The sequence below is a fragment of the Aliidongia sp. genome (assembly GCF_035943795.1).
Lineage (GTDB): Bacteria > Pseudomonadota > Alphaproteobacteria > ATCC43930 > CGMCC-115725 > Aliidongia.
Genome location: NZ_DASZBY010000158.1, coordinates 1 through 48,870 on the forward strand (window position 1 = coordinate 1; position 48,870 = coordinate 48,870).

Consider the following 48,870-nt stretch of genomic DNA (forward strand, 5'->3'; position numbering starts at 1 on the left):
GCGGCGCTGCTGGGCGCCCTGCCGCTGGCGATCGGCACGGGAACGGGATCGGAGCTGCGCCGGCCGCTCGGCATCGCCATCGTCGGCGGCCTGATCGTCTCGCAGTTCCTGACGCTCTACACCACGCCGGTGATCTATCTGTTCTTCGAGCGCGTGCGGGTCGTGGTCGCCCGCCGGTTCGGGCGCAAGGCGGCGGACAAGCCGCGGCAGATCCCGCTGCCGTTCAACGCCGTGCGCGACCCGGACGCGGCGGAATAGGGCGATGGGCATTTCCGAGCCCTTCATCCGGCGCCCGGTCGCGACCGTCCTGCTGTCGATCGGCCTGATGCTGCTGGGCATCGTGGCCTATCGGCAGCTGGCCGTGGCGGCGCTGCCCAACGTCGACCTGCCGATCATCCGGGTGTCGGCCAGCCTGCCCGGCGCCGATCCGGAGACGGTGGCGGCCTCGCTGGCGACGCCGCTCGAGCGCCAGCTCGGTACGATCTCCGGCCTGACCCAGATCACTTCGATCAATACGCTCGGCAGCAGCATGATCATGCTGCAGTTCGACATCAGCCGGAACGTCGACGATGCCGCCCGCGACGTGCAGGCGGCGATCAACGCGTCGGTCCAGAACCTGCCGCAGGACCTGCCGCGGCTGCCGACCTTCTTCAAGGCGAACCCGGCCGCCTTTCCGATCCTGACCTTGGCGTTGACGTCCGAGACCCTGCCGCCGGGCAAGGTCTACGACTATGCCGACACCGTCGTGTCCCAGAAGCTGTCGCAGCTCGAAGGCGTGTCCGAGGTCGACATCAATGGTGCGGAGAAGAGCGCCGTGCGGGTCGAGGTCGATCCGAGCGCGCTCGCGAACATGGGCCTGGCGCTCAGCGACGTCAGCACGGCGATCCAGTCGGCCAACGTCGACGGACCCAAGGGCAGCATCCAGGGCGACGACCGCGCGCTGATGATCACGGCGACCGACCAGCTATTCACTGCCGAGGACTGGAGCAAGATCGTCGTCGCCTGGCGCAACGGCGCGCCGGTGCGTCTGAAGGACGTGGCCAAGGTCTCGGACGGGGTCGCCAACACCAGGCTCGCCGGCTGGTTCGGCGACGAGCGCGGCATCGTGGTCCAGGTACGCAAGAAGCCGGATGCGAACACCGTCGCGACCGTCGACCGCATCATGGCGGCGCTGCCGCTGCTCGAGCGTTGGATGCCGCCGTCGATCAAGGTCCACGTGACCGCCGACCGCACGCGCATGATCCGTGCCGCGATCGCCGACGTGCAATTCACCATGCTGGTCACGATCGGGCTGGTCGTGCTGGTGATTGCGGTGTTCCTGCGGCGCTTCTGGGCGACGATGATCCCCAGCGTCACGATCCCGGTATCGCTGCTCGCCACCTTCGCGGTCATGTACGCCTGCCACTACAGCCTCGACAACCTGTCTCTGATGGCGCTCATCGTCGCGGTGGGATTCGTGGTCGACGATGCGATCGTCATGATCGAGAACATCACGCGGCTGATCGAGGAGGGCCATCCGCCGGTCGAGGCGGCGATCCGCGGGTCGAGGCAGATGGGCTTCACCATCGTGTCGATCACCGTCTCGCTGATCGCGGCGCTGATCCCGGTGCTATTCATGCCCGGCATCTTCGGCCTGTTCTTCCGCGAGTTCGGCGTGACCCTGTGCGCGGCGATCCTCATGTCGGCGATCGTGTCGCTGACCTTGACGCCGATGATGTGCGCGCGGTTCCTGTCGATCGGCAATCTCAAATCCGCCGACGGCCCGTTCGGCCGGGCCTGCGAGAGGCTGCTGGAGCACACGATCGACGGCTACATGCGCTCGCTGGTCTGGGCGCTGGGCCATCGCTGGCTGATGCTGGGTGTCACCGTCGGTGCCGCCGTCGGCACGATCCTGCTGTTCGGCGTGGTGCCGAAGGGTGCCTTGCCGACCCAGGATACCGGCGTCATTCGGGGGGCAACCCTCGCGCCCCCGGACATTTCCTTTACCGCGATGAGCGACCGCCAGCGTGCCGTGGTTTCGGTCATCGAACAGGATCCGGCGGTCGAGAGCATCACGTCGAACATCGGTTCCAACGGCTTCCAGGGGATGAACAACGGCAGCATCAGCGTCAATCTGGTCGATGCCGGCCGGCGTCCCCGTGTCGAGCAGATCATCGAGCGTCTGCGCCCGCAATTGGCCAAGGTCGACGGCATCCAGAGCTTCCTGTCGCCGGTGCAGGATTTCGGCGGCGGCGGCCGGCAGGGCAATGCGCGCTATCAGTACACGCTGCATGCCAACGATCTGACGTTGCTGGAGCATTGGGCCGCGACCATGCGCGACCGGCTGAAGGCCTTGCCCGAGATCGCCGACGTCAGCACCGACCAGGACAAGGCGGGGCTGCAGATCGACCTGAAGATCGATCGCGAGCGGGCGGCTCGGCTGGGTGTGACCATGAGTGCCATCGACAATGCGCTCTACAACGCGTTCGGCCAGCGGCAGGTCGCGACCATGTACGGCCCGCTCGACCAGTTCAAGGTGGTGCTGGAGGTCGATCCGAAGTTCCAGGGCGAGCCGGCGTCGCTCAACCATCTGTTCGTGCCGGGCACCAACTCGTCGCAGGTGCCGTTGAGCTTCCTGGTGCGGACCCAACCGGGCACGGCACCGGTCCAGCTCAATCATCAGAATGCCAGCCCGGCCATCACCATCTCGTTCAACACCAAGCTGGACGTGACGATCGGCGACGCGATGGCTGCGATCAAGCGCAGCGAGGCCCAGGCGGTGTTTCCCGAAGGCGTTACCGGCTCGTTCGAAGGCGACGCCCGCGACGCGCAGGATTCCAACAACTCCATGCCGCTGCTGCTGATCGGGGCTGTGGTCGCGGTCTATGTCGTGCTGGGCATGCTGTATGAGAGCTATGCCCATCCCTTTACGATCCTCTCGACCATTCCGTCGGCCAGCCTGGGGGCGCTGCTGGCCCTGATCGTCACCAACACCAGCCTGTCGATCATCGCCCTGATCGGCATCATCCTGCTGATCGGGCTGGTCAAGAAGAACGCCATCATGATGGTGGATTTCGCGCTGGACGCGGAACGGCGCGAGGGGCTGACGCCGGAGCAGTCGATCCTGCGTGCCGCACGCCAGCGCTTCCGTCCCATCACCATGACCACGCTCGCCGCCGTGTTCGGCTCGCTGCCGATCGCGCTCGGCCATGGCGCCGGGTCGGAACTGCGACAACCGCTGGGCATCACCATCATTGGCGGCCTGCTGGTCAGCCAGGCGTTGACGCTCTACACCACGCCGGTGGTCTATCTGTTCATCGACCGGCTGCGCTTCCGCCGCACGCGCCGACTGCCGGGCGTGGTGGCGCCGGCCGAGTAACTCACTCGCCTCAGGCCGGACCGTGGTGGGTCATCTCGCCATTCTCGAAATCGCAGCTGTAGATCTTGGCGTCGATGATGTTGGGATTGGTCGGCTGCGCCTCGAGCCGGATCGAGATCGCATCGCCGAAATTGGTGATCGACGGGCCGTCGGCGAACGTCACCGGCAGGGCGCCCAACGACTTGACGAATTCCACCTTGCATCGGGCGACCAGCGGCGCGGTCGTGGCGACGGCCCGCTGCGACGACAGCGCCACCTCTTGCGGCGAGGGCGCACAGCCGGCAAGCATCAGGGCAGGCGCAAACAGGATCGGCATGAGATGACGCAAGGCGGGCTCCCGGCGGGGGTACGAAACGACTGCCCGGAGTCTAGCCGCCGCAGTCGCCGGTTGCGAGGAGGTTCCGGGGACGACAGGTGGTTTGTTGCGCCGGTGTCGCGCGGCCGCCACCTTGCTGCGGTCGGGGTCGACATCTGTGGCCGGTTGTTAGTCTTTGCGGAAATCCTCCGGAACATGCGTGTCATCGAGCCGAGTGTTGCCGTATTGCGCCCAGCTTTGTGAAAAGGCGGTCCATGGTGCTGCGACCCGGGCACCCTGGCGGTAAAAGATCACTCGCGCCGCAACCTTTTCATGGGTGCGGTGGCGATAGACCCAGCGCAATTCGGAGCCGGTATGCCAGGGCTGATGCGATTCCTTGCGCGCAATCGTCTCCATGCTCTGGGCGCTCCATAGCGAGTCGAGCACGAATCTGACGGTGAACCCGCTATCCAGGACGAAACCGATCCCCGCTTTGCACTTGGCGCGCATATAGGGGTCCGACCATTTCTTTTGGTTGCCAAGGCCCGGCATCGCCTTGGCGACGCCATTCTTGGTAAAATTGCTGACGCCCTGGCCCTGCATTTTCGCCCAGAGAGTGGTGAATTTCTTTGCATATGTCAGAAACGATTGCGCCGACTGCGGCAGATCGTCGATCTCAGTCGCAGTCACTTGTCGGGTGGCATAGCTACCGAAGCCACGCAGCGTACCGTCAAGCTGCCTCGTCAGACGATCGATGGTGACTTTGGCGCCGTCGTTGTCGACTTTGTCCGTCGCGGCATCGATGTAGTCGCCCCGATCGAAGGTCGTTCCGTAAATCAGATCACCAAGGATGAAGTCGTTTCTGAAGTCGCACGGGGTGGGCAGCACCATGGCAAACTCCTCATAAGCCGAGCACCTAGGCCCCGGTCTTTGCATGCGGGTCATCGCCTGCGAAAAGACGGCAACCGCGGTCATCTTCTCAGGGTAGCATTTTGTCGTCATTTTACCGTTTTGGTGGAGTGATGCCAAGGCTGCAGATGAAGGTCGTTCATGTTCCCCGCGGCTTGGCTCGCGCCGTCGGCAGCGCCTCGAGCGGGTTCTCCGGCCAGGGATGGCGTGGATACCGGCCGCGCAGGTCGGCGCGGACGGCTTTGTAAGAGCCGGCCCAGAAGCTGCCGAGATCGCTCGTGACCTGGATCGGACGCCGCGCTGGCGACAGGAGATGCAGCTTCAGCCGGACCCGGCCATCGGCGATCGTCGGGGTCTGGGCCAGCCCGAACATCTCCTGCAGCTTGACTGCCAGGACCGGGGTGTCGCCCTCGCCATAGTCGATCGCGACGCGCGAGCCGGAGGGGACCGTCACGTGGGTCGGCGCCAGCCGGTCGAGCGTCTGTAGCTGATTCCAGTCGAACCCGCCGCGCAGCAGCGCCAGGAGGTCGAGGCCCGCCAACTCGCCCAGGCTGCGCTTGCCATCGAGCGCAGGGCCGAGCCATTCCGCCAGTCCGGCGAGAAGCGACGCGTCGTCGAGTGGAGGCCAAGCGTCGCCCTCGATCCGCGCCAGGAATGCGATGCGATGGCGGAAATTCGCCGCCGCGTCGCTCCAGGGCAGCACGTCGAGCCCGGTTTGCCGGATGCCGTCGATCAAAGCGGCTACGACCGCTTCCGGTCGCGGCTTGGCGAGCGGACCGTCGCCCAGGACCAGGGCGCCCAGGCGTCGGCGTCGGCGCGCCTGGACCGACCGGGTCGCGGGCTCGAACACCACTTCGTCGTCGGTGCGGACCCGGTCCCCCAGCGCCAACTCCAGTTCGGCCTGGCTGAGCGGCGCGGCGAGCCAGATCCGGGCATCGGGCGCTTGGCCGTCCAGATCGGCGACCGCCAGGAAATCGGCGCCGGCCAGCGGGTCCGCCTCGGGCAGGAACGCGCCCTGACCGCCCGACAGGCGAAAACGACCCGCCTCCGGGCGGCGCTTGGCGATGCGATCCGGGTATGCCAGGGCCAGCACGGCGCCGGCACCGGCGGGATCGACCGGACCCCAGGGCATGCCCACCTGCCGGGCGAGGCGACGGGCGATCTCGCGGGCCCGGCGCGCGGCATCATTGCCGGCCGGATGTTCGATCAACTCGAGGCGGGAGCGCAGGTCGGCGTCGCGGCCGGCGATGTCGCGTTCGCCCAGGGCGGCCGCGATCGCCGTGGCGAGCACGCCGGCGCCCTGGTCGGCCGCGGCCAGCACCATGTGGGCGAGGCGTGGGGCCAAGCCCAGCTCGGCCATGCGGCGGCCATGCCCGGTCAGGCGACCATCCTCATCCAGCGCCCCGAGCCGGGCCAGCAAGCGCCGCGCGGTGGCGAAGGCGGCCGGGTTCGGCGGATCCAGCAGGCGGAGCGTGCCGGTGTCGGCGAGACCCCATTGCGCCAGCTCGAGCGCGAGCGGCGCCAGGTCGGCGAGTGCGATCTCGGGCTCGGGGCGCACCGCCAGCGCCCTATGCTGCGCCTCCGGCCACAGCCGCCAGGCGATGCCTGGCTCGGTCCGGCCGGCGCGACCGGCGCGCTGGGTGGCGCCGGCCTGGGACACCCGGCCCGTCTCCAGCCGGACCATGCCGGTGCGCGGATCGTAGCGCGCGCCGCGTGCGAGGCCGGCATCGACCACTTGGCGCACGCCGTCGATGGTCAGGCTGGTCTCGGCGATCGAGGTGGCGAGCACGATCTTGCGGCGCCCCGGCGGCGACGGAGCCAGCGCACGGTCCTGGCCGCCCGGATCGAGGTCGCCGTAGAGCGGCAGCAGGTCGATCCCGGGCGGCAGGTTCCGGCCGCGCAGCAGCCGCTCGACCCGCCGGATTTCGCCGCCGCCGGGCAGGAACACCAGCAGGCCGCCCGGTTCGTCCAGGGCCTGCGCTACCGCATCGGCCACGGCCTCCGCCAACCGGTTGGGCGGAGGGGCGGGCAGGTTGCGGATCTCGACCGGGAAGGCGCGCCCCTCCGAGGTGATGACGGCCGCGTCGCCCATCAGCGCCGCGACCGGACCGGCGTCGAGCGTCGCCGACATCGCGACCAATCGCAGTTCGGGCCGGAGGCCGCCCTGGGCGTCGAGGCTGAGCGCCAGGCCCAGGTCGGTTTCCAGCCGCCGCTCGTGAAATTCGTCGAACAGCACCGCGCCGATGCCGTCGAGGCCCGGGTCATCCTGGATCATGCGGGTGAAGACGCCATCGGTCACGACCTCGATCCGCGTGCGTTTGGAAACGCGGGTGTCCAGCCGCACGCGATAGCCCACCGTCTCGCCGACCGGTTCGCCCAGCAGGTCCGCCATCCGGCGGGCCGCGGCACGGGCGGCGAGACGGCGTGGCTCCAGCATCACGATCTTGGCGGTGCCGAGCCATTGCCGCCGGAGCAGGGCCAAGGGAACGCCGGTGGTCTTGCCGGCACCGGGGGGCGCCTGCAGCACGGCGTTCGATCCCTGGGCGAGGGCCGCCAACAGAGCAGGCAGCGCCGCGCGGATCGGCAGACTGGGCGGCAACAGATCGATAGGGTCGGTCATGGCTGACGCGTCATCGGGCCGAACGGCCGCCCGGTCAAGGGCCCTTGGGCGGGCTTCCCGTCACGAAGCGTACTTGAACTTCCGCAGCTTCATGACGTAGCCGATGATTTCGGCGACCGCCTTGTAGTGGTCGGGCGGGATTTCCTCGTCGATCTCGACCGTCGCGTAGAGCGCGCGGGCGAGTGGCGGGTTCTCGATGATCGGCACGTCGTGCTCGGTCGCGAGGTCGCGGATCTTCTTCGCCATGAAATCGACGCCCTTGGCCACGACGCGCGGCGCGCCGGCGGTGCCCATCTCGTATTGCAGGGCGACGGCGAAATGGGTCGGATTGGTGATGATGACCGACGCCTTCGGAACCGAGGCCATCATGCGCTTGCGCGCCCGGCTCATGCGGATCTGGCGCATGCGTCCCTTGATGTGCGGGTCGCCGTCGGCGTTCTTGTGCTCGTCCTTGACCTCCTGCTTGGTCATCTTGAGCGACTGCAGGGTCGACCATTTCTGATAGAAATAATCGAACAGCGCGATGGCGGCGATCGCCAGCAGCACGCCGATCATCAGGTGCAGCAGGACGGCGAACATCTCGTGCGTCATGGCCCGGGGGTCCATGCCGGTCAGGGTCTCGATCTTCATCAGCTCGGGCGAGACATAGGTGAAGGCGACCGCGCCGACGATCGCTGCCTTGATCAGGCCTTTGCCGAACTCGATCATCTGCTTGGTCGAGAATATCTTGCCGATGCCGTTCAGTGGATTGAGGAAGTTGAAACTGAAGTCGAACTTGCCGGTCGCCCAGACGAAACCGGTCTGGGCCATGGTCGCGACGACGGCGGCCACGATCATGAGCAGCAGCGGTGGCGTCAGCGCCCAGGCGAGTGCGCCTGCGATCTCGCTCAGCAGGGCTTCGAAGTTCGGTTCCGTGCCGACGACGATCCGTTCGGGCTGCTCGACGAACCGGCGCATCAGCATCAGCATCGGCCGCATCGTCCAGGGCAGCACGGAATAGCAGGTGAAGGTCGCCATCAGCAGGATGATGAGCGTCGTCGCCTCTTTGGACATGGCGATCTGGCCACGCCCGCGGGCCTGGCTCACCCGTTTACCGGTTGGATCTTCTGTCCTCGAGTCCTGGTCTTCGGCCATCTCTTCTCCAGCCCGGACGCCCGCATGCCTCGGCTTGGCGTGGCGCACCACTATCCCATCGGCATGGTTAATAAAATCGTAAGTCCAGGACGGAATGACTCCGGGAGGTTGAGCGAAGTACTGACGGACGCGAGGCGTTAACGAATCAAATTCTACTCAAAATCCAACTTTCGAAGCGTCGGTGCAGCATTTGTCATCAATTGACGCAAATCTGACCTGGTAATGCCCAGCGCGATATTCAGTGTTCCAACAGGTGCGACTCTCGGTCGATAGAGCTCGTCGAGTTAACCAATGATCTGCACTTGACAGAAATCGGCGGGTAGGTATTATGGTGTACCCCCTGAGGAGTGTTTGCAAAATGTCAAGCATTTCCGTCCAGCCAACCTCGGGGCCGGCGGTCGTGTCATCGGTAAAACCCGTTAACAGCTCGACCGATTCGGCCACGACGCATGAGACGGCTAAAAGCCAGTCGACGACGCAAGGCAACGCGTCCGTCCTTTATCCGAGCCCGACCGATTCAATCGATCCGGCGACGAGCCAGCTCGTCATCGAATATCGAAACAGCTCGAACGGCGAGGAGGAATATCAGATTCCTTCCAAGTCGCAGTTGAGGCTCTACCAGATCAGCCAGTCCCGTGTTCAGGTTCCCGGCGAAACGCCGACGAGTCCGGTTCCGGCCGACACGGCCAACGCGGTTGCCTGAGACGGTCTGCTGATCTTCGGCAGGCTCGACGGCCTGCTGAGCCGCCTCGGATGCTGTCTCATCGCCTGCCGGTCGGCCGCGATGCGACTCGAAGTATGCTCTCGCCGACCGGGATCTTCATCATAGAACGATCGGACAGCGCTCGGGACTTCCCGGCGCCGTACGCGTTTGCTCTAATGGCGGGATCTTGGTGGGTCTGGTTGCGGTTCCGCCTGCTTGATACGAAGGTGGTTCATGCCCCAGCGTCTGTTGCTGCTGACCGGCTCGTTCGAAGCGGGCGTTCTCATCCCCTTCTTCGCCCGCCATGCGCCGGCAGCGCGCATCGAGGCGATTCACCAGGGGGCGGAACTCGAGGCGGCCGTGCGGGCGGGCACGGAGGGAACCCGGCTGCTCGGCTTCTGCACCGCCACGATCGTACCGCCCGCGCTGTTGGCGCTGCTGCCCGGCCCCTCCTACAACATCCATCCGGGGCCGCCCAGCTTTCCCGGGCGCCATCCGGAATGCTGGGGCGCCTATCGGGCGGCGCCACGGTTCGGCGCCACCCTGCATGAAATGGCGTCACGCGTGGACGAAGGGCCGATCGTCGACGTGCAATGGTTCGAGATGACCGAAGGCGGCGGTCAGGCGGCCTATGGCATGCGTGCCTATCAGGCGGCGATCCAACTGCTGATGCGCTGGGCGCCCTGGCTGGTCAACGACGATCGGCCGTTGCCGCGATCGGCGGATCGCTGGAGCGGCACCAAGACGCGGCGGGCGGACATCGAGGCGATGTGCCGGGTGACGCCGGATATCGACGAGGCGGAATTCGAGCGTCGGCGGCTCGCTTTCGCCGAGCAGCCCGGCGGCCGCATGAGCATCATGCTGCACGGCCGGGAGTTCAAGTACGAGGTCCCGCCCGAGGCCCCGCCGTCGCCGGTTGAAAAGACTTAAGCGCTGACGTCGCCGCTGGTCGTGGCCTGGCGATCGCGCTCGGCCTTTTGTTCCGGGCTGAGGTCCGTTCCGAGCAGGCCGGCCGCGATGTTGCGGTTGATGTTGATCAGGACTTCGAGCTTTTCCGCCGTCGGCACGGCCAGCAGGTCGACCGATCGCTTGTCGACGAAGTTCGACAGGTTCAGCAGGCCCTCGCGAATGCTGCGGGGTGTCTGACAGTCAGGATCGGCCTGTTCGGCCTGGATGATGGTCCACAGCCGCCAGTTCAGCCGGACGGCGTCGAGCACCGTCTCGCGCGGCGTCCCTGGTGCCATGACGGCCGCCATCTTCCGGGCGGTCGTGGTCAGGCCCCAGGCCAAGGTCTGTTCCGGACTGGCGTGTTCCAACGCCATCGTCTGCTGTTTCGCGTATCCGGTCTTCATCGCCGATCCTCTACCAAGTCCTTGTCGCGCAGGAAGTCGGGCGGTACCGCCGCCGCGATCCGGGCCGTCGGGCGGCGCCGTCGTTCTCGATCGATCATGACGCCACCCGGATCGCGCGGTCGCCGACCGCCTCGCTCAGTCGGCCGACCACGCGCTTGACATCGGCGGGGGTCATGCCGACGAACAAGGGCAACGACAAGGTGCGTCCATAATATCCCTCGGCGCCGGGCAGCACGAGCCCAGGATCGAGCCTGCTGTAGTAGGGCTGCCGGTGCACGGGGATGTAATGGACCTGGGTCCCGATCCCTTCGGCACGCAGCTGGTTCATGACCGCGGCGCGCTCGATGCCGGCGTCCGCAAAATCGATCAGCACGCAGTAGAGATGCCAGGCCGGCATCGAGAAACGGCTGCGCCGGATCGGCTGGATCCGGCCATCCAGGCCGCCGATCAGCTCGTCATACCGTCGGGCCAGCGCGCGACGTTCCTCGACGAAGCGGTCCAGCCGCTCGATCTGGCTCAGGGCCAGTGCCGCGTGGATGTCCGACATCCGGTAGTTCCAGCCGATCTCCGGCATTTCATAATACCAGGGATTCGCCTTGCCCGCTGCGTCGAAGGCCAGCGCCGGATTCTCGAAATCCTCGGCATCGCGCACCATCCCGTGCGATCGCATCCGTTCGAGCCGGCGGGCGAGGTCGGGATCGTTGGTCGTGACCGCGCCGCCTTCGCCGGCCGCCACGGTCTTGACCGGGTGGAACGACAGGATCGCCATATCGGACAGGCGGCAACTGCCGACCGCCGCGGCGGCCCCGTCGCTACAGGCATGATAGGCGCCGATCGCGTGGCAGGCGTCCTCGACCACGGCGCAATCATGCCGCCGGGCGATGGCCGAAAGGCTGGCCATGTCGGCGCATTGGCCGGCCAGATGGACCGGGAACACCGCGCGGACCTTCAGTCCCGCCGCCTGGGCGCGCGCAAAAGCGTCTTCGAGGTCTTCCGGCCGCATCAGGCCGTTGTCCGGGTCGACGTCGGCGAACACGACGGCGGCACCGACCATGCGGACCGCGTTCGCGGTCGAGAGAAAGGTGATCGACGGCACGATGGCCGCATCGCCGGGGCCCAGGGCCAGGGCGAGGCAGGCCAGGTGCAGGGCGGCGGTCCCGCTGGAATTGCTGACGGCGAAACGCGCGCCCAGCTTGGTTGCCAGCGCCGCTTCGAAGGCCGCGACCTTGGGTCCGGTCGTCAGGTAGTCGCTCTTCAGCACTTCGACGACCGCGGCGATGTCGGACTCGTCGATCGCCTGTCTGCCGTATGGCAGGAAGGGGCCGCGCGGTTCTGTGCCGGTCATGCGATCGTCTCTGCCATCAATTGGGTCAGCCGGTCGCCGTCCAGCCAGTCGTCGTTGGTGTCAGACGCATAGCGGAAGCCTTCCGCGACCGATTTCGCGCCGGATTTCAGGTAGGTCTCGCGATGCCAGAAATTGAAGGCCGGCTCGATGATGTAGCGGTCGGGCAATTCCAGCGTCATGCGCGAATCGTCGTCGGTCACCATGACCTCGTGCAACTTCTCGCCCGGACGGATGCCGATCTCCTTGATCGGCAGGTGAGGGGCGAGGCAGGCCGCGAGGTCGGTCATGCGCATGCTCGGGATCTTGGGCACGAAGATCTCGCCGCCGCGCATCATGGCGATGGACGAGGAGACGAAATCCACGCCCTGCTGCAGCGTGATCCAGAACCGCGTCATGCGAGCGTCGGTGATCGGCAGGTGGTTGGCGCCCTCGGCGATCAGCCGGCGGAAGAACGGAATGACGCTGCCGCGCGAGCCCACCACGTTGCCGTAGCGCACGACCGAGAAGCGGGTGCCGATCGAGCCGGACAGGTTGTTGGCCGCGACGAAGATCTTGTCGGACGCGAGCTTGGTGGCGCCGTACAGGTTGATCGGGTTGGCGGCCTTGTCGGTCGACAGCGCCAGCACCTTGTCGACACCGTTGTTCAGCGCCGCATGAACGACGTTCTCCGCCCCCATGATGTTGGTGCGGATGCATTCGAAGGGGTTGTATTCGGCAGCCGGAACCTGCTTCAGCGCCGCCGAATGCACGATGATGTCGGTTTCCCGTGCCGCGAGCTGCAGGCGCTGGGCGTCACGGACGTCGCCGATGAAGAAGCGCAACAGCGGGGCGGATGCGCTGAATTCCTGCTGCATCTCGTATTGCTTGAATTCGTCGCGCGAGTAGATCACCACGCGGCGGACCTTCGAACGGGTCAGCAGGTTCTTGATGAAGCGTTTGCCGAACGTACCGGTACCACCCGTGACCAGGACCGACTTGTTATCGAATTCGCGATACGGATCGGACGATGCCGACATCAACTGCATTCCCAATCATGGCCCTAGAGACGCCTCGCCAGTGAGTGTTGCCCGGTAGGGTTAAAACTTCACTTCCGACCGGGCACTACTTCAAATAGTTAAGCAAGGTTTCGTTCAAAACCGACGAAACGACCTTGTAGCTGCCTTCGAGCTGGGTCTGCGCGCTGGAAAGTTCGGTGGCCACGGTCGCCGGATCGACCTGTGTGATGGTCGTGACCTGCGATTGCAGGGTGGCGAGCGTCTGGTTATGCAGTGCATTCGCGTTGGCGACAAGCGTCTCGGCCGTGCCGTTGGTACCCTTCAGGCCCTGGATGCCAGTCAGGGCCGCCTGAACCTGGTCCGACGCGTTCTGCAGGAACTGCGCCTGGGTGGCACCGGTCGCGCCGACCGCGCCCAAGGCGTTCTGGAGCGCCGAGATCAGGTTCTGGAAGCTCGGATCGTTGGAGCTGATGCCGTAGGTGATCTGCTGGTTGGTCGAGATCGTCGCGTTCTGGGTCTGATAGGCCTGCGCACCCAGCTGGGCCTGGGCGGCCGTCTGGGTCGCCGGCGGGGTGACGTTGATGGTCGACGCCTGGTTGTCATAGGTCGGCACGCTGGTCGCCGTGACCGGGGTGAAGGTCGTGGGCGGTATGGCGGCCGGGTTCGGCACCGGGGCCGCCAACTGCTGTGCAGCGGCGGTCAGATCGCCGACGGGCTGCGTCGTATAGCGGGTTCCGCTGTAGAGAAAGCGGCCGCCGACCTGCATGTTGAGCGTGGCGGCCACGTCGACCTGCAGGCCCTTGACCAGCGCCTTCAGGTTCGCGATCGAGTTCGGATCGGTCACCGTGAATGCGTCGAGCGCGCCGACCAGCTTGGTGGCGTCGCTCGACACCTGGCCGAGCGTCGTGTCGTAGGCGCTGAGGAAGGTGTGGATCTGGGTATTGTTGGAAACGTAGCTCTGCTCGGTCGACTGCGCGCCCTGCAGGTTCAGGAGCTGGTTCGCCTGGGTGCCATAGCCCTGCAGATCCTCCGACTTCAGGCCGGTGTCGACCTGGTAGGTCAGTTTTGCGATCTGGTTCTGGGCGTTCTGAACCAGGTTGATGTTCTGCAGAAAGCTGCTGAGCGAGCTGATCGCACTCATGGGGTCATCTCCTCCAGGGTCACGCGCCGCCGACGGCGGTCAGCAGGGTCGATTCGAGCTCCTGCACCGTCGAGATGATCTTGGCTGCCGCGGAATAGGCGTTCTGCAGCGAGACCAGTTGGGCCAGCTGCTGGTCCGACGACACGCCGGTCACGTTACGGTAGGCCTGCTGCGCCGCACTGGTGTTGGCCGTGGCCGCGGTCTGGGCGCTGGTGGCCGCGGAGGCACGGCCGCTTTGATCGGAGGCGATCGCGTTCGCGACGCCGAGGTAGCTGGTCGGGCCGGTCGAAATCCCGCCGGCGCTGAGGCTGGTCGTGGTCGCAGCCATCTGCACGGCTACCGTGATCGCGGCCGATTGCTTCACAGTCGCCGTGCCGTTGACCAGCGCCGGATTGACCTCGAGGTTGAACCGGTCTGCCGCAGAGCCGGAGGTCGCCGACATGGTGAAGAACGAGGCGGCCAGCTCCCCGGTATTGACCGGCGTCGCGCTGTCATAGGCCGTCTGGAACGCGGTCGGCGCTGCGGGCGGGCTCGCATAGAACAGATCGGCAAGGCCGTTCAGCTGATTGCGGATCTGGTCGAGCGCGCCCACGCCCGGTGCCGTCGCGTTGGCGACGGGTGCTGCCCTCGCGATGTCGGTCGCCAGCGTGCCGGAGGTCAGCGCGGCGTTGAGCGAGGTTCCGGGCGCGCTGGTGTTGTAGAACGTGTTCGTCGTCGTGTCATAGCCGAACTGGTTGGTCGTGGCGCCGACCAGCAGGGTTCCGGACGGGGTCGACAGGTATTTCGTGCCGTTGGCGTTCGTCGTCACAGTCGTCGGCACCAGGGCCGTGATCCCGGCGATCAGGCTGGTCTGCTGCGCGACGAGCGCGGGCGTACTGCCGCCGGCGATCGCGGTATTCACCGCCGCCAATTGGGTGAGCTGGCCGTTGAGCGAACTCACGTCGGACACGGCCTGAGATCCGCTGTTCGCCAGGATCCCGATTTCCGCGCCGATCTGCCCGCTGGTCAGCGCGCCGTTCAACGAGCTCTTCGCGGGATCGCCTTTGTTGTAGAGCGTGTCGGTGGTCGCATCGTAGGCGAAGGCATCCGGCGACTGCTGGACCAATGCCACGCCGCTCGGCGTCGACAGATAGATGCTGCCGTCGCCGTTCATCTGCTGCTGAACCGGCACCATGCCCGCGACGGTGGTGATCAGCTGGTCGCGGCTATCCTCCAGCGCCGAAGTATCCTGGCCGTTGTTCCTGCCGCTGACGATCTGGGCGTTGAGCGTGGCGATCTGGCTGAGCGAGGTGTTGAGCGTGGTGACATCGCTGCCCAGCTGGGTCGTCACCTGGCCGGCGATCTTCTCGACGCCGTGGGCGACGGTCTGGATCGTGCTGACCAGGGCCTGGGCGCTGTTGACGACCTGCTGCTGGGTCGTCCTGTCCTCTGGCGTCGCCTGCAGCGCCTGCCAGGCATTCTGGAACGCCTGCAGGGCCGAGCTCAGGATCGGCGAGGTGGTCGAGGATCCGGTCAGCTGCTCCAGCTGGGTATAGAGCTGGCTGACGGTGGTCGTCGAGCCGGCATTGGTGATCTGGTTCAGGTAGTTGGTCTGCAGCGTGCCGTCGACCGCGCGCTGCACGTCGACGATCTGGGTGCCGCCGCCGTTCTGCGGCGACTTGTCGATGACGACGGTGCTGCGCTGCGAATAGTTCGGGTTCTGCGCATTGCCGATGTTCTGAGACACGACATTGATCTGCGACTGCGTGTTGAGCAGTGCACTCGTCGCGTTGCTGAGGATCGACATGAGCGACATGGGACGGGTTCCAAGATTGCCGGACGCGCATTGCGCGCCCGGCGTCGGCGGTCAGAAGGGTTATTGGATGACGTTGATGATCGTCTGCAGCAGCTGGTTGTCGGTCGTGATCACTTTGGAGTTCGCCGAATAGACGTTCTGCGCGGTGATCAGCTTGGTGAATTCGCTCGCGATATCGACGTTCGATTCCTCGAGCGTCGAGGGCGAGATCGATCCGGCGCCGTTCGCATTGGCCGCCGACAGCTGCGCGTCGCCGCTGCCTTGGGTCACGCTGAAGGCACTGCCGTCGAGCCGCTGCAACTGGTCCGGTGCGTTGAACTGGGCGATCGGGATCTGGAAATAAGTCAGATGCTGGCCGTTCGAATAGTTCAGCTGGACATTGCCGTTGTTGTCGATCGAGACGCTCTGGTACGAGCCGCGGGCGATGCCGTTGGGTGTGATCGACGAAACGTTCACCTGGGTATCGGCGAACTGGGTCACGCCGGTATCGGTGCCGTAGTTGCCGAAATTGAAGGTGATCGGCAGGTTTACCGGGTTCGTCGTGGTGCCGACGTTGTAGGGGATGGCGATCGTCGCCGGTGCGCCGTTGGTTCCGGAGGCCGATACTGCGTTGCCCGCATCCGGGTTGGCCGCCGCGGCGGTCATGTAGGCGAGGGTGCCTGCCGGCGGGATGGTGGCGCCACCGGCCGCGTCGCCCAATTGCGCGAGGGACGACGAACCGTCACCGAACACCAGCGTGTAGTTGTCGGCCGTTCCCGGATTGCCGCCGGCCAGCGTGATCGAAGCGTTCCAGGTATTGGGATTGGTTGCCGTGTGGTCGAACTGGATCGAAGCCTGGTGGGTGTTGCCCAGCGCGTCATAGACCTGGGTCGTGACCGGTGCCGGCGAGCTATAGCCGGCCGTTCCCTGGAGGGCATAGGACGAGGGCAGGTTGGCGGCGAGCGTGACGTTGGTGGTCGCCACCGGGTTGTCGAGCAGCTGCGTCACCTGGATGGGGGCTGCCGCCCCGTTGGCGTTGTTGACCACGTTCGTCTGCGGATTGACGTCGTAGCCTTCCAGGTAATAGCCGGCGCCGTTGACCAGGAAGCCGTCCTTGTTCACCGTGAAATCGCCGCGCCGGGTATAATAGTTCGACTGCGTGAACGCGGTTCCGGTCGCCGTGCCGGCGGCGGTCGAGGGCGGTGCCTTGACCTGGAAGAAGCCCTGGCCGGTGATGGCGAGCGAAGTCGCCGTCTGCGACTGCACCAGCGATCCGGCGATCGCGTTCTGATAGACCGGCTGCGCCAGGACGCCGCCGGGCTCGTTGAAATTCTGCGTCGATTCCGTCACCAGGTTCTCGAACCCGGTGTCGATCCGTTTAAAGCCGACGGTCTGCGCATTGGCGACGTTGTCGGAGATATTTCCGATTGCCGCTTGCTGCGCATTCAACCCGCTGACGGCTGTCGTCAAGCTGCTGAACAAACTCATGGGTGCCTCCGAGGCTGGCGAAATTCGTCACCAGCTCCATCGCAAGCGCCATTCCATCTCGCCTATCCGTTGTTTTCCAACGGCTTGACCTCGGTCCCGGCTGGAACCTTTCTGCCTTGCCCGGCAAATCCTGCCGGGTCGAACGGGACTCGACGCGGCGGTTCTTGCCGGCTCGCATCTGGCTCCGGATCGGGTACAATCGATCTCCCAACCGCCCGATGTCTTCTCCCGTACCATCCCTCGAGGACCCCGATGCCCCTTTCCATCCCGCTGCCGGCCGGCGCCAAGATCATCATCAATGGCGCCGTGATCGAGAACAGCGGCTCGGCCAACATCTCGCTGACCGTGCACAACAAGGCGAACATCCTGCGCGACAAGGATGTGCTGACCCAGCCCGAGGCCAATACGCCGGCCAAGGAGATCTATCACGCCATTCAGAACGCCTACCTGTTCGAAGCCAACCGCGGCGAATGGGAGACGATCGGCGACGCGCTGATGGACCGGTTCCTGACGGCATGGCCGGCTTCCACGGCGATCATCGCCCATCTGCGCGAGCTGATGTCCGAGGACAAGCTCTACAATGCGCTCCGCGCCTCGCGCCGCCTGATCGCGCTCGAGGCCGGCGAGCCGGTCGAGACGGTTGCCCATCCGGGCGAGGCCTATGCCGAGCCGAGGCCGCCGCGGGTCGATCGCCACAAGGAAATCGGCCGGATCAAGGGTAAGATCGCGGAATTGGAGCGGCGCATTTCCGCCATCGACGAAAATTGAGCCGTACGGCCAACAGGTCGCCATGATCCGTCCCGACCGCGATACCGTCCTGATCGGCGTCGAATCCAGCCCCAGCCTGACCGACGTGGCGGTCCTGGAACGCGGGCTGTTCGCCTTCGAGGAGGCGCGGCTCGGGCCGCCCGAGCATGCGCATTTCGCCGTTTTCGCGCGCGACCTCGAAGGACGGATCGAAGGTGGGGCCGACGGCCACGTCATGTGGCGCCGTCTGTTCATCAAGACCCTGTGGATCGCCGAGGCGCGGCGCAGACGGGGGCTCGGCCGGGAATTGATGCGATCGGTCGAGGACGAGGCACGGCTGCGCGGCTGCCGCAGCATCTGGCTGACGGCGCTCGGGGAACCGGCCGCCGGCTTCTATCGGCGGCTCGACTACGTCGAGATCGGCGTGCTGGCCGACTATGTCGGCGGCCAGTCGCTGTTCACCCTGCATAAGATCCTGGAAGCCGACCACGCCTGATCGCTGCCCGGCATGGGTCAGTTGAGCAGTTGCTTCATCTGATAGACCCCGTCGACCAGCGGGCCGAAGCGCGTCGACAGTTCCGGATGTCCGATCGGCTCCGCCGCCTCGTCGACCAGCAGGTTCTGTTCGGACACATAGGCGAGGTAGTGGCCATCCGTCCCATCCTCCGCCAGAAGATGGTACCAGGGCTGGTCCTTGCGCGGCTTGGTCGTGGCCACCCGCTCGTACCATTCCTCGCCGTTGCTGTAGATCGGGTCGATATCGACCACGACGCCGCGGAAGGCATGATGACGATGGCGCAGAATCTGGCCGATGGAGAATTTGGTGGTCGTGGGGACCATTTTCGGGCTGACGCAACTCTTGAAGACGAAGGAACGCTGTAGGAAGACCGAAATGGTCCTATCCGATCGATCGGTCAAGAGCCACGGTTCGAACCCGGCCACGCGTAGACGGGCCGGCGCTGCGGCCGGCCCGTTCGTCACGAGGGATCATTTTCGCGTCAGGCCCAATGACCTTCGACATAGAACCACTGACCGCCGCGCTCGTCCCAATGGGGCGGAATCCAGCGTTCGACATGGGCTGGCCGCTGGGCATATTCACCAGGATGCCAGACATATTCCCGGCCGTTCCAGCGCCAATGACCCGGCTGCCAGACCCAGGCGCCCGGCGCGCCGGCCGGCGGCGGCGGGACGTACTCGACCGCCTGCGGCGGCGGGGGCGGCGGCTTCGGGGCGACGATGACGGCGCCCTGGGCCGGGCGTTGCACGACCACCTCGCGCTCGACGCAGCCGGCGATCGGCAGGGCAAAGCCGGCAATCAGGGACATCAGCAGGAATTTGGAAAAGCGCAATTCTATCCTCGAAACGAAGCCGTCAGGGGAAAGGGTCGCGGGCAACCTTGGTCCGCGAACATCGGCATCAGGCAATACGTTCCCAGGCGATCGATACATCCCCGTCACCTGCAGTCGGACGCAGGGACTCGAGCGCATGAAAAGAGATGTCCGTTTCAATCGGGGATGGCGTAGAGTCTTGGGTCTGTGCCCGTGACGGTGCGAAGGATGGGATGAAGGATCGACGTTCGACCGCGCCGCTCAACGACCAAACGGAAATACCCGCACATCGCCGGACGCCCGGTGATGACTGCCCGCAGCCGGGCATGATCGGTCCCGTGCCGGCGGATCGGCACTATTCGATGGCGATCTGGGACGGAGATCGAAAGTCATTCCGCCTTCGCCAGGCCTGGCAATCGCTGTCGGCCCATCGCGAAGAACCGGGCGCGCTGTTCCGGAGCGCGAAATTCTTCGACTATCTGACCGAGGCCGAGCCGGAGGTTCGCCTGGACGTCCTGGTCGTCGAGGATGTCGGGGCAGGCGAGATCGTCGGTGTGGTGCCGACAAAGATCTCGCTGTTCGAATTGCCTTTCACCCTCGGAAACCGCATCTGGTGGCGATTGCGGCTCAAGCGCATCAACATTCTCGGCAGCGAGCCCCTGGTCCCCGAGACGCCGGAGGTCTACGACGGCCTGTTCCTGACCCTCTCGCAGCGCTATCCGGACGCCCAGGTCGTCTATATGGACGCCGTCCCGCTCGACAGCCGGCTCTGGCAGCACATTCGAACCTCGAGGACGGTGCGCAGGCTCTATCATATCCACGTCATGCACGGGTTCAGGCAATGCCACTCGGTTCTGGTCCCGAGCAGCATCGATGCCTATCGCAAAAAGCTCGGTCGAAAGCGGCGCTACAATTTCATGCGCCAGGAAAGATTGCTTCAGGAGCGGATCGTCTCCCCGCTCCGGCTGAAGACCATCGAGGCTCCCGATGAAGTGCCGCAGCTGTTCGAGGCGATGCGGCAGCTCAAGGTGTCTCAAAAGGATCATTCGAGCCTGAGCGATCGGGAATATGCCTGTCTATCCGCCCATGGATTTCTATTGTGTTTCGTTCTTGCGGCAGAAGACACAGTGATAGGTTTGGTAATAGGCACGAGATACGGAAAGACCTATAAAGTTCATCGCATATATTACAACGAATTTTTCGAGAAATTCTCGCCGGGCACGACATTGTGGCAGATCGTGTTTAGAAACATCATCGAGAAGGCGGAATTTTCGAAAGTCGACATGGGCTTCGGCACGCCGGCCTATCAGTATCGCGCGACCAATATGGTCGAGACGCGGGGACGGGTCCTGCTGTTCCGGCGAACATTCGCCAACCGCTGCCGAATTTTCGCGCACGCGACCTATAGCTCAGCGGTGGATTTCGTCAAACGGCGGGTTTTCGGCGATTTCCAGGAGGAGTGACGCGGCGGACCCGGCTCAGCCCCAGAGCGAGACGCTGGGCGGATACAGCACGCTGCCGTCGAAGCGCAGCCCGGGTTGGCGATCGCGGGCCAGCAGCAAGGGTGCGTCGAGATCGACCCAGTCCGCGTCCTGACCGAGGATCGCGGCCGGGGCCGTCGAGAGCGAGGTGCCGACCCGGCTGCTCACCTTGATGCGGAAACCGTCGTCGCGGGCCTGCTCCAGCAGGGCCAGCGCTTCGGTAAAGCCGCCGGTCCGGTTCAGATCGATATTGATCGCGTCATAACGGCGGACGAGATGCGGCAGGCTCGACCGATCCCGGCACGAGCGGTTGGCACAGATCGGGATCTCGTGCTTGAAACTGGCTAGACCCGCATCGTTCGAGGCCGGCAGCGGATCCTCGATCAGTTCCACGCCGGCATCCTTGAGTGTCGGCATGGCCTGGATCAGGCTGTCCAGCGTCCAGCCGGCATGGGCATCCACGATGAGCCGGGAGTGCGGGGCCGCGACCTTGACGGCGAGCAGCCGGTCGAATTCATGGATCGAGTCCAACTCCAGCTTCAGCAGCGGCCGATGGGCCTCCTGCGCAGCGAGCGCGCCCATGACCTCGGCGCTGCCATGGGGGATGGTGACGGCGGTGGTCAAACGGTGCGGCACATCAAGGCCAGCGATCTGCCAGACGGAGGAATTCGTCCGCTTCGCATCGAAATCCCACAGCGCCAGGTCGATCGCGTTCCGGACGACGCCGGCGGGCACGGTGCGCTGCAGGCTGCGCCGCATGATGACACCGGTCGAAATGCCGTCTGCCAACGCCTCGATCGCGGCGATGACTGCTTCGACCGTCTCGCCCAGCGCCGGATCGGGAACGCACTCGCCCCGGCCGCGCGTGCTGCCTTCGTGAATTTCGACCAGGACGATTTCGGCGATGCGGCGCACGCCGTCGGCCTGCCGTTCCAGGGGGAACTGCTCCGATCGGACCGAGACGCGCGGCCGGTCGGGGGGTATCAGGGCGCGGGGCAGCATGCAGGCGAGGTCCCACGGTTCATCATGCGATCCAGAATACTGCGGAATAGGGCGGCGGCGAAGTGCCGTGGACGGGGGCGCCCCCAGATCCTAGAGTGCCGCAGACTTTCCCGAGTGGGGCTGCTGATTCATGACTGCCATCTTCCGTTCAACATTCTGCCTGGCCCTCGGGTTCCTTTTGCTTCAAGGACCTGTGGCCCGCGCCGAAGATCCGCCGGCGAAGCCTGCGGAGGCGGACCGTCAGCCGGATCGCAAATCCAGCGCGGCCGCGCTGTTCGCCCTGTTGCCGTCCGACTCCACGACCCAGCACACGATCGGTGCCGGCGGGCGCAAGATCGCCTACGGCGCCACGGCCGGCACCCTGCCGGTGCGCGACGACAAGGGCGACGAGATCGCTCGGGTCTACTACACGGCCTATATCGCGAACGGCGCGAAGCCGGCGGAGCGGCCGATCACCTTCGCCTTCAACGGTGGACCGGGCGCCGGCTCCGCCTATCTGCAACTCGGCCTGGCCGGACCCTATCGCCTCGATTTCACCGGCGGCGACGGTGCCCAGGCCAAGCTGGTCGAGAACCCCGAGAGCTGGCTCGATTTCACCGATCTGGTGTTCATCGACCCGGTCGGCACCGGCTACAGCGTCGCCGCCAAGCCCGATGCGGCACCCAAGCAATTCTGGGGCGTCGGCCAGGACGCCGACTATCTGGCCAGGCTGATCGGCCTGTACCTGGTCCGCAACGATCGGACACCCTCGCCGAAATATCTGCTCGGCGAAAGCTATGGCGGGCTGCGGGCGGCGAAGGTCGCGCGCAATCTGCAGCGCGACCAGGGCGTCGTGCTTTCAGGCATCACCATGGTGTCGCCGCTGATCGAGGCGAACATGCTGTTCGGCAACCGCGGCAATCCGCTGGTCGCGGCGCTGCGCCTGCCGTCCTATGCCGCGGCCGAGATGTTTCGCAAGGATGCCTTCACGCCGGAAAAGCTCGCCCAGGCGGAACGGTTCGCGCTGCAGGAATACCTGCCGGCGATCGTCGGCAAGCCGCCGTCGGGAGAGGCGGGCGTCCGGTTCTACGGCAAGGTCGCCGACCTCATCGGTCTGCCGGAGCCGCTGGTGGCGCAATATCGCGGTGTCGTGCCGATCGATGCCATGGGCAAGCATTTCCGCGCCGCGGACAACGATATCGTCAGCCTGTACGACGCGACCCTGGCCGCACCCGACCCGTTTCCGGACAGCGAGCAGTGGCACCACGACGATCCGGTGCTCGACGGCTTCACCCGCGCCTATGCCAGCGGCTTCGCGGCCTATGCGCGCGACCAGTTGGGCTTCAAGACCGATCTCGAATACCGGCTGCTGGCCGAGGATGTCGGCCAGAAATGGGACTGGCACAGCGGTGGCCATGAACTGCCCGGCGGCATGGACGACCTGCGCGAGCTGCTGGCGCTCGACCCGTCGCTGAAGCTGCTCGTCGCCCATGGCTACACGGACATGCTGACCGCCTACGGCATCAATAAATACCTGCTCGATCGCCTGCCGGACATGGGCGATCCGGGCCGGGTGCAGCTCAAGCTCTATCGCGGCGGCCATATGTTGTACCTGGTGCCGGAGTCGCGCCGCGCGCTGAGCCTGGATGCGAAGGCGCTCTATCCCGCGCCGAAATAGACTTCAGATCAGCAGGCGCTCGACATCGACGGCGACCTCGATGACATGGTCGCCGCCGCCGAGGATGACGCCGCGCAGCGGACTGACGTCGCCATAGTCGCGACCTTGCGCCACCGCGACATGGCTCGTACCGGCGAGCCGGTCGTTGGTCGGGTCGATCTCCAGCCAGATCCCCGCGCCGGCATGGACCGCGACCCAGGCGTGGGAGGCATCGGCGCCGACCAGGCGCTTGCCGCCGGCCGGAGGATCGGTTTCCAGATAGCCGCTGACGTAGCGTGCGGGCACGCCATGGGCCCGGCAGCCGGCGATCATCAGGTGGGCGAAATCCTGGCAGACGCCGCGCTTCAGACGCAACACCTCGTCGGTCGGGGTCGAAATCGTCGTGGCATGGGGGTCGAACGCGAAGTCGCGATGGATCCGATGGGCCAGATCCAGGGTCGCTTCGACCAGCGGCCGGCCGGGCACGAAGGATGGGGCGGCGAAGCTCTTCACCAGCGGCGTCACGTCCGCGGCCGGCGAGGCGACGGCGAATTCGGCCGCCGCGAGCGCGACGGCATCGTGCGGGCTGCGGGCTTCGTCGGCGATCCGCTCCCAGGCGATGCGCCCGGCCGAAGGATCGAGTGTCGCTGGTCGCATCTCGACCTCGCTCATGGCCTCGACGATCAGCGACTGATGCGGTCCGGTGATCGAGAACACGGTGATGCCGTTGCCGAAATAGTCGCTCGATTCCTCGATGCTGGTCGGCAGCGGCTCGATCATCAGCTGATGCGCCCGGCAGGTCTGCTGGTGCCGATCGAGCGGCCGCAGATGGGCGGCGTGATGGGACAGCGTGACCGGCGCTTCGTAGCGATAGGTCGTGCGATGGCGGACGGAATAGAGCATCGCCGCTCAGGCCCGGGCCGGTTGCGACAAGGCACCGCGCGGCTCGGCCGCGGCATGCTCGAAATAGCTCTCGCTCAGCAGGTCCGAGGTCTCGGCCAGATCGGCCATCAGGCTCAGGCACAACTTGTCCAGTTTTGGCCGACCGTCGCTCTCGCCGGGGCCGCCGCGGGCGATCTTGACCATGTCGGCCCGGCGCAGTGCCGCGATCACGCTGGCGGTGGCATGGGCCTCCGCCGTGCCCGAGACGCCATGGCGCTCGCGCGGCAGCGCCGCCATGTGTTGGCTGATCGCGACCAGCTGAAAAGCGACGGAACGCGGGTTGGCCTCGTCGGCCAGCACCAGGTCGAGCACGCCCGCGGGCTTTAGCCCCATGAAATAGCGCGCGCGGTAGGTCATCGAGCTGTCGGCCACTTCCAGCATTGCCTCCAGCAGCGCCGGCTCGGTCGGGCCGACGGCGCGACCCAGTATGCGCACGAAAGCGAGCGTCTGGTACGCGCGCTCCAACCGTCGGCCGATTTCCAGGAAACGCCAGCCGAGCCCGCGCGTCATGTTCTCCATGACCAGGCCGTTGAACGCCGCGAGGCGCTGCAGCAACGGGTCGAGTTCGCCCAGTGCCGGCAGCGCGTTCAGCACGCGCCAGGTGTCCATGGACAGCCGATCGCGCACGGTGGTGGCGGCGCGATGCAGCGAGTCGATCGGGTGGCTGAGGCCGGCCATGATCGCCGCCGGCTGCGGCGGCCCCTCGGCCAGTACGAAACCGAGGCCGGCCAGGCATTCCCGCAAGGGGGCGACCGCCGGGCCGCCGGGATTGTTGAGGTCGGGCAGGCCGCGCTGGCGCGCGGCACGGACCAGGCGGATGGTGATCTCGGCCCGTTCGGCATAGCGGCCGAGCCAGAACAGATTGTCGGCGACCCGGCTCGGCAGGTCGGCGGCATGGCGCTTCAACTCGACCGTATCCGGCTGCGCCTGCCACAGACTGACATGCTCGCTCGGCCGGTCGCCGACGATCCAGACGTCCTTGCTGCCGCCGCCGGATTGCAGCGACACCATCAGCCGGCCGGCCTCCGGCGCGACGCGGCCCAGGCCGCCGGGCATGACCTTGTGGCCGCCGCCCTGGTCGGCGGTGACATAGGCGCGCAGAACCAGTTCGCGCGGCACCACCTTGCCGTCGACCCAGGCCGGAACCGTCGACAGCGGCAGATGCTTCTGCAGGGCCCAGCGATGGGGCGCCGCCTGGATGCGTGCCACGAGAGCTGCACGCCGTTCCGTATCCAGATGTTCGGGATAGACCGGCGAGGCATCCATGCCGACGAAGGCCGGCTTCACCATCTGCTCGCCCAACGCCCGATCGAGACCGTCCGTAGCGCCCGGCGCGCCCAGCCAGCGGGTTTCTGCCTGGGGCAGCAGCAGGTGCTCGCCCAGCAGCTTCCGGGCAAGCGCCGGCAGGTAGGGGATCAGTCCCGCGCCCTCGACCAGGCCGCTGCCCAGCGGGTTCAAGATCGCCACATGGCCGCGCCGGGCGGCCGCGACCAAGCCCGCGACGCCCAGGCTCGAATCGCTCTTCAGCCACAGCGGATCGCAGAAATCCTCGTCCAGCCGGCGCAGGATGCCGTCGACCGGCTGCAGGCCGCCCAGGGTCTTGAGGTAGACCCGGTCGTAGCGCACGGTCAGGTCTTCGCCGGCGACCAGTTGATAGCCCAGGTAGCGCGCCAGATAGGCATGCTCGAAATAGGTCTCGTTGTACGGGCCGGGCGTCAGCAGCACGATGCGCGGCTCGCTCGACGACCCGCGCGACCGGGCGGCCGCGGCTGCCGCGGCGCGGCCCAGCGTTTCCCTGAGCGCCCGGAAGAAGCCCGACACGCGCTCGACCGGTTGCGCCCGGAACGCGTCGGGCAGGCTGCGCGACAGCACCATGCGGTTTTCCAGCGCATAGCCGGCGCCGGACGGCGCCTGGGTGCGGTCGTCGAGCACGATCCAGGTACCGTCGGCCAGGCGTCCCAGGTCGAAGGCCGCCAGGTGCAACTGCACCCCATCCGGCGGCTGGATACCGTGGCAGGGCCTGAGGAAGCCTGGATTGGCAAAGACCAGGGCCGGCGGCAGGGTACCGTCCTTGAGGACGGTCTGCGGTCCATAGAGATCGGCCAGCAGCCGGTCGAGCAGGCGCGTACGTTGGGCGAGGCCCGCCTCGATCTGGCGCCACTCGGCGGCGGGCACGATAGCCGGCAGGGGATCGAGCGGCCAGGGACGGGCCAGTCCTTTGGGATCGCCATAGACGTTGTAGGTGACCCCGTTCTCGCGGATCATCCGTTCCGCGAGCTGCCAGCGCGACTCGACCATCGCCGCCGAGGCGAAGTCGGGTGCTTTCAGCAACGCCGCCCAGGCCGGCCGCACCGCCCCATCGGGGCCGCGCATCTCGTCGAAGGTGCCGGTCGGAACCTGGTATCCGGCCAGGAAACTCGCGCTCACGGCGTGATCGCCACTCCCGTCTGTCCCAATTTCGTCCGTCCCTTCGTCAGCCGCGCAGCCGCAGATCCAGGGTCAGGGGAAAGGTTGGGTTCACCGCAACCGGCGGAAGGATGATGGTACCCGGCGTATGGCCCATCGCGAAGAACCGATTGAGCCGCCGGCTCTCGGCTTCGTAGGCGTTGACCGGCAGGGTCGTGTAGTTGCGCCCGCCCGGATGGGCCACGTGATAGGTGCAGGCGCCGACCGACTGGTTGTGCCAGGTATCGACGATGTCGATGGTCAGGGGCCCATGCGGCGCGATGGTCGGGTGCAGCGAGCTGGGTGCGCTCCAGGCGCGGAAGCGCACGGCCGCGACGTATTCCCCGGTGGCGCCCGTGGGCGTCATCGGCAGGCGGCGGCCGTTGCAGGCGACGGCGTAGCGCTCGCCGCTCAGGCCCTGGACCTTGATCTCCAGGCGTTCGACCGTCGCATCGACATACCGCACGGTGCCGCCGGCGCCGGTTTCCTCGCCCAGCACGTGCCACGGCTCGAGCGCCTGGCGCACGTCGAGCGTCATGCCCACGGCCTGGATCTGGCCATAATGGGGAAACCGGAACTCGAGATGGGGCGCGAACCACTCGTAGGCCATCGGGTAGCCGGATCGGGTCAGATCCTCGACCACGTCCTTGACGTCCGTCGCAACGAAATGCGGCAGCAGCCACTTGTCCATCAGCGCCCCGCCCCAGCGCACCAGCGGCGCCTCGTAGGGCTGGTGCCAGAAGCGGGCGATGAAGGCGCGCAGCAGCAGTTGCTGGACCAGGCTCATCTGGGCATGCGGCGGCATTTCGAACGCGCGGAGTTCCAACAGGCCCAGCCGGCCGGTGGCGCTGTCGGGACTATAGAGCTTGTCGATGCAGAACTCGGCGCGATGGGTATTGCCCGTCAGGTCGACCAGCAGGTGGCGCAGCACCCGGTCGATCAGCCAGGGCGGGCAGTCGCCGCCGGTCGGAATCTGTTCGAACGCGAGGCTGAGTTCGTAGAGCGCGTCGTCACGCGCCTCGTCGACCCGGGGCGACTGGCTGGTCGGCCCGATGAACAGGCCGGAGAACAGTCGCGACAGGGACGGATGGTTGTTCCAATAGCCGATGAGGCTCTTCAGCAGGTCCGGTCGGCGCAGCAGCGGCGAGTCCGCGGGCGTGGCGCCCCCTAGCACGATGTGGTTGCCGCCGCCGGTGCCGACATGGCGGCCGTCGATCATGAATTTCTCGGTCGTCAGCCGTGACTGCCGTGCCTCCTCGTAGAGCACGGTCGTGTTCCGGACCAGCTCGCGCCAGGTGGCGGCGGGATGGATGTTGACCTCGATCACGCCCGGGTCGGGCGTCACGCTGAGGAAGCCCAGGCGCGGGTCGCGCGGCGGACCGTAGCCTTCGAGGAACACGGGAACGTTCAGTTCCCGGGCGGTCTCCTCGATCGCGGCGATCAGCGCCAGCGAATCCTCGACCCGCTCGACCGGCGGCATGAAGACATAGAGCCGGCCGTCGCGGACCTCGGTCACCAGTGCCGTGCGCACGATGCTGGGGGCGGACTGCCCCTGCTTGGGCGGTGCCACCGCCTGTTCCGACGGCACGGTGCGGGCCGCGGGAGCGGCGCGCGTGATGCGCGGCGGCAGCGGTGGCCGGCCCTCGAACGGGTCCGGCTCGATCAGGGGTTCGGCCTCGCCGGGCTTGACCCAGGGCAGGCTGTCGAGCGGCAGCCGCAATCCCACCGGGCTGTCGCCCGGCAGCAGGAACAGGTGGTTGTGGCGCAGGAACCAGGGGCCGGACGCCCATTGCTGCAACCCGCCGGACCGCTTGCGCCGCTCGAGCGGCAGGACATAGCCGGAGACCTTGTCCAGCCCCTGCTCGAACACGCGCGCGATGCGTTCGCGCTGCTGCTTGTCGGGCACCTTGTTGTCGATCGGGTCGACGTTGACCGGCAGGCGACGCTCCTGCGACAGGTAGGCCCAGGCGTCCTCGTGGGCCGGGATGACGAATTCCGGCGCCACGTCGAGCCTGTCGGCCAGGGTCTCAATGAAGCGCCGGGCGGTCTCGGTGTCGAATTTCGTCAAGACCGAATCATCGCCGATCAGCTTGTCGTCGTGCCACACCGGCACCCCGTCCTTGCGCCAGATGATGTTCAACGCCCAGCGCGGCAGCGGCTCGCCCGGGTACCATTTGCCCTGGCCGAAATGCAGGACCGCGCCCGGCGCGAATCGTTCCTTGAGGCGCCGGACGAGGTTGCCAGCCAGCTTGCGCTTGGCCGGCCCCAATGCCGCCACGGTCCATTCGGCCCCGTCCATGTCGTCGATCGACACGAAGGTCGGCTCGCCGCCCATGGTCAACCGGACGTCGCTCGTCTGCAGATCGGCGTCGATCGTGTCGCCGAGCGCGTCGATCGCCTGCCATTGCGTGTCGGTATAGGGCTTGGTGACGCGCGGCGTCTCCAGGATGCGGGTCACCGACATCTCGAAGCCGAATTCGACCTCCGCCTTCTCGACGGCGCCGGTGATCGGCGCGGCCGAGCTCGGATCGGGCGAGCAGGCGAGCGGGATATGGCCTTCGCCGGCCAGCAGGCCCGACGTCGGATCGAGCCCGATCCAGCCGGCGCCCGGCAGATAGACCTCGGTCCAGGCGTGCAGGTCGGTGAAATCCACCTCGGTGCCGGAGGGTCCGTCCAGCGCCTTCAGGTCCGGGGCCAGCTGGATCAGGTAGCCCGACGCGAAGCGCGCGGCGATGCCCAGATGACGGAACACCTGGACCAGCAGCCATGCCGAATCGCGGCAGGACCCCATGGCCTTGCCCAGCGTCTCGTCGCAGGTCTGGATGCCCGGCTCCATCCGAATGACGTAGCCGACCTTGCGCTGGATGATGCGGTTGATCTCGACCAGGAAATCCATGGTCGCGGTCGTGTCGCGCGGGATCTCGTCGAGCAGGTCGAGCAGCAGCGGGCCGGCGATGCCGGTCTCCAGATACGGGCGCAGCTCGCGCGCCAGATCCTGGTCATAGGCGAACGGGAAGGACTGGGCGCTCTCTTCCAGGAAGAAGTCGAACGGGTTGTAGACCGCCATCTCGGCGACCAGATCGACCTCGATCTCGAACAGCCGGGTCTTGTCGGGGAACACCAGGCGCGCCAGATGGTTGGACTGCGGATCCTGTTGCCAGTTGATGAAATGCTCGGCCGGCGTGACCTTCAGCGAATAGGCCAGGATCCGTGTGCGGCAATGGGGCGCCGGGCGCAGCCGGACGATCTGCGGTCCGAGCGCTACCGGCCGATCATAGCGGTAGGTGGTCTTGTGATTGAGGGCGACATGGATGGTCATCGGTCGTCCATTCATTCCAGGCGGCCCGACGAGGGCCACCTCCAAGCTAACAGCCATAGGCCCGGACCGGAACAGCCGATGGCCGTTCGATCGCCGACTTCTTACCCGAGGAGTGAAGCATAAAGCGGGCCAGAAAGCGGGTGTGCATTCGCGGACGGATGCGGAAAGCCGCTTTTGGCGCTAGGTTAGCGCCCATTCATCGTCGGGACCGCGCCCCGGCCCATCGGAGGAAGTGACCAATTGCTCGAACATGTTCTGGTGCCGATCCATCGCGATGGCTGGAAATTCATCGGGATCTTCGCCGCCATTTCCCTGGTTTTGGCGTTCCTGTGGGCGCCGCTTGGCTGGATCGGTCTGATCCTTACCCTGTGGTGCGTCTATTTTTTCCGCGATCCGCCGCGCGTTACGCCCGTGCGTGCCGGCCTGGTGGTGAGCCCGGCGGACGGTCTCGTCGTGTCGGTCGGCGAGTTGGCGCCGCCGGCCGAACTCGACATGGGGACGGAGCCGATGACCCGCATCGGCATCTTCCTCAACGTGTTCGATGTGCACATCAACCGGGCACCGGTGCCCGGAACGGTGGCGAAGACGCATTACCATAAGGGCCAGTTCGTCAACGCGAGTTTCGACAAGGCGTCGGACCTGAACGAGCGCAATGCCCTGCGGATCACGACCCCGGAAGGCGTCGACATCGCGGTGGTGCAGATCGCCGGCCTGGTCGCCCGCCGCATCGTCACCTGGGTCGGTGCCGGCAGCAAGCTCGATACGGGCGAGCGCTTCGGCCTGATCCGTTTCGGTAGCCGTACGGATCTCTACGTGCCGCGCAGCTGGGCGGTCTATGCGATCGAAGGCCAGCGCGTGGTCGGCGGCGAGACGGTGCTGGCCGACGCGGTCGCGGTCGAGCCCAAGCGCCTGGGCGCCGTTCGATGATCCGTCCTCGCGAACGGCCCGCGGGCCCGCGCCGCCGGCGGGTGCGCATGCGCCCGATCGGCGGGCTGTCGATCAATCGCATGATCCCGAACATGCTGACCCTGCTGGCGCTGTGCGCCGGCATGACCGCGATCCGCTTCGCCATCGTCGGCAAGTTCGAGCAGGGCGTCAGCGCCATCCTGATCGCGGCCGTACTCGACGGTCTCGACGGCCGCATCGCGCGGCTGCTGAAAAGCACGTCCAGCTTCGGTGCCCAGCTCGACAGCCTGGCCGACTTCATCTCGTTCGGCGTGGCGCCGGCGATGCTGCTCTATATCTGGGCGATGCAGTCGATCGGCAGCCTCGGCTGGGCGGTCGCCTGCCTGTTCGCGGTCTGTATGGCGCTACGGCTCGCGCGCTTCAACACGCAGCTGGGACTGCCCGATCCGCCGCCCTATGCCTATAATTTCTTCACCGGCGTACCGGCACCGGCCGCGGCGGGCGTTTCGATGATCCCGATCGTCGCCAGCTTCGAGTTCGGCGACACGTTCTTCCATTCACCCTACCTGGTCGCCATCACGACCGCGCTCACGGCCGGGCTGATGGTCAGCCGAGTGCCGACCTTCTCGTTCAAGCGCTTCCGGGTCCCGCATAACTACGTCGTGCCCATGATGCTGGCGATCGGCGCCTTCGCGGCGTTCCTGGCGGCCGAGCCGTGGGAGACGCTGCTGGTGCTGGGGCTGCTGTATCTGGGGCTGATCCCGCTCTCGATCCGCTCCTATCGCCGGCTGAAAAGGGCCGCCGAGGAGATCCGCGCGGGGCGCGGCGACGCCGGGCCGGTGCTGCGCACGGTCGACGGCAGCGCACCGCAAGGCTGATCCGCACTGGACTGTCAAAAAACCGTCACCTAGAAACGGCAATCTCGCCGCGCTTCATGACGAAGCGGGCGAGCGGGGAGAATATGATGCGGTTCAGTGTCCGTCAGGCCGTCCTGGCCATGGGTTTGGTTCTGGCCGGCGCGGGCGTCGCAAGCGGTCCGGCCGCGGCGGCCTCGGGCAAGCTCGTGCTCTATACCTCGCAGCCGGACAAGATCGCGGCCGAGACGGTGGCGGCCTTCAACAAGCGCGAACCGAAGGTCGAGGTCGAGATCTTCCGCTCCGGCACGACCGAGATCATGAACAAGATCGAGGCCGAGCTGGTCGGCGGCGCGCCCAGGGCCGACGTGCTGTTCATCGCCGACGCGGTGTCGATGGAGCAGTTGAAGGCCGACGGACGGTTGGCCGCCTACGCCGGGGCCGACCTCAAGGCGTTTCCGGCCGGCACCTTCGATCCGGACAAGACCTATTTCGGCACGAAACTGATCACGACGGGCATCATCTACAACACGGCTGCGGCCAGGCCCACCTCCTGGCAGGACCTGCTGAAGCCGGCGGCCAAGGGCCAGGTCGTGCTGCCGAGCCCGCTCTATTCCGGGGCGGCCGCCATCCATATGGCGGCGATCGAGGCGGTGCCGACGCTCGGCACGAACTATTACATCCAGCTCGCCGCCAATGGCGCCGATGCGGCCAAAGGCAACGGCGCCGTGGTGACCGAGGTCGCCGGTGGCCAGAAGATGTATGGCGTGATCGTCGAGTTCATGGCGCTCAACGCCAAGGCGAAGGGTTCGCCGGTCGATTTCGTGTTCCCGAGCGAGGGCGTTTCGGCAGTGACTGAGCCGGCGGCGATCCTCAAGACCGCTCACAATCCCGAGGCCGCCCGCGCCTTCATCGATTTCATCCTGTCGAAAGAGGGTCAGGAACTGGCGGTCGCCCAGGGTTTTCTGCCGGCGCGGAACGACGTCGCCCCGCCCGCCGGCTTTCCCAAGATCTCCGACCTGCATATCCTGCCGGTCGATCTGGCCAAGACCGCCACCGATGCCGATCTGCTGAAACGGCAGTTCACCGACCTGTTCGGCGGCTGAGTTCGAAGACCGATGCCGCACAGGGGGCGATCGATCGCGGCCGAGCGATCCTTGTTTTGGGGACTTTCCGCACTGCTGAGCCTGATCGCGATCTTCCCGGTCGCGCGCCTGCTGGTCGAGGGCGCGATGCCGGGCGGCGTGCCCGGCTTCGGTGCGATCGATCGCGTGCTGCAGGATCCGGCGACCTGGGTCGCGTTCGGCCATACGCTGTGGGTTAGCCTGGTGGCGATGGTGATCTCGGGCATCATCGGTGGGGCGATGGCATTGGTCGTGGCCCTGACCGACCTGCCGGCCAAGGTCGTGCTGGTGTTCGGCTTCACCATGCTGCTGATGATTCCGTCGCAGATCACGACCATCGCCTGGATCGAGCTGCTGGGGCCGGCGAGCCCGCTTTTGAAGCTGGTCGGGCTGGCGCCGGCACCGGGCACGCGGCATCCGCTCTATTCGTCGACCGGCATCACCCTGCTGCTGGGCCTCGAGCATGCACCGCTGGTCTTTCTCGGCTTGCGCACCGCGCTCCGCTCGCTGCCGGGCGATCTGATCGAGGCGGCCCGCGCCGCCGGCGCCCGGCCGCCGCGCGTGGTGGCGACCATCGTCGTGCCGCTGATGGGGCCCAGCCTGATCGCCGGCATGGCGCTCGCCTTCGTCTCCAACATCGGCAATTTCGGCACGCCCGCCCTGCTGGGCATTCCGGCCCGCTTTCCCATGCTGACGACGCTGATCTACCAGCGTCTCTCGGGTTTCGGCCCGCGCGTGCTGTCGGAGGTCGCGGTGCTGTCGCTGCTGCTGGGCGTGCTGGCGGTCGGCGGCGTCCTGTTCGAAACCTGGCTCGCCGGTCGGCGCGACGTGCGGATCGACGGCGCCCCCGCGCCGGTGCGCATCCCGCTCGGCCCCTGGCGCTGGCCGGTCATCCTGCTGGTCTGGACCTTCCTCGCGGCGACCCTGCTCGTGCCGCTGGCGGCGCTGATATCGACCGCGCTGGTCGCCGCGTATGGCCAGCCCCTGGGGCTCGCGACGGCGACCTTGGAGAATTTCCGCTTCATCCTGTTCGACCACCCGGCGGCGCGGCGCGCGGTCGTCAACAGCCTGGGACTCGCCACCTCGGCGGCCGTCCTCCTGTCGCTTGCGGCGGTGCCGGCCGCCTATTTCGCGGTCTGGCGCCGTCGTCGCCTGATGCGCGCGCTGGTGCTGGCATCCGAGCTGTCCTATGCCTTGCCCGGCGTCGTGCTCGCGATCGCTGCGATCCTGATCTTCATCCGGCCGATTTTCGGCTTCTCGCTCTACAACACGCTCGGCATCATCCTGATGGCCTATCTCGCCCGCTTTTTTACCTTGGCCCAGCGACCGGTCGCGGCCGCGTTTCGACAGCTCGATATCAAGCTCGAAGAGGCGGCGCAAATGGCCGGCGCAGGCTTCGTTCGCCGGGTGCTGACCGTGGCGCTGCCGTTGGTGGCGCCGGCCGCCGCCGCCGGCGGACTGCTGGTGTTCCTGACGGCCTTCAACGAACTCACCGTCTCGGCACTGCTCTGGTCGGCCGGCCACGAGACCCTGGGGGTCGTGGTGTTCGGCCTGGAACAGGCCGGCGACAACACGGTCGCGGCCGCGATCGCCAGTCTGACGGTGGGCGCGACGGTGGCGCTCATGGCGATCGCCTCGTTCCTGACGCGCAACCTCGCGACGCCGGTGCTGCCGTGGCAGGCCTGATCCTCGACCGGGTGACCAAGCGGTTCGGCGATGCGGCGCCCGTGGTCGACCGGGTTTCGCTCGACGTCGCCGACGGCGAGTTCCTGGCGATCCTCGGGCCGTCCGGCTGCGGCAAGACGACGTTGCTGCGCCTGATCGCCGGGTTCGAACGGCCGACCGAGGGCGCCATCCGCCTTGGCGAGCGGCTGGTGGCTGACGCCGGGACCCATGTGCAGCCCGAGGACCGGCAGGTCGGGATCGTGTTCCAGAGCTACGCGCTGTGGCCGCACATGAGCGTGGGCGAGAATGTCGGCTATCCGTTGCGCACCCGGGGCATCAGAGGTGCGGAATATAAGCGCCAGGTCGCAGCCGCGCTCGATACGGTCGGCCTCGGCGCTGTCGCCGACCGCAGGCCGGCCTCGCTGTCGGGCGGGCAGCGCCAGCGCGTGGCGCTCGCACGCTGCCTCGCCATGTCGCCCGGTCTGGTGCTGCTCGACGAGCCGCTCGCCAACCTCGACGTGCATCTGAAGGCCAGCCTGCTCGACCAGTTCCAGCATTTCCGCGCCCGCACTGGCGCCACCATGCTCTACATCACCCACGACCAGAGCGAGGCCATGGCGCTCGCCGACCGGATCGCCGTCATGGCCCACGGCCGCGTCGAGCAACTGGCAGCACCGGAGACGCTCTACCGGTCGCCGGCGACCGAATTCGTCGCCGATTTCATCGGCATGGGCGGCGTGGTCGAGGCGATCCTGCCGGAACCGGCGGCGGCAGGGCAGGCGTGGGTCGAAATCGCCGGCCATCGCGCCCTGGTGCGAGCTGCGCCGGGCCAGGCGGCGGGAGCCGCGCGCCTGTGCCTGCGCCCGGAAGACCTGGCCCTCGCCACTGAAGGCCTGCCGGCCCGCTGCCGCCGCGCCCGCTACCAGGGCGGCGAATGGCTGGTCGAACTGACCGTCGACGGCCAGGACGAGCGCGAGCTGCAGATGCTGGCCAAGCCGGGCACGGTGCCGGAGCCGGGCGCGGCCGTGCGGGTGCGGATCACGGATGGATGGGTGATCCCTCAATCATGCTGAGATCGAGCGCTTACTCATCGATGATTGTTGCCGTCGGGCTCCTGTCGGCCTGTGCCGCACCGTCGCCGACGCCTCCCAGCCCGGGAAATCGGGAGATTTCGGCCCGTCCTGTGTCAGGCAACCGACTGAGCTATCCGGCCGATATGATGGAACAAGGAATCGAGGGGGCGGTTAACGCAACCTGCATGGTCGATATCCAGGGAGTAACCAGCAACTGTGTCGTCATCGGTATCGAGGGATCGATGAAGTTCGCCGATGCTGCTTTGGCATACGTACGAGGCGCAAGGTATAAGCCCGCGATCCATGATGGAGTGCCAATCGTCGAATCGCACCATATTTTCAAAATCAGTTTCGTACTGGATCCAATCGACGGGAAGACGCGGCAGATGTTAGCGCAGATCTCCGAGGACTGGGCTCATTGCGTGGCGCAAAATCAAGGCCAAAGCACGATAGATGCTTGCGGACGAGCGATCGACCTGTCGGCCAGCGACCCGCCCTTGCAAGCGGGTGCATATGAACTGCGGGCAAGCGGGTATGCGGCGCAACGGCAATATCGGTTGGCGATTGCCGACTATGACACGGTGGTGGCAAATGGCTTTGCGGTGCCTCGAACCTATCAGCGGCGGGGTTTGGCCAACATCAAGCTGCGCAACTACCTTAAAGCGAAATCCGACTTCGATGTGGTTCTCAAAGCATTGCCGAACGATATGACAAGTCTGAGAAATCGGAGCCGGGCAGCAGTTGGCGTAGGTAATTTCGCTTCTGCACTCGAGGATTTGGATCGGGCGATCACGCTAAGGCCCGATGATCCTTCGCTGCGAACACAGCGCGCCGAAATCTCGATCACGGCAGGCAACTCGACCAATGCCTTGGTCGATCTGGAAGAGGCTCTGGCAATGATCCCGACGGATGTGCCAGCCCTTACGGTGCGATGCCGGCTTCTTCAATCGATGGGCCAGCTAACACAGGCTGCTGCCGATTGTGCTCGGATCGAAGACCTCGACCCAAAGCACAAAGTGGTTGCCTCTCTGATGGTAACGTTGGATTAGTCGTGCAGCCGTAACGCAGCGGGATCCCCCTACCCCTGCTCCCGCGTCGCGGTGAACTTCACGCCCGGCCAGTCCTGGACCGTGCGGTTCAGTTCCCAGCTGTTGCGGGCCATGAACACGGGGGCGCCGTCATGGTCTTCGGCCAGGCTGCCGCGGACGTCTTCCAGGAAGCGCTTCATCAGCACCTTGTCGTCCGAGCCGACCCAGCGGGCGGTCTCGTAGGGCGCCTGTTCGAAATGCATCTTGAGGTCGTATTCGGCCCGGATGCGTTCGGCCAGCACGTCGATCTGCAACTGGCCGACCACGCCCACGATCATGTCGGTGCCGATCAGCGGCTTGAACACGCGGGTAACGCCTTCCTCGGCCATCTGCTCCAGCGCGCGCTTCAGATGCTTCGACTTCATCGGGTCGTCGAGCCGGACGCGACGCAGGATTTCCGGCGCGAAGTTCGGGATGCCGGTCACCTTGAGCTCCTCGCCCTCGGTCAAGGTATCGCCGATGCGCAAGGTGCCGTGGTTCGGGATGCCCAGGATATCGCCCGGCCAGGCTTCCTCGGCCAGGTTGCGGTCCTGGGCCAGGAAGAACATCGGGTTCTGCACGGCCATCATGCGGCCTGTGCGGACATGCTTCAGCTTCATGCCGCGCTGGAACCGGCCGGAGCATAGCCGCACGAAGGCGACGCGGTCGCGATGCTGCGGGTCCATGTTGGCCTGGACCTTGAAGACGAAGCCGGTAACCTTGGTCTCGCCGGGTGCGATCGCACGCGGCTCGGCGGGCTGCGGCCGTGGCGGCGGTGCCAGTTCGGCGACGCCCTTCAGCAGCTCGCGCACGCCGAAATTATTGATGGCGCTGCCGAAGAACACCGGGGTCAGCGCGCCGGCGCGATAGGCGTCCAGATCGAACGGCGGGCACAGGCCGCGCACCATCTCGACTTCCTCGATCAGCTTCAGCAGCGCCTTTTCCGGCAGATGCTGGGCCAATTGCGGATCGTCGAGCCCGGTGCAGCGCACCGGCTCGGTCACCCGGTCGCCGTCGCGCTTGCCGAACAGCAGCAGCGTGTCGTTCAGGATGTCGTAGGTGCCGAGGAAGTCGCGGCCCATGCCGATCGGCCAGGTCGCCGGCGTCACGTCGAGCGCCAGTTGCTCCTCGATCTCGCCCATCAGGTCGAACGGATCGCGCGCCTCGCGGTCCATCTTGTTGACGAAGGTGATGATCGGCACGTCGCGCAGGCGGCAGACCTCGAACAGCTTGCGGGTCTGGGTCTCGATGCCCTTGGCGGCGTCGATCACCATGACCGCGCTGTCGACCGCCGTCAGCGTGCGATAGGTGTCTTCGCTGAAGTCCTGATGGCCCGGCGTGTCGAGCAGGTTGTAGGTCAGCTCGTCGAACACGAAGGTCATGACGGCAGAGGAGACCGAAATGCCGCGCTCGCGCTCGACCGCCATCCAGTCCGACCGCACGCGCCGGCTGTCGCCGCGCGCCTTGACCTCGCCCGCCATGTTGATGGCGCCGCCGAACAGCAGCAGCTTTTCGGTCAGGGTCGTCTTGCCCGCATCGGGGTGCGAGATGATGGCGAAGGTCCGCCGGTTGGCGACGGGGACGGGAAGCGCACTCATGGGGCCAGCGATCGGTTGGATGGGCTCATCGGGAAAGGGTTGGCGCGCTTCTACCACAGCCGGCCGGGCGCGCCATCATCAATGGTAGCAGGGGCCCCCTGCGACAGGATGCGGCCGTCGCGTTGATGTCATCGCTCCTGTATAGATAAATACGTGCAGCAGCCGCTGTACCAACGACTTGAGCGCTAGGGAGTGGGCGAATGAAGATCCGATTGCAGGCCGGCATGGCCGTCATGGCATTGGCGATCGCGGCGTTCGCCGCGGCACCGTCGGCCGAAGCCAAGACCATGACCTATCGCGTGGTACTGAACGGCAAGAGCGAGACGCCGTCCAATACGACCAAGGGCACCGGTCATGGCACCGTCAAGTATGACGACGCGACCAAGGAACTGAGCTGGAACATCAAGTATTCCGGCCTGACCGGCGACGCGACCGCCGCCCATTTCCACGGTCCCGCCAAGCCGGGCGTCGCCGCCGGCGTGCTGGTGCCGATCGGCCCCAAGGGCAGCACGGTCATGAGCCCGATCGTCGGCTCCGCAACCCTGACCGACGACCAGGCGACGGCGCTGACCGGCGGGATGATGTATTTCAACGTCCATACCAAGGAAAACCCGGCCGGCGAAATCCGCGGCCAGGTCATCAAGGCCGGCGGCATGAAGATGAAGATGCCGGCCAAGCCGAAGACCGACGCGGCACCGAAGCAGTAACCCGCCCGTCGCGGGGCGGATGCCAGGACGGCGATCGGCCGGAACCCTGGATATTCCGCCCCGTTGCGCGGATAGCGACAGGCCGTTGCATTGCAGCGGACGCGTAGACAAGTCCTGCTGCCCGGCATAGAGATAGGAAAATCCAGGCAGGGGCACAGGACGTATGGGCTTTGGTTTCGATGGCATGTCGCGCCGGTCGTTCGGTCGGGCCGCGCTCGGCACGGCGGCGGCAGGGCTCTGCGGGCTCGGCCCCTGGTCGACGGCCCGGGCCGCGGCGTTCGAACCGGCCCTGATCTACGACTATGGCGGCAAGTTCGACCGTTCCTTCAACGAAGCGGCCTATGACGGCGCCGAGCGGTTCAAGAAGGAAACCGGACTCACCTATCGCGAGTTCGAGATCACCAACGAGAACCAGCGCGAACAGTCGATGCTGCAGCTGGCCAAGCGCGGCGCCAGCCTGATCGTCGGCGTGGGCTTCGGCCACCAGGCGGCCATGACCAAGGTCGCGGCGCAATATCCGAAAGCGCGCTTCACCATCATCGACGCGGTGGTCGACCTGCCGAACGTGCAGTCGATCGTTTTCCGCGAGCAGGAATGCTGCTTCCTGGTCGGCATGATCGCGGCGCTGACCTCCACGACCGGCAAGATCGGTTTCGTCGGCGGCATGGACGTGCCGCTGATCCGCCGCTTCGCCGCCGGCTATGCCGAGGGCGCCAAGTTCGCCAAGCCCGGCGTCGAGATCTTCCAGACCATGACCGGCACGACCGTGTCGGCCTGGAACGACCCGGCGCGCGGCAGCGAGCTGGCGCGCAGCCAGTTCGACCGCGGCGCCGACGTGGTCTTCGCCGCTGCGGGCGCCACCGGCCTGGGCGTGCTGCAGGCCGCGGCGGATGCGAAGAAACTGTCGATCGGTTGCGATTCCAACCAGAACGCCCTGCATCCGGGCTCGGTGCTGACTTCGATGGTCAAGCGCGTCGACGTCGCGACCTATAACGCGATGATGGCTGCCAAGGACGACAAGTGGCAGGCCGGCCGGATGTCGCTGGGCCTGAAGGAAGACGGGCTCGACTATGCGCTCGACGACAATAATCGTGCGCTGATCGCGCCGGAAACCAGGGCGCGCGTCGATCAGGCCAAGGCCGACATCATCGCGGGCAAAATCGTCCCGACCGACGTCGCGGCGCAGTAATCGTGAGTGGCGGGCTGGCGCCGGCGATCGCGTTCGACCGGATCACGAAGCGCTTCGGTGCGGTCGTCGCCAACGACGGGGTCAGTTGCGAGATATCCCCCGGCTCGATCCACGGCATCATCGGCGAGAACGGGGCCGGCAAATCCACCCTGATGAGCATCCTCTACGGCTTCTATCAGGCCGACGCCGGCGAGATCCGCCTCGACGGCCAGGCCGTGCGTATCCATAGTTCGGCGGACGCGATCCGGCTCGGCATCGGCATGGTCCATCAGCATTTCGTGCTGGTCGAGCCGTTCACCGTGCTGGAAAACCTGGCGCTCGGCCATGAAGGCGGCCTGATGCTGCAGCCGGGCCTCGATCGGGCGCGGGCCGAAGCGCGGCGGATCGAGGCGGCCTACGGGCTGGCGGTCGATCTCGATGCCAAGGTCGAGGACCTGGCCGTCGGCGCGCGGCAAAGGGTCGAGATCCTGAAAGCGCTCTATCGCGGTGCCCGGATCCTGATCCTCGACGAGCCGACCGGCGTGCTGACGCCCGACGAGGCCCAACAACTGTTCCAGATCCTGCGACGGCTGAAATCCGAGGGCAAGACCGTCCTGCTGATCACCCACAAGCTCAAGGAGATCATGGCGGCGACCGATCGGGTCACGGTCATGCGTGCTGGCCGCGTCGTGGGCGACGTCGCGACATCCGGCACGACCGAGGCGGATCTGGCCGAACGGATGGTCGGCCGCAAGCTGGCGCCGCTGCCCGATCGGGTGCCGGTGGCCCCGGCCGCGCCGATCCTGCGCGCCGAGGGCCTGTCGGTGATCGATGCGGGCGGCGTCGAACGGGTGCGCGGCATCGATCTCGATCTGCGGCCGGGCGAGATCGTCGGCATCGCCGGCGTCTCGGGCAACGGGCAGTCGGAACTGATGGCGGCCCTGGCCGGGCTCACGCCGCTCGCCGCCGGGCGACTCGTGTGGGCAGGCGTACCGGTTCCGGCCGAAGACACGGCCATGGCGCTGCGCCGGCTGGGCCTCGGCCATATTCCGGAGGACCGGCACAAGAACGGCATGATCGGCGCGTTCGAGGCCTGGGAGACCTCCGTGCTGGGCTACCATCGCGACGTCGGCCACGGGCAGGGCGCGTGGCTGCGACCAGGCTTCATCCGTGCGCTGACCCGCCAGCGCATGGTCGATTACGACGTCCGGCCACGCGACGAGCGGCTGCGCACGGCCGCCTTCTCGGGCGGCAACCAGCAAAAGCTGATCTGTGCCCGCGAAATGGCGCGGGGGCCCAAGGTCCTGCTGGTCGGGCAGCCGACGCGCGGCGTCGATGTCGGCGCGATCGAGCAGATCCATGCCCGGCTGCGCGCCCTGAAGGCTGCCGGCACGGCGATCCTGCTGGTCTCGGTCGAACTCGACGAAATCCTGGCCCTGGCCGATCGGATCCTGGTCATGGTCGACGGCCGCTTCACCGGCGAACTCGACCGGTCGGAGGCGACCGAGCGCGCGCTGGGCCTGCTGATGGCGGGCGTGCGGGACGAGGCGGCCTGATGCGGCGCGACCTGCCGATGCTCGTCGATTATGTGCTGATACCTGCACTCAACCTGCTGCTCGCCTTCCTGGTCGGCGCCATCGTGCTGGCGCTGATCGGCGTCTCGCCGGTCGCGGCCCTCGGCACCCTGCTCGATGGCGCGTTCGGGTCCCTGGATGGGCTCGGCTACACGCTCTATTACGCGACGACCTTCATTTTCACCGGCCTCGCGGTCGCGATTCCGTACCAGGCCGGCCTGTTCAACATCGGCGGCGAGGGCCAGGCGATGTTGGGCGGCCTGGGCGTCACGTTGGTGTGCCAGGCGATGGGCGGCTACTCGCTGTGGCTGGTGCTGCCGCTGGCGATCGTGGCGGCGGTCACGTTCGGCGCCGCCTGGGCGGCGGTGCCGGCGATCTTGCAGGTCAAGCGCGGCAGCCACATCGTCATCACGACGATCATGTTCAATTTCCTGGCCGCCGCCTTCATGACCTACCTGCTGATTGACGCGTTGCGCGCGCCAGGCGATCCGTCGCCGGAAACAGGAGCGTTCCCCGCCTCGACGGCGCTGCCCTATGCCCATGAATGGGCGGCGCGGCTCGGCCTCGCCATGGAGGAATCGCCACTCAACCTCAGCTTCCTCGTGGCGCTGGCCGCGGCTTTCCTGGTCTGGCTGTTCATCCGGCGCTCGCTGCTGGGTTATGAGATCCGCGCGACCGGCCTCAACCCATCGGCGGCAACCTACGCGGCGATCCCGGTCGGCCGGGTCACCGTGCTGGCGGTGTGCCTGGGGGGGGCCTGCGCCGGGCTGGTCGGCATCAACGAAGTGATGGGCGTGCTGCATCGCCTGGTGCTGGGCTTCACCGCCGGCGCCGGCATCGTCGGCATCGCCGTGGCGCTGATGGGCCGCAACCATCCATTCGGCATCGTGCTGGCGGCGATCCTGTTCGGCGCGCTCTACCAGGGTGGTGCCGAGCTGGCGTTCGACTATCCGCAGGTGACGCGCGACATCATCGTGGTCATGGATGGGCTGGTCATCCTGTTCTGCGGCGCGCTGGAAAACATGCTGCGCGTACCGGTGACGCGCGCCTGGGCGCGGTGGCGGACGGTGCCGGCATGAGCCTGGTCGACGTCGTATCGGTGCTGGCCGCGACGATCCGGCTGGCGACACCGCTGGTGCTGGCGACCCTGGGCGGCTTGTTTTCCGAGCGGGCTGGCATCGTCGCCCTCGGGCTGGAAGGCATGATGCTGGCTGCCGCCTTCGCCGCCGCCTGCATCGCCCACGTCACCGGCTCGGCCTGGCTGGCGCTTGCGGCCGGGATGGGAGTCTCGATGGCCCTGTCGCTGATCCATGGCTTCGCCTCGGTCACCCAGCGCGGCGACCAGGTCGTCTCGGGCATGGCGCTCAACATCCTGGTCGCCGGCCTGTGTCCGACCCTCGGGCTCGCCTGGTTCCAGCAGGGTGGCCAGACGCCGGCGCTCGGTCATGGCGAACGCTTCATGCCGATCGTGCTGCCGTTCGCCGACGGCGTCGCCGGCGTCCCGGTCCTGGGGCCGATCTGGAACAGCCTGATCGGCGGCCATAACCTGATCGTCTATCTGGCGGCCCTGCTGCTGCCGCTGTCGGCGTGGCTGCTTTATCGCACCTCGTTCGGCCTGCGCATCCGCGCGGTCGGAGAGAACCCGCATGCGGTCGATGCCGCTGGCTTGTCGGTCGCCGGATTGCGCTATGGCGCACTCGCGCTCAGCGGTATTCTCGTCGGGCTGGCGGGGGCGGACCTGTCGATCGCCGAGGGCGCCGGATTTGGGCGGGACATGACGGCGGGCCGCGGCTACGTGGCGCTGGCCGCCCTGATCTTCGGAAAATGGCGGCCGGTACCGGCCGTCGGCGCCTGCCTGCTGTTCGCGTTCTGCGACGCGCTGCAGGTGCGGTTGCAGGGGGTGGCGCTGCCGGTCGTCGGCGTGGTGCCGGTTCAACTGGTCGAGGCTTTGCCCTATCTGCTGACCGTCGTGCTGCTCGCCGGCTTCATCGGTGCCGCCCGGGCGCCGCGGGCGATCGGCCTGGCTTTCGTGAAGACACGGTGAGGATCATGGCGACCGACGATCTGTTGCAGGCGGCGCTGACGGCCCGGGCCCGGGCCCATGCGCCCTATTCCGGCTTCAAGGTCGGCGCCGCCCTGCGCGACGCCGACGGCGGGATCCATGCCGGCTGCAACGTCGAGAACGCCGCCTTTCCGCAGGGGCAATGTGCCGAGGCGACGGCGATCGGCGTGATGATCGCCGCCGGGGCGACCCGGATCGCCGAGATCCTGGTGGTGGCGGATGGCCCGGAAACGGTTACCCCATGCGGCGGCTGTCGGCAGCGCCTGGTCGAATTCGCCGATCCGGCGACCCCCGTTCACTTGGCCGGCCCAGACGGCATAGGTGCGACCGTCAGCCTCGGCGAATTGCTGCCGCGCGCCTTCGGCTGGCGCCAGGTCGCACTCAAGGACAGATCATGAGCATCGAAGACGCGGTCCGGATCATCGGCGAGCGCCGTCCGGGCTTCATGCCGCGGGTGGCGCTGCTGCTCGGCTCCGGTCTCGGCCAGGTTGCCGAGCGGATCGAGGATCCGACGCGGATTTCCTATGCTGACCTGCCGGGTTTTCCGGTGCCGACCGTGGCCGGGCACGCCGGCTCGCTGATCCTCGGCCGCCTCGCCGGCGTCGATCTCCTGTGCCTGAACGGCCGGGTCCATGCCTATGAAGGCGGCGATGGCGCGGCCCGGCTCAAGGTGCTGGTGCGGACCGTCAAGCAATTGGGCGTCGAGGCGCTGGTGCTGACCAACGCCGCCGGTTCGCTTCGGACCGAGGTCGGGCCGGGCAGCCTGGTGCTGATCCGCGACCATATCAACATGCTGGGCTTCAACCCGCTGCAGGGGCCGAACGACGAAGCCTGGGGGCCGCGCTTCTTTTCGATGCGCGACGCCTATGACCCGGCTCTGGCCGCCCGGTTCCGCCGGGCGGCGGTCGCGACCGGCATCGCCTTGGCCGAGGGCGTCTATCTGGCCTATCCCGGCCCGAACTTCGAAACGCCGGCGGAAATCCGGGCATTTCGGGGCCTGGGCGCCGATCTGGTCGGCATGTCGACCGTGCCCGAGGTGGTGGTGGCACGCCATTGCGGTCTCGCCTTGGCAGCGCTCTCGGCGGTGACCAATCTCGCCGAGGGCATGGGCGACGGGATGCTCAGCCATCACGAGACCCTGTCCCAGGGCGCCCGGATCGCCCAGTCGCTCGAAACCCTGATCCTCGGTTTTCTCGAAAGCCTGAAGCATGGCCTCTGACCCCTACAGCCCCGCCAACCTGCGCCGCATCGCCCAGCGCCTGCTGCCGCTGATCGACCTGACCAGCCTCAACGACGGCGACGATGCCGCCGCGATCGAAAGCCTGTGCGCCCGGGCGCGCACGCCGGCCGGTAATGTCGCGGCGGTCTGCATTCACGCGCCGCATATTCCGGTTGCGAAACGAGCCCTGGCCGGCAGCGACGTACCGATCGCAACTGTGACGAACTTCCCCGCCGGCGCCGCCGATATCCGGGCGGCCGAAGCCGAGACCGCCGCGGCCGTAGCGCTGGGTGCGGACGAGGTCGACGTGGTGTTTCCTTATACGGCTCTTATCGTAGGCGACCGGACGGTCGGGCTCGATCTGGTCCGCGCGGCCAAGGCGGTGTGCGGACCCAACGTGCTGCTGAAGGTCATCCTGGAAACCGGGCAGTTGAAGACACCGGCCCTGATCCGCGCGGCATCCGATATCGCCATCGCCGGGGGTGCCGATTTCATCAAGACGTCGACCGGCAAGACCCAACCCGGAGCGAGCCTGCAGGCGGCGCAGGTCATGCTCGACGCCATTGCCGTGGCGCGTGGCCAGCGCCGCTGGGTCGGTTTCAAGGCATCCGGCGGCGTGCGCACCGTTTCCGAGGCCCAGGCCTATCTGGCGCTGGCCGACCGGGTGCTGGGCGACGGCTTCGCCAGCGCTGCGACCTTTCGCGTCGGCGCCTCGGCGTTGCTCGACGATGTGCTGATCTGCCTCGGCTTGGACGCGTGATCACCAAGGAACTCCTCACCCGCAAGCGCGACGGCGGCACGCTCGCCGCCGACGAGATCGCGTTCCTGGTCGCGGGCATCGCCGATGGCGGCCTGACCGAGGGCCAGGTCGCTGCCTTCGCCATGGCGGTGTGCTGTCGGGGCATGGGACGTGACGAGTGTGTGGCGCTGACCGATGCCATGACCCGCTCGGGTCGGGTGCTGGATTGGCGCGACCTGGGCAAGCCGATCGTCGACAAGCATTCGACCGGCGGTGTCGGCGACAAGACCAGCCTGATGCTGGCGCCGATCCTGGCCGCGGCCGGAGCGGCCGTGCCGATGATCAGTGGGCGCGGGCTCGGCCATACCGGCGGGACGCTCGACAAGCTCGATGCGATCCCCGGCTACCAGACCCGGCCGTCGCTCGGCCGCATCCGCGCCGCGATGGTCGCGACCGGTGCCGCCATGGTCGGCCAGACCGACGACGTGGCACCGGCCGACCGGCGGTTCTATGCGATCCGGGACACGACCGGCACGGTCGAATCGATCCCGCTGATCACCGCGTCGATCCTGTCGAAAAAGCTGGCGGCCGGCCTCGACGGGTTGGTGCTCGACGTCAAATACGGCTCCGGCGCCTTCATGGCCGATCCGGCGCGGGCGCAGGAACTGGCACGCTGCCTGGTCGAGGTCGGCGGCGGCGCGGGGCTCAAGGTCACGGCGCTGCTGACCGACATGAACGAGGTGCTGGGCGATAGCGCCGGCAACGCTCTCGAAGTGCTCGAGGCGGTCCAATACCTGACCGGTACGCGGCGAGAGGCGCGGCTCGACGGCGTCACCCACGCGCTGGCAGTCGAGATGCTGTTGCTGGCCGGCCTCGTCGCCGATGCGGCCGAGGGGGCCGATCGGGTCGAGCAACTGCTGGCCTCGGGTGCCGCTGCGGAGGCGTTCGGCCGGATGGTGGCGTCGCTCGGCGGCCCCGGCGATTTCATCGAGCGGGCGGCCGATCATCTGCCGGTGGCGCCCATCGTGCGACCGGTCCTGCCTTCTCGAATGGGCATCCTGACGGCGCTCGACGCCCGCCAGGTCGGCTTCGCGGTGTTGGGTTTGGGCGGCGGGCGCCATGCGCCGGACGATCCGATCGACTATGCCGTGGGCTTCAGCCGCTGTGCCCATCTGGGCGAGGCCGTCGGCCCGGACCGGCCGCTGGCGCTGGTCCATGCCCGGAACGAAGCCGCCGCCGAGCGGGCCATTGCTATGCTTCGGAGCGCCGCCACGACTGGCGGTACGGCGCCGGTCGACCGGCCGCTGATCCTCGACCGGCTGGAGAGCTGACATGGGCCGAGCCTTCGTGATCGTGCTCGATTCCCTCGGCATCGGCGGCGCACCGGATGCGGCACGCTTCGGTGAGGTCGGGGCCGACACTTTGGGCCACATCGCCGAGCGGGTGGCGCTGAAGCTCGCGAACCTGTCCCGGCTCGGCCTCGGCGCGGCGGCGGAGATCGCGACCGGCCGGCTGCCGCGCGGCCTCGGTCGTCCTGGTCCCGGTGCCGGCTTCTGGGCCGCCGCCGCGGAGGCGAGCCGCGGCAAGGATACGCCGACCGGACATTGGGAAATCGCCGGCTGCCCGGTGCCGTTCGACTGGGGATATTTTCCGTCCGAATTTCCGAGCTTCCCGGCCGAACTGGTCGATGCCCTGATGCATGATGGCGGTCTGCCCGGCATCCTCGGCAATTGCGCCGCTTCCGGCACGGCGATCATCGACGAACTGGGTGCCGAGCATGTCGCGACCGGCAAGCCGATCTTCTACACCTCGGCCGACAGCGTGCTGCAGATCGCGGCACATGAGGAGCATTTCGGCCTCGATCGCCTGTTGGCCTTGTGCGAGCGGGCGCGCGTGCTGTGCGATCCCTACGACATCGGCCGGGTCATCGCGCGGCCGTTCGTGGGCTCGCCCGGCAGCTTCAGGCGCACCGCGAACCGCCGCGACTATGCGGTGCCGCCGCCGGCCGATACGATCCTCGACCGGCTGCAGGCGGCGGGGCGCGCCGTCATCTCGCTCGGCAAGATCGGCGACATCTTCGCCCATCGCGCGACCGGCACGATCGTCAAGGGCGAGAACAATGCGGCACTGATGGCAAAGAGCCTCGACCTGGTCGCATCGGCTCCGGACGGCGCGTTCGGCTTCGTCAATCTGGTCGATTTCGACACGCTCTACGGCCACCGCCGCGACGCGGCCGGCTATGCCGCCGCCCTGGTCGCGTTCGACGGCTGGCTGCCCTCGCTCGAGGCGGCGCTGCGGCCGGGCGACCTGGTCATCCTGACCGCCGACCATGGCTGCGACCCGACGTGGCCCGGCACCGACCACACGCGCGAATGCGTGCCGGTCGTGGGCTTCGGTCCCGACATCACCGGCGGCAGCGCCGGCTTGCGGACCAGCTTCGCCGACATCGGCGAAACGGTGCTGGCACATCTGGGCCTGCCGCCGATCGGGTCGGGGCACGCGATTGGTTGAGTTACAGCTTCACGCCGTATTCCTCGGCGAATTGCCGGGGCAGATCCGGATTGATCCCGATTGCGGCATCGCGATCTCTGTCGGCCCCGACTAGATCGCCCTGCCGACGCTTCACGAGAGACCGGCCGTAGAGCGATCCCGCCATTTTTGGGGCAAGATGCAGGGCGGCATCATAGTCCGCGGCGGCGTTGGACAGCATGCCCTTCTTTAAATAAACGAGAGCCCGGCTGTCGTAAGTGTTGGCGTATTGCGGTATCGACTTCAGAGCTTCATTGCAGTCGCCAAGAGCAGAATCGAGTCGGCCCAGCAAAGCGCGTACCCAGCATCGATTGTTCAGCAGATGTTCGTCATGAGGATAGGCGGCCAGGCCAGTGCTCAGAGCAATTTCTGCCTCGTCATATCTCCCTATCGCCGATAAGGCAGCTCCGTGGATGAGAAAGATTTCCGCATTGCGCATGCCATCGGCGATGGCTTTACCAAGATCCTGCGCCGCTTGGGCGTATGCTGCCTTTGCCCAGTATGCCATGCCGCGGTCGTTCAGAATCGAGGTATTGTCCGGATCATTGGCGAGGGCCTTGTCCGCCATCTC

The 48,870-nt window shown here is 66.8% G+C and carries 42 protein-coding genes; 24 read left to right on the forward strand and 18 right to left on the reverse strand.

Annotated features, from left to right (window positions below):
* Positions 1 to 258 (forward strand): efflux RND transporter permease subunit (locus tag VGV37_RS30050; RefSeq protein ID WP_326883564.1); only part of this gene is annotated, 258 nt, incomplete at its 5' end.
* A 4-nt stretch (positions 259 to 262) separates the two neighbouring features.
* The gene (locus VGV37_RS30055; RefSeq protein WP_326883565.1) at positions 263 to 3,358 is read left to right on the forward strand and encodes an efflux RND transporter permease subunit; all 3,096 of its coding nucleotides are present in this window, start codon (positions 263 to 265) and stop codon (positions 3,356 to 3,358) included.
* A 10-nt stretch (positions 3,359 to 3,368) separates the two neighbouring features.
* Here VGV37_RS30055 and VGV37_RS30060 read toward each other — a convergent pair whose 3' ends face one another.
* The 4 genes from VGV37_RS30060 to flhB all read right to left on the reverse strand — a co-directional run bounded on the left by VGV37_RS30060 (position 3,369) and on the right by flhB (position 8,316).
* Positions 3,369 to 3,686 carry a hypothetical protein gene (locus tag VGV37_RS30060; protein ID WP_326883566.1) on the reverse strand — a complete coding sequence of 106 codons (318 nt, stop codon included), beginning with the start codon at positions 3,684 to 3,686 and terminating at the stop codon, positions 3,369 to 3,371.
* Between the two features lie 156 nt (positions 3,687 to 3,842).
* Positions 3,843 to 4,544 carry a hypothetical protein gene (locus VGV37_RS30065; RefSeq protein ID WP_326883567.1) on the reverse strand — a complete coding sequence of 234 codons (702 nt, stop codon included), beginning with the start codon at positions 4,542 to 4,544 and terminating at the stop codon, positions 3,843 to 3,845.
* A 157-nt stretch (positions 4,545 to 4,701) separates the two neighbouring features.
* Positions 4,702 to 7,182, reverse strand: a complete 2,481-nt coding sequence (gene hrpB, locus VGV37_RS30070; RefSeq protein WP_326883568.1) for an ATP-dependent helicase HrpB — start codon at positions 7,180 to 7,182, stop codon at positions 4,702 to 4,704.
* Positions 7,183 to 7,242: 60 nt separating this feature from the next.
* Complete coding sequence (gene flhB / locus VGV37_RS30075) at positions 7,243 to 8,316, reverse strand: flagellar biosynthesis protein FlhB (RefSeq protein WP_326883569.1); 1,074 nt, start codon at positions 8,314 to 8,316, stop codon at positions 7,243 to 7,245.
* Positions 8,317 to 8,674: 358 nt separating this feature from the next.
* On the opposite strand from flhB, the gene VGV37_RS30080 reads away from it, so the two are divergent.
* Together VGV37_RS30080 and VGV37_RS30085 are read left to right on the forward strand one after the other, a co-directional pair.
* Complete coding sequence (locus VGV37_RS30080) at positions 8,675 to 9,019, forward strand: hypothetical protein (protein ID WP_326883570.1); 345 nt, start codon at positions 8,675 to 8,677, stop codon at positions 9,017 to 9,019.
* Positions 9,020 to 9,253: 234 nt separating this feature from the next.
* Entirely contained in the window at positions 9,254 to 9,949 is a 696-nt protein-coding gene (locus VGV37_RS30085; RefSeq protein ID WP_326883571.1) for a formyltransferase family protein, read from the forward strand.
* Here VGV37_RS30085 and VGV37_RS30090 read toward each other — a convergent pair.
* The 6 genes from VGV37_RS30090 to VGV37_RS30115 form a co-directional block, all read right to left on the reverse strand.
* Positions 9,946 to 10,371, reverse strand: coding sequence for a flagellar biosynthesis regulator FlaF (locus VGV37_RS30090; RefSeq protein ID WP_326883572.1), 426 nt, complete (start codon positions 10,369 to 10,371; stop codon positions 9,946 to 9,948). The genes VGV37_RS30085 and VGV37_RS30090 overlap by 4 nt on opposite strands.
* 94 nt (positions 10,372 to 10,465) lie before the next feature.
* Positions 10,466 to 11,716 (reverse strand): UDP-4-amino-4,6-dideoxy-N-acetyl-beta-L-altrosamine transaminase, encoded by a 1,251-nt coding sequence (gene pseC, locus VGV37_RS30095; RefSeq protein ID WP_326883573.1) that lies wholly within the window; start codon positions 11,714 to 11,716, stop codon positions 10,466 to 10,468.
* On the reverse strand, positions 11,713 to 12,732 hold the full coding sequence (pseB, locus tag VGV37_RS30100) for a UDP-N-acetylglucosamine 4,6-dehydratase (inverting) (RefSeq protein WP_326883574.1): 1,020 nt from the start codon (positions 12,730 to 12,732) through the stop codon (positions 11,713 to 11,715). The genes pseC and pseB overlap by 4 nt, the downstream gene beginning before the upstream one ends.
* Before the next feature lie 85 nt (positions 12,733 to 12,817).
* Complete coding sequence (locus VGV37_RS30105; protein ID WP_326883575.1) at positions 12,818 to 13,852, reverse strand: hypothetical protein; 1,035 nt, start codon at positions 13,850 to 13,852, stop codon at positions 12,818 to 12,820.
* A 19-nt stretch (positions 13,853 to 13,871) separates the two neighbouring features.
* Positions 13,872 to 15,647: a FlgK family flagellar hook-associated protein gene (locus tag VGV37_RS30110; protein WP_326883576.1), complete on the reverse strand. Its 1,776-nt coding sequence runs from the start codon at positions 15,645 to 15,647 to the stop codon at positions 13,872 to 13,874.
* A gap of 60 nt (positions 15,648 to 15,707) precedes the next feature.
* Complete coding sequence (locus VGV37_RS30115) at positions 15,708 to 17,114, reverse strand: flagellar hook-basal body complex protein (RefSeq protein WP_326883577.1); 1,407 nt, start codon at positions 17,112 to 17,114, stop codon at positions 15,708 to 15,710.
* 252 nt (positions 17,115 to 17,366) lie between these two features.
* On the opposite strand from VGV37_RS30115, the gene VGV37_RS30120 reads away from it, so the two are divergent.
* Positions 17,367 to 17,882 carry a flagellar biosynthesis repressor FlbT gene (locus VGV37_RS30120; protein ID WP_326883578.1) on the forward strand — a complete coding sequence of 172 codons (516 nt, stop codon included), beginning with the start codon at positions 17,367 to 17,369 and terminating at the stop codon, positions 17,880 to 17,882.
* Between the two features lie 22 nt (positions 17,883 to 17,904).
* Positions 17,905 to 18,357, forward strand: coding sequence for a GNAT family N-acetyltransferase (locus tag VGV37_RS30125; RefSeq protein WP_326883579.1), 453 nt, complete (start codon positions 17,905 to 17,907; stop codon positions 18,355 to 18,357).
* A gap of 17 nt (positions 18,358 to 18,374) precedes the next feature.
* Here the strand turns inward: VGV37_RS30125 and hspQ are convergent, their stop codons facing one another.
* Together hspQ and VGV37_RS30135 are read right to left on the reverse strand one after the other, a co-directional pair.
* Positions 18,375 to 18,701 carry a heat shock protein HspQ gene (gene hspQ, locus VGV37_RS30130; RefSeq protein ID WP_326883580.1) on the reverse strand — a complete coding sequence of 109 codons (327 nt, stop codon included), beginning with the start codon at positions 18,699 to 18,701 and terminating at the stop codon, positions 18,375 to 18,377.
* Between the two features lie 158 nt (positions 18,702 to 18,859).
* Entirely contained in the window at positions 18,860 to 19,210 is a 351-nt protein-coding gene (locus tag VGV37_RS30135; RefSeq protein ID WP_326883581.1) for a hypothetical protein, read from the reverse strand.
* Between the two features lie 146 nt (positions 19,211 to 19,356).
* Here VGV37_RS30135 and VGV37_RS30140 point away from each other — a divergent pair, with 146 nt between their 5' ends.
* On the forward strand, positions 19,357 to 20,652 hold the full coding sequence (locus VGV37_RS30140) for a GNAT family N-acetyltransferase (RefSeq protein WP_326883582.1): 1,296 nt from the start codon (positions 19,357 to 19,359) through the stop codon (positions 20,650 to 20,652).
* 15 nt (positions 20,653 to 20,667) lie between these two features.
* Here VGV37_RS30140 and VGV37_RS30145 read toward each other — a convergent pair whose 3' ends face one another.
* Entirely contained in the window at positions 20,668 to 21,672 is a 1,005-nt protein-coding gene (locus VGV37_RS30145; RefSeq protein ID WP_326883583.1) for an enolase C-terminal domain-like protein, read from the reverse strand.
* A gap of 193 nt (positions 21,673 to 21,865) precedes the next feature.
* On the opposite strand from VGV37_RS30145, the gene VGV37_RS30150 reads away from it, so the two are divergent.
* Positions 21,866 to 23,329 (forward strand): S10 family peptidase, encoded by a 1,464-nt coding sequence (locus VGV37_RS30150; RefSeq protein WP_326883584.1) that lies wholly within the window; start codon positions 21,866 to 21,868, stop codon positions 23,327 to 23,329.
* A gap of 3 nt (positions 23,330 to 23,332) precedes the next feature.
* On the opposite strand, the gene VGV37_RS30155 is transcribed toward VGV37_RS30150, so the two are convergent.
* The 3 genes from VGV37_RS30155 to VGV37_RS30165 are packed head-to-tail and all read right to left on the reverse strand — an operon-like array spanning position 23,333 to position 30,014.
* Positions 23,333 to 24,211, reverse strand: coding sequence for a transglutaminase family protein (locus VGV37_RS30155; RefSeq protein WP_326883585.1), 879 nt, complete (start codon positions 24,209 to 24,211; stop codon positions 23,333 to 23,335).
* Between the two features lie 6 nt (positions 24,212 to 24,217).
* The gene (locus VGV37_RS30160) at positions 24,218 to 26,677 is read right to left on the reverse strand and encodes a circularly permuted type 2 ATP-grasp protein (protein WP_326883586.1); all 2,460 of its coding nucleotides are present in this window, start codon (positions 26,675 to 26,677) and stop codon (positions 24,218 to 24,220) included.
* Between the two features lie 46 nt (positions 26,678 to 26,723).
* Complete coding sequence (locus VGV37_RS30165) at positions 26,724 to 30,014, reverse strand: transglutaminase family protein (protein WP_326883587.1); 3,291 nt, start codon at positions 30,012 to 30,014, stop codon at positions 26,724 to 26,726.
* 240 nt (positions 30,015 to 30,254) lie between these two features.
* On the opposite strand from VGV37_RS30165, the gene VGV37_RS30170 reads away from it, so the two are divergent.
* The 6 genes from VGV37_RS30170 (at position 30,255) to VGV37_RS30195 (ending at position 36,685) form a co-directional block, all read left to right on the forward strand.
* Positions 30,255 to 30,941: a phosphatidylserine decarboxylase gene (locus tag VGV37_RS30170; protein WP_326883588.1), complete on the forward strand. Its 687-nt coding sequence runs from the start codon at positions 30,255 to 30,257 to the stop codon at positions 30,939 to 30,941.
* A 47-nt stretch (positions 30,942 to 30,988) separates the two neighbouring features.
* Positions 30,989 to 31,798, forward strand: a complete 810-nt coding sequence (gene pssA, locus VGV37_RS30175) for a CDP-diacylglycerol--serine O-phosphatidyltransferase (protein WP_326883589.1) — start codon at positions 30,989 to 30,991, stop codon at positions 31,796 to 31,798.
* Between the two features lie 86 nt (positions 31,799 to 31,884).
* The gene (locus VGV37_RS30180) at positions 31,885 to 32,880 is read left to right on the forward strand and encodes an ABC transporter substrate-binding protein (protein WP_326883590.1); all 996 of its coding nucleotides are present in this window, start codon (positions 31,885 to 31,887) and stop codon (positions 32,878 to 32,880) included.
* 51 nt (positions 32,881 to 32,931) lie between these two features.
* Positions 32,932 to 34,584, forward strand: coding sequence for an iron ABC transporter permease (locus VGV37_RS30185; RefSeq protein ID WP_326883591.1), 1,653 nt, complete (start codon positions 32,932 to 32,934; stop codon positions 34,582 to 34,584).
* Positions 34,572 to 35,636 carry an ABC transporter ATP-binding protein gene (locus VGV37_RS30190; protein WP_326883592.1) on the forward strand — a complete coding sequence of 355 codons (1,065 nt, stop codon included), beginning with the start codon at positions 34,572 to 34,574 and terminating at the stop codon, positions 35,634 to 35,636. Before VGV37_RS30185 ends, VGV37_RS30190 begins: the two co-directional genes overlap by 13 nt.
* Positions 35,612 to 36,685 (forward strand): energy transducer TonB, encoded by a 1,074-nt coding sequence (locus tag VGV37_RS30195; RefSeq protein WP_326883593.1) that lies wholly within the window; start codon positions 35,612 to 35,614, stop codon positions 36,683 to 36,685. Before VGV37_RS30190 ends, VGV37_RS30195 begins: the two co-directional genes overlap by 25 nt.
* A gap of 29 nt (positions 36,686 to 36,714) precedes the next feature.
* On the opposite strand, the gene VGV37_RS30200 is transcribed toward VGV37_RS30195, so the two are convergent.
* Positions 36,715 to 38,301: a peptide chain release factor 3 gene (locus VGV37_RS30200; RefSeq protein ID WP_326883594.1), complete on the reverse strand. Its 1,587-nt coding sequence runs from the start codon at positions 38,299 to 38,301 to the stop codon at positions 36,715 to 36,717.
* A 200-nt stretch (positions 38,302 to 38,501) separates the two neighbouring features.
* On the opposite strand from VGV37_RS30200, the gene VGV37_RS30205 reads away from it, so the two are divergent.
* The 10 genes from VGV37_RS30205 to VGV37_RS30250 all read left to right on the forward strand — a co-directional run bounded on the left by VGV37_RS30205 (position 38,502) and on the right by VGV37_RS30250 (position 48,281).
* On the forward strand, positions 38,502 to 39,008 hold the full coding sequence (locus VGV37_RS30205) for a CHRD domain-containing protein (protein WP_326883595.1): 507 nt from the start codon (positions 38,502 to 38,504) through the stop codon (positions 39,006 to 39,008).
* A gap of 184 nt (positions 39,009 to 39,192) precedes the next feature.
* Positions 39,193 to 40,197, forward strand: coding sequence for a BMP family ABC transporter substrate-binding protein (locus VGV37_RS30210; protein ID WP_326883596.1), 1,005 nt, complete (start codon positions 39,193 to 39,195; stop codon positions 40,195 to 40,197).
* A 2-nt stretch (positions 40,198 to 40,199) separates the two neighbouring features.
* Positions 40,200 to 41,732 (forward strand): ABC transporter ATP-binding protein, encoded by a 1,533-nt coding sequence (locus tag VGV37_RS30215; protein ID WP_326883597.1) that lies wholly within the window; start codon positions 40,200 to 40,202, stop codon positions 41,730 to 41,732.
* Positions 41,732 to 42,829, forward strand: coding sequence for an ABC transporter permease (locus tag VGV37_RS30220; protein WP_326883598.1), 1,098 nt, complete (start codon positions 41,732 to 41,734; stop codon positions 42,827 to 42,829). Before VGV37_RS30215 ends, VGV37_RS30220 begins: the two co-directional genes overlap by 1 nt.
* Positions 42,826 to 43,794: an ABC transporter permease gene (locus tag VGV37_RS30225; RefSeq protein ID WP_326883599.1), complete on the forward strand. Its 969-nt coding sequence runs from the start codon at positions 42,826 to 42,828 to the stop codon at positions 43,792 to 43,794. Before VGV37_RS30220 ends, VGV37_RS30225 begins: the two co-directional genes overlap by 4 nt.
* Before the next feature lie 5 nt (positions 43,795 to 43,799).
* Positions 43,800 to 44,210 (forward strand): cytidine deaminase, encoded by a 411-nt coding sequence (locus VGV37_RS30230; RefSeq protein WP_326883600.1) that lies wholly within the window; start codon positions 43,800 to 43,802, stop codon positions 44,208 to 44,210.
* Positions 44,207 to 45,031, forward strand: a complete 825-nt coding sequence (locus tag VGV37_RS30235; protein ID WP_326883601.1) for a purine-nucleoside phosphorylase — start codon at positions 44,207 to 44,209, stop codon at positions 45,029 to 45,031. The genes VGV37_RS30230 and VGV37_RS30235 overlap by 4 nt, the downstream gene beginning before the upstream one ends.
* Positions 45,021 to 45,791: a deoxyribose-phosphate aldolase gene (gene deoC / locus VGV37_RS30240; RefSeq protein ID WP_326883602.1), complete on the forward strand. Its 771-nt coding sequence runs from the start codon at positions 45,021 to 45,023 to the stop codon at positions 45,789 to 45,791. The genes VGV37_RS30235 and deoC overlap by 11 nt, the downstream gene beginning before the upstream one ends.
* Positions 45,788 to 47,101, forward strand: coding sequence for a thymidine phosphorylase (gene deoA, locus VGV37_RS30245; RefSeq protein ID WP_326883603.1), 1,314 nt, complete (start codon positions 45,788 to 45,790; stop codon positions 47,099 to 47,101). Before deoC ends, deoA begins: the two co-directional genes overlap by 4 nt.
* Before the next feature lies 1 nt (position 47,102).
* Positions 47,103 to 48,281: a phosphopentomutase gene (locus VGV37_RS30250; protein ID WP_326883604.1), complete on the forward strand. Its 1,179-nt coding sequence runs from the start codon at positions 47,103 to 47,105 to the stop codon at positions 48,279 to 48,281.
* Between the two features lies 1 nt (position 48,282).
* Here the strand turns inward: VGV37_RS30250 and VGV37_RS30255 are convergent.
* The coding region (locus tag VGV37_RS30255) for a tetratricopeptide repeat protein (RefSeq protein ID WP_326883605.1) at positions 48,283 to 48,870 on the reverse strand (588 nt) is incomplete at its 5' end.

Excerpts from the sequence above, each read along its gene's own strand:
- VGV37_RS30055 (WP_326883565.1), top strand. The coding sequence starts at position 263 with ATGGGCATTTCCGAGCCCTTCATCCGGCGCCCGGTCGCGACCGTCCTG.
- VGV37_RS30065 (WP_326883567.1), bottom strand. The coding sequence starts at position 4,544 with ATGGTGCTGCCCACCCCGTGCGACTTCAGAAACGACTTCATCCTTGGT.
- hrpB (WP_326883568.1), bottom strand. The coding sequence starts at position 7,182 with ATGACCGACCCTATCGATCTGTTGCCGCCCAGTCTGCCGATCCGCGCG.
- flhB (WP_326883569.1), bottom strand. The coding sequence starts at position 8,316 with ATGGCCGAAGACCAGGACTCGAGGACAGAAGATCCAACCGGTAAACGG.
- VGV37_RS30080 (WP_326883570.1), top strand. The coding sequence starts at position 8,675 with ATGTCAAGCATTTCCGTCCAGCCAACCTCGGGGCCGGCGGTCGTGTCA.
- VGV37_RS30085 (WP_326883571.1), top strand. The coding sequence starts at position 9,254 with ATGCCCCAGCGTCTGTTGCTGCTGACCGGCTCGTTCGAAGCGGGCGTT.
- VGV37_RS30090 (WP_326883572.1), bottom strand. The coding sequence starts at position 10,371 with ATGAAGACCGGATACGCGAAACAGCAGACGATGGCGTTGGAACACGCC.
- pseC (WP_326883573.1), bottom strand. The coding sequence starts at position 11,716 with ATGACCGGCACAGAACCGCGCGGCCCCTTCCTGCCATACGGCAGACAG.
- pseB (WP_326883574.1), bottom strand. The coding sequence starts at position 12,732 with ATGTCGGCATCGTCCGATCCGTATCGCGAATTCGATAACAAGTCGGTC.
- VGV37_RS30105 (WP_326883575.1), bottom strand. The coding sequence starts at position 13,852 with ATGAGTGCGATCAGCTCGCTCAGCAGCTTTCTGCAGAACATCAACCTG.
- VGV37_RS30110 (WP_326883576.1), bottom strand. The coding sequence starts at position 15,647 with ATGTCGCTCATGTCGATCCTCAGCAACGCGACGAGTGCACTGCTCAAC.
- VGV37_RS30115 (WP_326883577.1), bottom strand. The coding sequence starts at position 17,114 with ATGAGTTTGTTCAGCAGCTTGACGACAGCCGTCAGCGGGTTGAATGCG.
- VGV37_RS30120 (WP_326883578.1), top strand. The coding sequence starts at position 17,367 with ATGCCCCTTTCCATCCCGCTGCCGGCCGGCGCCAAGATCATCATCAAT.
- VGV37_RS30125 (WP_326883579.1), top strand. The coding sequence starts at position 17,905 with ATGATCCGTCCCGACCGCGATACCGTCCTGATCGGCGTCGAATCCAGC.
- hspQ (WP_326883580.1), bottom strand. The coding sequence starts at position 18,701 with ATGGTCCCCACGACCACCAAATTCTCCATCGGCCAGATTCTGCGCCAT.
- VGV37_RS30140 (WP_326883582.1), top strand. The coding sequence starts at position 19,357 with ATGTCCGTTTCAATCGGGGATGGCGTAGAGTCTTGGGTCTGTGCCCGT.
- VGV37_RS30145 (WP_326883583.1), bottom strand. The coding sequence starts at position 21,672 with ATGCTGCCCCGCGCCCTGATACCCCCCGACCGGCCGCGCGTCTCGGTC.
- VGV37_RS30155 (WP_326883585.1), bottom strand. The coding sequence starts at position 24,211 with ATGCTCTATTCCGTCCGCCATCGCACGACCTATCGCTACGAAGCGCCG.
- VGV37_RS30165 (WP_326883587.1), bottom strand. The coding sequence starts at position 30,014 with ATGACCATCCATGTCGCCCTCAATCACAAGACCACCTACCGCTATGAT.
- pssA (WP_326883589.1), top strand. The coding sequence starts at position 30,989 with ATGCGCCCGATCGGCGGGCTGTCGATCAATCGCATGATCCCGAACATG.
- VGV37_RS30180 (WP_326883590.1), top strand. The coding sequence starts at position 31,885 with ATGCGGTTCAGTGTCCGTCAGGCCGTCCTGGCCATGGGTTTGGTTCTG.
- VGV37_RS30195 (WP_326883593.1), top strand. The coding sequence starts at position 35,612 with ATGGGTGATCCCTCAATCATGCTGAGATCGAGCGCTTACTCATCGATG.
- VGV37_RS30200 (WP_326883594.1), bottom strand. The coding sequence starts at position 38,301 with ATGAGTGCGCTTCCCGTCCCCGTCGCCAACCGGCGGACCTTCGCCATC.
- VGV37_RS30205 (WP_326883595.1), top strand. The coding sequence starts at position 38,502 with ATGAAGATCCGATTGCAGGCCGGCATGGCCGTCATGGCATTGGCGATC.
- VGV37_RS30210 (WP_326883596.1), top strand. The coding sequence starts at position 39,193 with ATGTCGCGCCGGTCGTTCGGTCGGGCCGCGCTCGGCACGGCGGCGGCA.
- VGV37_RS30220 (WP_326883598.1), top strand. The coding sequence starts at position 41,732 with ATGCGGCGCGACCTGCCGATGCTCGTCGATTATGTGCTGATACCTGCA.
- VGV37_RS30225 (WP_326883599.1), top strand. The coding sequence starts at position 42,826 with ATGAGCCTGGTCGACGTCGTATCGGTGCTGGCCGCGACGATCCGGCTG.
- VGV37_RS30230 (WP_326883600.1), top strand. The coding sequence starts at position 43,800 with ATGGCGACCGACGATCTGTTGCAGGCGGCGCTGACGGCCCGGGCCCGG.
- VGV37_RS30235 (WP_326883601.1), top strand. The coding sequence starts at position 44,207 with ATGAGCATCGAAGACGCGGTCCGGATCATCGGCGAGCGCCGTCCGGGC.
- deoC (WP_326883602.1), top strand. The coding sequence starts at position 45,021 with ATGGCCTCTGACCCCTACAGCCCCGCCAACCTGCGCCGCATCGCCCAG.
- VGV37_RS30250 (WP_326883604.1), top strand. The coding sequence starts at position 47,103 with ATGGGCCGAGCCTTCGTGATCGTGCTCGATTCCCTCGGCATCGGCGGC.